This window comes from Acinetobacter sp. V91_7 (assembly GCF_031799075.1).
In the GTDB taxonomy this organism is placed as follows: Bacteria; Pseudomonadota; Gammaproteobacteria; order Pseudomonadales; family Moraxellaceae; genus Acinetobacter; species Acinetobacter calcoaceticus.
In genome coordinates this window covers 57,672-115,002 of record NZ_JAVQNT010000030.1, presented here as the reverse complement: position 1 = coordinate 115,002, position 57,331 = coordinate 57,672, and the positions used below count along the sequence as shown (strand labels likewise).

The 57,331-nt window shown below is 36.7% G+C and carries 59 protein-coding genes and 1 other RNA gene (2 of these 60 only partly in view); 28 read left to right on the top strand and 32 right to left on the bottom strand.

The annotated features are described in order from the left end of the window. On the top strand, positions 1-173 hold the 3' portion of the coding sequence (locus RMB03_RS06255; RefSeq protein ID WP_128814366.1) for a cyd operon YbgE family protein. Its footprint begins 127 nt before the window's first position; 173 of the gene's 300 nt are visible here — the last part of the coding sequence; the start codon falls outside the window, past its left edge; it ends in the stop codon at positions 171-173. A gap of 12 nt (positions 174-185) precedes the next feature. Here RMB03_RS06255 and RMB03_RS06250 read toward each other — a convergent pair whose 3' ends face one another. The 6 genes from RMB03_RS06250 to RMB03_RS06225 form a co-directional block, all read right to left on the bottom strand. Beyond that, positions 186-710 (bottom strand): GNAT family N-acetyltransferase, encoded by a 525-nt coding sequence (locus tag RMB03_RS06250; RefSeq protein ID WP_311074704.1) that lies wholly within the window; start codon positions 708-710, stop codon positions 186-188. A gap of 78 nt (positions 711-788) precedes the next feature. Next, positions 789-1,460 carry a DUF2057 family protein gene (locus RMB03_RS06245; RefSeq protein WP_311074703.1) on the bottom strand — a complete coding sequence of 224 codons (672 nt, stop codon included), beginning with the start codon at positions 1,458-1,460 and terminating at the stop codon, positions 789-791. A 218-nt stretch (positions 1,461-1,678) separates the two neighbouring features. Then, positions 1,679-2,275, bottom strand: a complete 597-nt coding sequence (locus RMB03_RS06240; RefSeq protein ID WP_132069475.1) for a nitroreductase family protein — start codon at positions 2,273-2,275, stop codon at positions 1,679-1,681. Positions 2,276-2,462: 187 nt separating this feature from the next. After that, positions 2,463-3,575 carry a signal recognition particle-docking protein FtsY gene (ftsY, locus tag RMB03_RS06235; protein WP_005040068.1) on the bottom strand — a complete coding sequence of 371 codons (1,113 nt, stop codon included), beginning with the start codon at positions 3,573-3,575 and terminating at the stop codon, positions 2,463-2,465. Between the two features lie 120 nt (positions 3,576-3,695). Continuing rightward, entirely contained in the window at positions 3,696-4,022 is a 327-nt protein-coding gene (locus RMB03_RS06230; RefSeq protein WP_311074701.1) for a hypothetical protein, read from the bottom strand. Positions 4,023-4,120: 98 nt separating this feature from the next. Further along, positions 4,121-4,480, bottom strand: a complete 360-nt coding sequence (locus RMB03_RS06225) for a hypothetical protein (protein ID WP_004791942.1) — start codon at positions 4,478-4,480, stop codon at positions 4,121-4,123. Between the two features lie 217 nt (positions 4,481-4,697). On the opposite strand from RMB03_RS06225, the gene RMB03_RS06220 reads away from it, so the two are divergent. From RMB03_RS06220 to RMB03_RS06210, 3 genes are all read left to right on the top strand, one after another. Then, positions 4,698-4,931 carry a hypothetical protein gene (locus RMB03_RS06220; RefSeq protein ID WP_003652111.1) on the top strand — a complete coding sequence of 78 codons (234 nt, stop codon included), beginning with the start codon at positions 4,698-4,700 and terminating at the stop codon, positions 4,929-4,931. 233 nt (positions 4,932-5,164) lie between these two features. Next, complete coding sequence (locus tag RMB03_RS06215; RefSeq protein WP_056480557.1) at positions 5,165-5,539, top strand: DUF2750 domain-containing protein; 375 nt, start codon at positions 5,165-5,167, stop codon at positions 5,537-5,539. 145 nt (positions 5,540-5,684) lie between these two features. Further along, the gene (locus RMB03_RS06210; RefSeq protein ID WP_311074698.1) at positions 5,685-6,116 is read left to right on the top strand and encodes a CBS domain-containing protein; all 432 of its coding nucleotides are present in this window, start codon (positions 5,685-5,687) and stop codon (positions 6,114-6,116) included. 52 nt (positions 6,117-6,168) lie between these two features. On the opposite strand, the gene RMB03_RS06205 is transcribed toward RMB03_RS06210, so the two are convergent. After that, positions 6,169-7,377: an aspartate aminotransferase family protein gene (locus RMB03_RS06205; RefSeq protein WP_005040061.1), complete on the bottom strand. Its 1,209-nt coding sequence runs from the start codon at positions 7,375-7,377 to the stop codon at positions 6,169-6,171. A 227-nt stretch (positions 7,378-7,604) separates the two neighbouring features. Between RMB03_RS06205 and grxD the strand changes: the two genes are divergently transcribed. Continuing rightward, a complete protein-coding gene (gene grxD, locus RMB03_RS06200) occupies positions 7,605-7,946 on the top strand; it encodes a Grx4 family monothiol glutaredoxin (RefSeq protein ID WP_004643080.1) in 342 nt (113 codons plus the stop codon). Positions 7,947-7,993: 47 nt separating this feature from the next. Here the strand turns inward: grxD and RMB03_RS06195 are convergent, their stop codons facing one another. After that, a complete protein-coding gene (locus RMB03_RS06195; protein WP_311074694.1) occupies positions 7,994-8,317 on the bottom strand; it encodes a hypothetical protein in 324 nt (107 codons plus the stop codon). Between the two features lie 242 nt (positions 8,318-8,559). Here RMB03_RS06195 and RMB03_RS06190 point away from each other — a divergent pair, with 242 nt between their 5' ends. After that, the gene (locus RMB03_RS06190) at positions 8,560-9,459 is read left to right on the top strand and encodes a LysR family transcriptional regulator (RefSeq protein WP_017392244.1); all 900 of its coding nucleotides are present in this window, start codon (positions 8,560-8,562) and stop codon (positions 9,457-9,459) included. Positions 9,460-9,501: 42 nt separating this feature from the next. Here the strand turns inward: RMB03_RS06190 and map are convergent, their stop codons facing one another. Then, positions 9,502-10,296, bottom strand: coding sequence for a type I methionyl aminopeptidase (gene map / locus RMB03_RS06185; RefSeq protein ID WP_017392243.1), 795 nt, complete (start codon positions 10,294-10,296; stop codon positions 9,502-9,504). Between the two features lie 353 nt (positions 10,297-10,649). Between map and brnQ the strand changes: the two genes are divergently transcribed. The 3 genes from brnQ to RMB03_RS06170 all read left to right on the top strand — a co-directional run bounded on the left by brnQ (position 10,650) and on the right by RMB03_RS06170 (position 13,071). Continuing rightward, on the top strand, positions 10,650-11,951 hold the full coding sequence (brnQ, locus tag RMB03_RS06180) for a branched-chain amino acid transport system II carrier protein (RefSeq protein ID WP_198495633.1): 1,302 nt from the start codon (positions 10,650-10,652) through the stop codon (positions 11,949-11,951). A gap of 191 nt (positions 11,952-12,142) precedes the next feature. Continuing rightward, positions 12,143-12,562, top strand: coding sequence for a heme-binding protein (locus RMB03_RS06175; protein ID WP_080027261.1), 420 nt, complete (start codon positions 12,143-12,145; stop codon positions 12,560-12,562). A 266-nt stretch (positions 12,563-12,828) separates the two neighbouring features. Beyond that, positions 12,829-13,071, top strand: a complete 243-nt coding sequence (locus RMB03_RS06170; protein WP_004643085.1) for a hypothetical protein — start codon at positions 12,829-12,831, stop codon at positions 13,069-13,071. A 38-nt stretch (positions 13,072-13,109) separates the two neighbouring features. On the opposite strand, the gene RMB03_RS06165 is transcribed toward RMB03_RS06170, so the two are convergent. Beyond that, complete coding sequence (locus tag RMB03_RS06165) at positions 13,110-13,565, bottom strand: hypothetical protein (RefSeq protein WP_132069467.1); 456 nt, start codon at positions 13,563-13,565, stop codon at positions 13,110-13,112. 141 nt (positions 13,566-13,706) lie between these two features. Here RMB03_RS06165 and RMB03_RS06160 point away from each other — a divergent pair, with 141 nt between their 5' ends. From RMB03_RS06160 to RMB03_RS06145, 4 genes are all read left to right on the top strand, one after another. After that, positions 13,707-14,567, top strand: a complete 861-nt coding sequence (locus RMB03_RS06160) for an alpha/beta fold hydrolase (protein ID WP_026056226.1) — start codon at positions 13,707-13,709, stop codon at positions 14,565-14,567. 325 nt (positions 14,568-14,892) lie between these two features. Further along, complete coding sequence (gene ptsP / locus RMB03_RS06155) at positions 14,893-17,748, top strand: phosphoenolpyruvate--protein phosphotransferase (protein ID WP_311074687.1); 2,856 nt, start codon at positions 14,893-14,895, stop codon at positions 17,746-17,748. 15 nt (positions 17,749-17,763) lie between these two features. Beyond that, complete coding sequence (gene pfkB, locus RMB03_RS06150) at positions 17,764-18,711, top strand: 1-phosphofructokinase (protein WP_311074685.1); 948 nt, start codon at positions 17,764-17,766, stop codon at positions 18,709-18,711. Further along, a complete protein-coding gene (locus RMB03_RS06145) occupies positions 18,698-20,416 on the top strand; it encodes a fructose-specific PTS transporter subunit EIIC (protein ID WP_311074683.1) in 1,719 nt (572 codons plus the stop codon). The genes pfkB and RMB03_RS06145 overlap by 14 nt, the downstream gene beginning before the upstream one ends. 76 nt (positions 20,417-20,492) lie before the next feature. On the opposite strand, the gene RMB03_RS06140 is transcribed toward RMB03_RS06145, so the two are convergent. Next, positions 20,493-20,996 carry a hypothetical protein gene (locus tag RMB03_RS06140; RefSeq protein WP_205470185.1) on the bottom strand — a complete coding sequence of 168 codons (504 nt, stop codon included), beginning with the start codon at positions 20,994-20,996 and terminating at the stop codon, positions 20,493-20,495. Positions 20,997-21,753: 757 nt separating this feature from the next. Here RMB03_RS06140 and RMB03_RS06135 point away from each other — a divergent pair. From RMB03_RS06135 to RMB03_RS06120, 4 genes are all read left to right on the top strand, one after another. Next, positions 21,754-22,218: a MarR family winged helix-turn-helix transcriptional regulator gene (locus RMB03_RS06135; protein WP_002121027.1), complete on the top strand. Its 465-nt coding sequence runs from the start codon at positions 21,754-21,756 to the stop codon at positions 22,216-22,218. Between the two features lie 196 nt (positions 22,219-22,414). Further along, positions 22,415-22,630: a hypothetical protein gene (locus tag RMB03_RS06130; protein WP_003652142.1), complete on the top strand. Its 216-nt coding sequence runs from the start codon at positions 22,415-22,417 to the stop codon at positions 22,628-22,630. 600 nt (positions 22,631-23,230) lie between these two features. Then, complete coding sequence (locus tag RMB03_RS06125; protein ID WP_311074678.1) at positions 23,231-25,327, top strand: EAL domain-containing protein; 2,097 nt, start codon at positions 23,231-23,233, stop codon at positions 25,325-25,327. Between the two features lie 140 nt (positions 25,328-25,467). Further along, on the top strand, positions 25,468-25,911 hold the full coding sequence (locus RMB03_RS06120; RefSeq protein ID WP_005040033.1) for a universal stress protein: 444 nt from the start codon (positions 25,468-25,470) through the stop codon (positions 25,909-25,911). Positions 25,912-25,969: 58 nt separating this feature from the next. Here RMB03_RS06120 and RMB03_RS06115 read toward each other — a convergent pair whose 3' ends face one another. Further along, entirely contained in the window at positions 25,970-27,412 is a 1,443-nt protein-coding gene (locus tag RMB03_RS06115) for a glucose/sorbosone family PQQ-dependent dehydrogenase (RefSeq protein WP_311074676.1), read from the bottom strand. Positions 27,413-28,024: 612 nt separating this feature from the next. On the opposite strand from RMB03_RS06115, the gene RMB03_RS06105 reads away from it, so the two are divergent. Next, a complete protein-coding gene (locus RMB03_RS06105) occupies positions 28,025-29,479 on the top strand; it encodes a SulP family inorganic anion transporter (RefSeq protein WP_311074674.1) in 1,455 nt (484 codons plus the stop codon). A gap of 44 nt (positions 29,480-29,523) precedes the next feature. Here the strand turns inward: RMB03_RS06105 and RMB03_RS06100 are convergent, their stop codons facing one another. From RMB03_RS06100 to kynU, 6 genes are all read right to left on the bottom strand, one after another. Continuing rightward, positions 29,524-30,705 (bottom strand): S8 family peptidase, encoded by a 1,182-nt coding sequence (locus RMB03_RS06100; protein WP_311074673.1) that lies wholly within the window; start codon positions 30,703-30,705, stop codon positions 29,524-29,526. Between the two features lie 253 nt (positions 30,706-30,958). Beyond that, positions 30,959-31,072 carry a hypothetical protein gene (locus tag RMB03_RS06095; protein WP_227558541.1) on the bottom strand — a complete coding sequence of 38 codons (114 nt, stop codon included), beginning with the start codon at positions 31,070-31,072 and terminating at the stop codon, positions 30,959-30,961. Between the two features lie 151 nt (positions 31,073-31,223). After that, positions 31,224-31,502 (bottom strand): DUF6527 family protein, encoded by a 279-nt coding sequence (locus tag RMB03_RS06090; RefSeq protein WP_056480589.1) that lies wholly within the window; start codon positions 31,500-31,502, stop codon positions 31,224-31,226. A gap of 521 nt (positions 31,503-32,023) precedes the next feature. Continuing rightward, positions 32,024-32,770, bottom strand: coding sequence for an alpha/beta hydrolase (locus RMB03_RS06085; protein ID WP_311074670.1), 747 nt, complete (start codon positions 32,768-32,770; stop codon positions 32,024-32,026). Between the two features lie 7 nt (positions 32,771-32,777). Next, complete coding sequence (locus RMB03_RS06080; RefSeq protein WP_311074668.1) at positions 32,778-34,184, bottom strand: amino acid permease; 1,407 nt, start codon at positions 34,182-34,184, stop codon at positions 32,778-32,780. 40 nt (positions 34,185-34,224) lie between these two features. Beyond that, positions 34,225-35,475 carry a kynureninase gene (gene kynU, locus RMB03_RS06075; RefSeq protein ID WP_311074666.1) on the bottom strand — a complete coding sequence of 417 codons (1,251 nt, stop codon included), beginning with the start codon at positions 35,473-35,475 and terminating at the stop codon, positions 34,225-34,227. 145 nt (positions 35,476-35,620) lie between these two features. Between kynU and gigD the strand changes: the two genes are divergently transcribed. Both gigD and RMB03_RS06065 read left to right on the top strand, forming a co-directional pair. After that, positions 35,621-36,070: an Lrp/AsnC family transcriptional regulator GigD gene (gene gigD, locus RMB03_RS06070; RefSeq protein ID WP_017392227.1), complete on the top strand. Its 450-nt coding sequence runs from the start codon at positions 35,621-35,623 to the stop codon at positions 36,068-36,070. A 23-nt stretch (positions 36,071-36,093) separates the two neighbouring features. Then, positions 36,094-36,630, top strand: a complete 537-nt coding sequence (locus RMB03_RS06065) for a GNAT family N-acetyltransferase (protein WP_311074663.1) — start codon at positions 36,094-36,096, stop codon at positions 36,628-36,630. Between the two features lie 47 nt (positions 36,631-36,677). Here RMB03_RS06065 and RMB03_RS06060 read toward each other — a convergent pair whose 3' ends face one another. After that, entirely contained in the window at positions 36,678-36,971 is a 294-nt protein-coding gene (locus RMB03_RS06060) for a hypothetical protein (RefSeq protein WP_045431062.1), read from the bottom strand. 397 nt (positions 36,972-37,368) lie between these two features. Here RMB03_RS06060 and RMB03_RS06055 point away from each other — a divergent pair, with 397 nt between their 5' ends. The 4 genes from RMB03_RS06055 to RMB03_RS06040 all read left to right on the top strand — a co-directional run bounded on the left by RMB03_RS06055 (position 37,369) and on the right by RMB03_RS06040 (position 40,197). Then, positions 37,369-38,055, top strand: coding sequence for an HAD-IA family hydrolase (locus tag RMB03_RS06055; RefSeq protein WP_270902199.1), 687 nt, complete (start codon positions 37,369-37,371; stop codon positions 38,053-38,055). Next, entirely contained in the window at positions 38,039-38,467 is a 429-nt protein-coding gene (locus tag RMB03_RS06050; RefSeq protein ID WP_045431059.1) for an RNA-binding S4 domain-containing protein, read from the top strand. Before RMB03_RS06055 ends, RMB03_RS06050 begins: the two co-directional genes overlap by 17 nt. A 145-nt stretch (positions 38,468-38,612) precedes the next feature. Next, positions 38,613-39,659, top strand: a complete 1,047-nt coding sequence (recA, locus tag RMB03_RS06045; protein WP_005040004.1) for a recombinase RecA — start codon at positions 38,613-38,615, stop codon at positions 39,657-39,659. 55 nt (positions 39,660-39,714) lie between these two features. Further along, the gene (locus RMB03_RS06040; protein WP_133746769.1) at positions 39,715-40,197 is read left to right on the top strand and encodes a regulatory protein RecX; all 483 of its coding nucleotides are present in this window, start codon (positions 39,715-39,717) and stop codon (positions 40,195-40,197) included. A gap of 15 nt (positions 40,198-40,212) precedes the next feature. Here RMB03_RS06040 and ffs read toward each other — a convergent pair. Then, positions 40,213-40,309: signal recognition particle sRNA small type (ffs, locus tag RMB03_RS06035), an RNA gene on the bottom strand. Between the two features lie 313 nt (positions 40,310-40,622). Between ffs and RMB03_RS06030 the strand changes: the two genes are divergently transcribed. After that, a complete protein-coding gene (locus tag RMB03_RS06030; RefSeq protein ID WP_311074658.1) occupies positions 40,623-41,486 on the top strand; it encodes a YbgF trimerization domain-containing protein in 864 nt (287 codons plus the stop codon). Between the two features lie 58 nt (positions 41,487-41,544). Here RMB03_RS06030 and lpxA read toward each other — a convergent pair whose 3' ends face one another. From lpxA to rimO, 12 genes are all read right to left on the bottom strand, one after another. Continuing rightward, positions 41,545-42,333, bottom strand: a complete 789-nt coding sequence (lpxA, locus tag RMB03_RS06025) for an acyl-ACP--UDP-N-acetylglucosamine O-acyltransferase (RefSeq protein ID WP_004643106.1) — start codon at positions 42,331-42,333, stop codon at positions 41,545-41,547. Further along, positions 42,330-42,815: a 3-hydroxyacyl-ACP dehydratase FabZ gene (fabZ, locus tag RMB03_RS06020; protein WP_003652176.1), complete on the bottom strand. Its 486-nt coding sequence runs from the start codon at positions 42,813-42,815 to the stop codon at positions 42,330-42,332. The genes lpxA and fabZ overlap by 4 nt, the downstream gene beginning before the upstream one ends. 6 nt (positions 42,816-42,821) lie before the next feature. Then, positions 42,822-43,892 carry a UDP-3-O-(3-hydroxymyristoyl)glucosamine N-acyltransferase gene (lpxD, locus tag RMB03_RS06015; protein ID WP_311074654.1) on the bottom strand — a complete coding sequence of 357 codons (1,071 nt, stop codon included), beginning with the start codon at positions 43,890-43,892 and terminating at the stop codon, positions 42,822-42,824. Positions 43,893-43,896: 4 nt separating this feature from the next. Next, a complete protein-coding gene (locus tag RMB03_RS06010; protein WP_080027278.1) occupies positions 43,897-44,397 on the bottom strand; it encodes an OmpH family outer membrane protein in 501 nt (166 codons plus the stop codon). A gap of 40 nt (positions 44,398-44,437) precedes the next feature. Next, positions 44,438-46,963 (bottom strand): outer membrane protein assembly factor BamA, encoded by a 2,526-nt coding sequence (bamA, locus tag RMB03_RS06005; RefSeq protein WP_409070626.1) that lies wholly within the window; start codon positions 46,961-46,963, stop codon positions 44,438-44,440. A 37-nt stretch (positions 46,964-47,000) separates the two neighbouring features. Beyond that, positions 47,001-48,356, bottom strand: a complete 1,356-nt coding sequence (rseP, locus tag RMB03_RS06000) for an RIP metalloprotease RseP (protein ID WP_311074650.1) — start codon at positions 48,354-48,356, stop codon at positions 47,001-47,003. Position 48,357: 1 nt separating this feature from the next. Next, positions 48,358-49,554 carry a 1-deoxy-D-xylulose-5-phosphate reductoisomerase gene (gene ispC / locus RMB03_RS05995; RefSeq protein WP_092707050.1) on the bottom strand — a complete coding sequence of 399 codons (1,197 nt, stop codon included), beginning with the start codon at positions 49,552-49,554 and terminating at the stop codon, positions 48,358-48,360. Beyond that, a complete protein-coding gene (locus tag RMB03_RS05990; RefSeq protein ID WP_005039985.1) occupies positions 49,555-50,379 on the bottom strand; it encodes a phosphatidate cytidylyltransferase in 825 nt (274 codons plus the stop codon). 29 nt (positions 50,380-50,408) lie between these two features. Further along, entirely contained in the window at positions 50,409-51,131 is a 723-nt protein-coding gene (uppS, locus tag RMB03_RS05985; RefSeq protein ID WP_311074647.1) for a polyprenyl diphosphate synthase, read from the bottom strand. 5 nt (positions 51,132-51,136) lie between these two features. Next, positions 51,137-51,691: a ribosome recycling factor gene (gene frr, locus RMB03_RS05980; RefSeq protein WP_004791853.1), complete on the bottom strand. Its 555-nt coding sequence runs from the start codon at positions 51,689-51,691 to the stop codon at positions 51,137-51,139. 85 nt (positions 51,692-51,776) lie between these two features. Next, entirely contained in the window at positions 51,777-52,505 is a 729-nt protein-coding gene (pyrH, locus tag RMB03_RS05975) for a UMP kinase (RefSeq protein WP_003652185.1), read from the bottom strand. Positions 52,506-52,554: 49 nt separating this feature from the next. Then, positions 52,555-53,898 (bottom strand): 30S ribosomal protein S12 methylthiotransferase RimO, encoded by a 1,344-nt coding sequence (rimO, locus tag RMB03_RS05970; RefSeq protein WP_080027282.1) that lies wholly within the window; start codon positions 53,896-53,898, stop codon positions 52,555-52,557. Positions 53,899-54,239: 341 nt separating this feature from the next. Between rimO and glnL the strand changes: the two genes are divergently transcribed. The 3 genes from glnL to RMB03_RS05950 all read left to right on the top strand — a co-directional run. Further along, positions 54,240-55,349 (top strand): nitrogen regulation protein NR(II), encoded by a 1,110-nt coding sequence (gene glnL / locus RMB03_RS05960; RefSeq protein WP_003652188.1) that lies wholly within the window; start codon positions 54,240-54,242, stop codon positions 55,347-55,349. Next, a complete protein-coding gene (gene glnG, locus RMB03_RS05955; RefSeq protein WP_005039979.1) occupies positions 55,336-56,829 on the top strand; it encodes a nitrogen regulation protein NR(I) in 1,494 nt (497 codons plus the stop codon). The genes glnL and glnG overlap by 14 nt, the downstream gene beginning before the upstream one ends. Positions 56,830-57,083: 254 nt before the next feature. Beyond that, positions 57,084-57,331: the beginning of a TetR/AcrR family transcriptional regulator gene (locus RMB03_RS05950; protein WP_311074641.1), read on the top strand. The gene runs 406 nt beyond the window's last position; 248 of the gene's 654 nt are visible here — the first part of the coding sequence; it begins with the start codon at positions 57,084-57,086; its stop codon lies beyond the right edge, outside the window.

Here is a 57,331-nt window from a genome sequence, read left to right as displayed (position 1 = left end):
CTAACGGACATTACAATCATAGCCAACTTATGCTGGTGATGATCGGTATTTCTGGTGGTTTCATTTATGGAGTAGGTTTTGTACCAAACTTCTGGTTATGGAAATGGTTATTTAGTCCATGGATAGCATGGCCTCTCATGCTTTTAGGCTATTACATCTGGTTTCTAACCTAAACAAAAAAGACCTCATTTGAGGTCTTTTTTCATTTCAATCAATTTAATAGGTACCATTGGTACCCCTACATTTGCTTCAACTGGATATGGTTGTTCATTACCCGTTTTCCCATATCCACGTCGTTCATAATAAGCGATCAATTCAGAACGGACATCTAGCACATACATTACAGCGTTGGTCAGATGGGGATCTTCTTTCAATGCATATTGCTCCGCATATTCTAAAACAGAACGACCCACTCTCATATTTTGAACATGAGGATGTGTACAGAATGTCCCAACCTCAACCTGATTGTTTTCAAATGTAAGTCCAATGCATGCAACAATTTTGGAAGTGTTACCTTCCCCTACCAATAATGTCGAATTCGAAAGTTGTAGCTGTTCTTCTAATTGGTGCTCTGTAATACGTTGCCCTTTTACAAACTCAAGCTCAGTTGTCCAACTTCTACCTTGTTGTTCTCGATAAGACTTATTAATTAAATCTACGAGTTCTGGAATATCGGCAAATTGAGCTAAACGGAAATTTAAATTAGTCATAAAATATACTTAGGCTATTTATAAAAATTCTAAAAATAAAGCCGATATTAAATCGGCTTTATTTTAAATAGCAATTGATTAATTTGATTGTTCAGCTAGCCAAGCCATAAATTTTTGACGCTCAGCTTTTGAGGCTTTCTGCCAAGTTTCAACTAACCGTTGATCATTCGTTTGTGCTACACCTGTTACTGGCATAGTCGTTGGAGCTGGTAAAATAACTTGAGCAGAAGTAGGTTTAGCCGATGCATACACTGCTTCAGGCTGTGGTTTAGATGATTTAGTCGTAAAGTCAGTTACTTTACCCAACAAGCCAGTTGCAAACCATGGTTTTGCTTCATTGTTTGCACCCGTTTGTTTCACAATTAATTCATTATTTGTACTGTACAAAGCAACTGTTGGTTGTTCAGCATATTTTTTTGCATTTTCAAAGTCTTTAGGGACATCGACCATCGAAAGCTTGTAAGTTTTCCCATCTTGCAATGCAGGTGTTTGAATTGTAACTACACCAGATTTAACAATGTCATGCTCGCCATTTAAATGTTCAAAATATTCTTGGTAACGCACGCTTAAGCTGGTTTCACCCGCATCGACTTTATAGTTATTTTTAGATGAACGAAATAACCCAGAATTGACTTCTTGACCATTTACCGCAAGGATTACAATTTCCTCTGGTGCTGTAATTGTAACTGCTGAAAATACTGAACCACTGAGTAATAAACCAATTGCAGCAACACCTAATCTTAAAGTCATCTGTTTCTTTCTCTGTATTTGATAAGCTATTAAATCATGAGCAATATGCAATATGATTGTGACTATTTTATGACAGTGTAGTTATTGGCTAATTTTCAGATTTATTATTTTTAAAATATATATTTGAATTTCATCAGTTTCCGTTTTATTTAGTCATTGCATTAATTCTCAAAACGTAAAAAAAGAGCACCTAAATAGGTGCTCTTTTTAACTTTCAATTAGTTGAAAGTTTTGAAACGATCAGCATCATTAATAAATGCTTTTTCGCCTGCTGGTGCTTCAACTGAACCAAATACTAATTGAGCACGTAATTTCCAAGTTGCAGGCACATCAAATGCTTCAGCGGCTTCAGCATCAACAATCGGGTTATAGTGCTGCAAAGATGCTCCTAAACCAAGCTCTGAAAGCGCAGTCCAAGTTGCAAATTGAGCAATCGCACTTGAATGTTCAGACCATACAGGGAAGTTATCTGCATATAATTCGAATTGCTCTTGTAAGCTTTTAACAACAGCTTGGTCTTCATAGAATAAAACCGTACCAGCACCCGCTACAAAGCTATCAATTTTTGTGTTTGTACCAGCAAAAGCTTCTGCAGGAACAATTTTACGTAATGCTTCACGAACTAAATTCCAGAATTTAGCATGAGATTCACCATATAGTGTCACCACACGTGAAGATTGCGAGTTAAACGCTGAAGGGCTATGTTTAACCGCTTCACGGATTGTCTCTTCAATTTTAGTGCGATCTAATGCAACATTTTTACCAATTGCATAAATAGTGCGACGGTTTTTAATTTTATCTAAGAAAGTAGACATTTTGTTATTTCCTACCTATTTGATTGACCATGGGCCGTTGTTTGGGAATGAATACAGTGTATTGAACCCATTTTTTATAATCAGCATTAAAAATATGACAGTTCGTTTTATTTTCGCAACAATAAAAAAAGATATACATATAAAAAAGCTTCACCATTTAGTGAAGCTTTTTATTGCTGACAACCAATTATTTATCAGTTTCAAACAGCGCAGCGACAAATGATTTAGCCGAGAATGGTCTTAAATCATCAATTTTTTCACCAACACCAATAAAACGAATTGGCACATGGGTACGGCTTGCAATATTAAAGAGCACGCCCCCTTTCGCGGTTCCATCTAACTTGGTAATTGTAATACCAGTCAAACCCACAGTCTGGTCAAACTCTTGCACTTGGTTAATCGCGTTTTGCCCTGTACCAGCATCTACGACTAACATAATTTCATGGGGTGCAGTTGCATCAATTTTTTGCATAACGCGTTTAACTTTTTTAAGTTCTTCCATCAGGTTGCTTTTATTATGTAAACGACCTGCTGTATCTGCGATTAATACATCAATTCCCTTAGCACGAGCACTCTCAAAGGCATCAAAAATAACAGAGGCACTATCAGCTCCGTGACCTTGGGCTACAACAGCGATATCGTTACGTTCACCCCAGATTTGTAATTGCTCTGTCGCTGCAGCACGGAATGTATCACCAGCAGCCAACATCACTTTTTTACCTTCACCTTGCAAACGTTTCGCTAATTTACCAATAGTTGTGGTTTTACCAACACCATTTACCCCAACCATTAAAATCACATACGGTGATTTGTTCGGATCAATATGCAAAGGCTTAACACGTGGAGCCAACAAAGCAACCAACTCTTCTTGTAAAGCTTTATAAAGAGAGTGGGAATAGATCAAATCACCACGAGCAGTACGCTCTGTTAAATTGGTAATGATCGTTTTAGTTGCCTCAACACCAATGTCTGCAACCAATAATTGCTCTTCGACTTCTTCGAGTAATTCATCGTCAATTTCCTTTCCACCGATCAGGATATTGACCATTCCATCAGCGAAGTTACGACGAGTTTTGGTTAAACCTTCTTTCATCCGGCCAAAAAAACCAGATTTTGGTTGTTCAACCGCTGTTTCTGTTGAAGCCGATTCAACTTTGGCTACTTCAATGTTTTCTTGTGATTTAACAGGAGATTCAACGATGGGAACATCGATAGCAGGTAAATTAGGTAATGTGACATCGTCATCACCGATCTCAGCATCTATCAAGAATTTATTTTGCATATTCGATTGTTGCTCCATGCGGATTCCTTGAAAAACAGCGCGTTTAAAAAGAGAAAGTTTAGCATAAATTCAAAATTTTGCCTGCCACAATAGTGCTCAAAAAGCTTTGGAAACCAAGATTTAGCCTGATTAACCCAATTACTGAGTATCTTCCTGAGCGAGTGCCGGATATTGCATAATATGAGCACCCTCAAATTGGTAAGCATGCATTAACTTTAAATACTCAGCTCGATGAATTTCTGACTGAGCTATAAGTAACTCAGCCATGTCTTGAGTTCTTGGATAAGTCGCCTGATGAGACAGTTGGATAATTCGTTGATATTGATCCGGACTAATAGGCCGAAGTAATGCTAAATATGACAGCACAAAAATACAGCCAATGACAATAACCACAAACAGGTTAAAACATTGATCAACTTTTAACTCAGACTTTAATTTAAGAAAATTTTGTTTGAATATGAGCATGACCTACCTCGAATTAGTGTAGTGTAGGGTTCAATGCACATAAGCACAAGATCAAACATCCAGTAAGGTTAATAATCGTACCTTACTGGATAGTATGCTTAACTTATTAGTGAACGGATGACAGAAAAGTATAAAATTGCCGCAATAATAACCAAGACTAAAAACATGGCAAAAATACTTAACCCTTCTTCTGCATCTGCTGGATGCAACTCGTCTTCATCGGCAATTTTTCGAAGCTCCCCATCATAAACTTGATAAAACCAGTTTTTTTGAGCGGGTTCCAAATGCCCAGCAAAATCAAATACCCTTTTGCGCTGTGCAAGACAATAATCCCCTAAATGGATTTCCTCATGGAAAATAGCTTCATCTAATAATTTACGGTGATAATGGGCCAGTTCTATGATTTGTTCCTCTTTAGGCGGAGTATCAAAAACAAAGCCATCGATTGTATTTGTCATATTTTATTCTCCTTGTCTTTTATTCTCATATTGATTTTAATCAAAATTATTTGTGAATAATGTTTAATCATGTATCCTAATAGTGAACTAAGCGATATGCACTAATAGTTGACAAATCCATCAATTTGTAATATTAGTTTAATAATTCTAAGTTAAATTAATTTAAAGGCAGTGGCCTTTAGAAAAAAGTAATCATAATTACAATAAGGAGTTTTCTATGATTCAACGTATCTCTCATCATGATTTAGAACATGTATATGCAACTGCAGTAAACACAATTCATTCTCAAATGAACTTTCAAGATGCAGTTACACAGTTAGAAGAAGTTGCTCGCGCTGGGCACGGTAAAGCTGCTCTATTCTTAGCAGAATTGTATTATCAAGGTTTCCGTGTTGAACGTGACTCACTTAAAGCACAATATTGGCAAAAGTTAGCCACAATGCAAGCATAAAGAAACGTCACTTAGGTGGCGTTTTTTTATGCCTGTAAAAACTTTCTATAAATATAATTCACTACGCACTTTGTGCGCCTTAAGCTTCGCTAAAGCTTTAGTCGCTTTGTCTTACTCAGGTGGTCTTTTCTTTAGCTGGGAATATTTGTTTACGATTTGATACCTGTTTAAACTGAAATGTCATCTATTTTTTCTATAATAAGCAAGACAAGTTAAGAACCATTAAATTGACAATGAATAGTTTAAGCAATCTACAACCGGTTTCAAAAGACTTGATGATTAAGATTTATATTTTAAGAACCATGATGTACTGTGGAGTTCTTTGGGGATTATTTCATCAAGGTTGGGCAATTAAATCAGATCAGGAAGATTTTATTTTTCCTTTCTGGCTCAATGGATTGCAAGCTCACCGCTACGCCAAAGAACATTGGCCACATTATAAACCAAGAAGAATTACCCCCAAAGATTTTCATGAATCTTTATTGCCAACATTAACCCGACTCAACGTTACGCCCGCTTTATTTAATTCTTCTCACAGGAAGTTAAAATTATCTACCCAGCAAATGCATCATTTCTTTTTTAAACATCCGAACTGGCAAGAAGCCTAAAGTTTTCTTTAGGTTCTTAACCACTATATAGAATGCTTTTTGAACGCTTGAGTGTAAAACTTGTATTTGAATGACTATCAAGTCTTTGCATTTTTATAAAATCAAGCTAATTTAAAACAAAATGATAAAACACGGGATAGAAGAAATGACAATCGTTGCACAAGTAATCAAAAACAAATCAGAGCAAGATATTTTTACAATTTCTCCAGAAGCCACTGTCCTTGAAGCTATTAAAATCATGGCCGATAAAGGAATTGGTGCATTAGTCGTAGCTGAAGGTGAAAAAGTTGTCGGAATTTTATCTGAACGTGACTACACGCGAAAAGTGACGCTTATGGAACGTACTTCATATAGCACTACAGTCGCTGAAATTATGACATCTAAAGTACTTACTGTAAGTCTAAACAACACAGTTGAAGAGTGTTTACAGTTAATGACAGATCGCCACTTACGTCATTTACCAGTATTGGACAATGAAAAATTAGTTGGTTTTATCTCTATCGGTGACTTGGTAAAAGCAGCAATGGAAGATCAGAAAAACTTAATTGAACAGTTAAAGCAGTATATCTCTGGGTAATGCTTTGAAATAAAAAATGGGCACATTAAGTGCCCATTTTTTATACTAAAACTTAAAGATAGCTATTAATCAAAGTAACTAAACGCTCTAACAAGTCATCGGCCTGCGCTTGAGTCATATTAATAGGCGGTAATAGACGAACTACCGAACCTGCTGTAACGTTGATAATAAGCTTATGTTGATCACGAGCAATAGCAACCAGTTCAGCACAGTCTTTAGGTAATTGAATACCAATCATCATACCAAAACCACGCACTTGAACATTCTTGTCAGCTAACTTTGAACGAAGTTGATCAACGATATAGCGTCCTACTACCGCCGCATTTTCTACAGCATTCTCTTTTTGAATTGTATCAATGACTGTGTAAACCACACGAGAACCTAGTACAGTACCGCCATAGGTAGAACCATGACTACCAGGTCCCAACAAACCAACAGCTTTACCTTGTGTCATTACAGCACCTACTGGGAAGCCATTTCCGAGTCCTTTCGCAGTCGTTAGGACATCAGGCACAATGTTGGTATGCTGATATGCAAAATATTTACCAGTACGCCCATTACCTGTTTGAATTTCATCTAGCATCATAAGCCAGTTATGCTGATTACAAATATTGCGGACTTCCTCAAGATAGCTAAAGCCTTGAGGAGCGGTATTAATACCACCCTCACCTTGAATTGGCTCAATCAAAATTGCAACAATATCTGGATGCTGCAAAGCGGCTTCCTGAATTGCTTCCACATCACCAAATGGCACACGAATAAAATCATTCACCAAGGGAGCAAATCCATCTTGTACTTTTTTATTACCCGTTGCTGAAAGTGTTGCCAACGTACGACCATGAAATGATTGTTCTGCCACAATAATCTTTGGCAAACGTACACCTTGTTGAGTACCAAATTTACGAGCAATCTTAATCGCACCTTCATTAGACTCAGCACCACTGTTTGAAAAGAAGATCTCTTCCATGCCAGAAACCTCAGCAAGCTTCTGAGCAGCGGCAGTTTGCCAAGGGATTTCAAATAAATTACTTGTGTGCACAAGTGTTGCAGCTTGTTCAGCAATTGCTTCTGCAATGACTGGATGTGCATGACCTAAACCACATACAGCAATACCAGTTAATGCATCTAGATATTCTGTACCATCTTCAGTATATAGATATGCCCCTCGGCCTCGTACAAAACTGATCGCTTGGCGACCATAAGTAGCCATTAAGTGTGATGGTTGATCAGGTTGTATTGGAGCTAGGGTAATATCAGTCATAACGAACTCTGTCTGTATGAGGTTTTAAGAAGGGTTTATATAAGCAAAAACTGGCTCTGATGAAAAGTCTCATCAATCATTTATCTAAAATTTCGTCCGCTTTTCGCTATCACTTCGGTTTATACAATAAAATATTGAAGATTCAATGCAACTTTAAGTAATCAGGTGGTTTGCAAAGCGATGTAAACACCCCCTATAATGCTGCTAGATTAGTTGAGGATCTATTTATGACTGAACAAGCACGTGATACTGAAGCGTTAATCCGCGATCAAATTGCGAAGCATCCCGTTTTACTTTACATGAAAGGCACTCCACAGTTTCCACAATGTGGTTTCTCTGCACGTGCTGTAGAGGCGCTCAGTCAAATTGGTCGTCCATTTGCATATGTAAATATTTTGGAAAATCCTGATATTCGTGCAATCTTACCAGCAATTGCGAATTGGCCTACATTCCCGCAACTTTGGGTAAATGGCGAACTTATTGGCGGTAGCGATATCATGCTTGAAATGTTCCAAAATGGTGAATTAAAACCATTAGTTGAACAATATAGCGCAGCGCCAGAAGCGTAAATAATAAAAAAGCCAATCGATAGATTGGCTTTTTTATGCTCTCAACTTTAAAAATCGCTCACTCCCACATAGCGAAATAAACCTTCCATACCTAAATCAGATTTTAAAACAATCAGATTCTCATAAGGTGTTGTAGTTAGAGCTTCAAAAATATTCATATTTGGATCTTCATGTAACTCATCCACACTCTGATTCATGCACTCTTCAAATCGATCTGCAACAAATTCGAATCCCAAATCCATAGCAACAAATAAAGTATGTTCACATGGCTGAACGTATTGTTCTTGTGCCCAGTCAATTATCGTTTGTTTGCAAAATGGGCACTCAATATTCGTAGAGGCATCGTTAAGTTCTATCAATTGATAAGGCATTAGATTTGAAAAGTAGAGAAAAATATAGTGTAAAATAAATTGATTAATAGTTCTATAGACAACCCATAAACCCAATAAAAAACATACATCAAAATTACAACGTAATTACATTATAATTTCAAATTTATCTCCAGCAATTAGATAATGAATTTATCTCCTGCTTACAAAAAATTTAGTATAAGAATTATCGTTGCAAAAATAATAATGTAAAATCATGGTTGTTGCAGAAATAGGATATTTTAATGCTCACTGATCTTGATGATTTTTATTGTTTTGCTCTCGTTGTTGAGCATGGTGGCTTTAGTGCTGCTGAGCGTGTAACAGATATACCAAAATCAAAATTAAGTCGTCGTGTGTACAGCTTAGAAGAAAACTTAGGTGTTCGCTTAATCCAACGTAGCTCTCGTCATTTTGCCGTTACGGATATTGGAATGGATATTTATAGACATGCTCAAGTCATGATGAATGCTGCACAAGCTGCTCATGATTTGGTTGATCATTTAAGTATTCAACCTAGAGGTGTGGTAAAAGTTAGTGTGCCTGTTGATATTGCTCAAAATCAACTTCCTAAAATCCTACCTGCTTTCTTAAAAAAATATCCTGAAATTCGCTTGCAACTTATGGTCAGTAACCGTCGAGTGGATGTCATTAATGAAGGGATTGATATCGCTTTACGTGTTCGCTCAAAACTTGATGACGACCCAAGTTTAGTTCTTAGACAGTTTGCCCTTATAGAACAAAGTTTATTCGCAAGTCAGGCATATTTAAATGAGTTTGGTGATATAAAAAATCCAGAGCAGCTCAGCGAACATCGCATTTTAAGTTTATCTGAAGAACATCTTGATCAACAATTCATGTTGCATGGACCTGACAATCAACAAAAGAAAGTCAAAGTCAGCCCGATTGTAATGGGCACAAACATACACATGTTGGCTCAATTGGCTAGTCAGAACTGTGGTATCGCATTATTGCCAGAGAGTGCAGCAGAAGATTTCCTTAAGTCTGGGCAACTTCTACAGATATTGCCAGATTGGAAAGCGCCTCATGGAATATTACATGCTGTATATCCATCACGCCGAGGATTACTACCTGCTGTTCGAGTATTCATTGACTATTTAGTCGAACATCTTTCTGAGCGTTAAAATAAAAAAGTTCGATAAATTATCGAACTTTTTTTATATTTTTTAAATTGCAGGATAATTTCCCACACCTTCGGGCCATGGTGTTAATAGTTCAAAGCCAGTATCTGTTACTGCAACCATATGTTCCCATTGAGCAGATAAAGAAAGATCTTGAGTAATGACTGTCCATCCATCATTTAACTCTTTCACTTGCGGCCTACCTGCATTCACCATAGGCTCAATGGTAAAGACCATTCCTTTCTTTAAAACCAAACCTTGCCCACGCTGCCCATAGTGCAAAACATTGGGTTGTTCATGATAGACCTTACCAATCCCATGTCCACAGTACTCTCGAACAATACTATAGCCTTCTCGGTGAGCAACCGATTGAATAGCATAACCAATATCACCTAATGTAGCTCCTGGCTTAACTGTATGAATACCAGCAACCATCGCTTCATAAGTTGTATCAACAAGTTTTTTTGCTTGTGGGTTTACATTACCCACAAAATACATGCGGCTCGTATCACCAAAATAACCATCTTTAATAATTGCGACATCAATATTAATAATATCGCCATCTTTTAAAATTTTATTCGGCGATGGTATTCCATGGCAAACAACTTCATTGACTGAAGTGCATATCGTTTTTGTAAAACCGTGATATCCCACATTAGCAGGGATAACTTTTAAATTATTTACAATATAATCATTACAGAGGTTATCTAAATATTCAGTAGATACGCCTGGTTTAATATAGGCCTCTATCATTTCTAAAACTTGCGCAGCCAAGCGTCCAGAAATTCTTAATTTTTCCAGATCTTGTTCAGTTTTAATGGTAACAGTAGAAGCTCTCATTCAATTCTATCCTCGCAGACAAGAAACATGCCCGTCCCTACAAAACCTAAGGTAATTCAAAATATTTTAGGATGAATATAAGTCAGACCAAAAGCCTAAAATGCTCAAATATCCAGCATTCACAGTAAAAATTTATCTTTTTATTCTTACATATTTTTTATAAAAAGTCAGAACTTAAAAAGAAGTTCTTTTGCCCTTTTAATGCCTTTTCAAGCACATACTTTAACCAAACAATCGCGTATAACACCATATATCGTTTTAACCACCCGAAAAAAAGCTTTTTCACATAAATTAGCGCTTGAACATGATTACTTTTGCTCTAAAATTCCTTCTTTTTTATTCACTTTTAATTTATGCAACATCTTCGTACTGGAGATATTATTGCCTTAGGTTTTATGACCTTTGCCCTTTTTATTGGGGCTGGCAATATTATCTTTCCTCCCATCGTCGCTCAACAAGCTGGTGAACATGTCTGGTTAGCTGCACTAGGCTTTTTGATTACGGCTGTCGGCTTACCTGTAATTACCATCATGGCACTCTCTCGTATGCAGGGATCCATTGAAATTATTAGTTCTCCCTTAGGTCGAGTAGCAAGCCTGATTTTAACTGTTGTTTGTTATTTATCAGTCGGACCACTATTTGCCACCCCTCGTACAGCTACTGTTTCTTATGAAATTGGTTTTTCCTCTTATTTTGGAACATCAAGTAGCAGTCTTTTAATCTATAGTGCAATTTATTTTTCATTTGTAACTGTAGTTTCACTCTATCCAAACAAGCTTTTGGATACAGTAGGACATGTACTTGCCCCGCTAAAAATTATCGCTTTAGCAATTTTAGGCATTGCGGCGGTCATGATTCCTGCGGGTTACGTTCCTGCACCAATTAATCATTACGTTGCGTCTCCTGTTTCCGAAGGTTTCGTAAACGGTTATCTCACCATGGATACCTTAGGTGCACTCGTATTTGGTATCGTTATTATTCAAGCGATTTACTCTCGCGGTGTAACTGATAAAAAGTTAGTCACCAAATATGCAATTATTGCCAGTCTCATTTCAGGTGTTGGTCTTACTTTAGTTTATTTAAGCTTATTCAAATTAGGTTTAGGTAGCCATGAAGTAGCACCAAATGCAGCAAATGGCGCAGTAATTTTACATGCATATGTACAACATGCTTTTGGAAATATGGGTTCATTATTCTTAACTGGCCTCATCTTTTTAGCATGTATGGTTACAGCAATTGGCTTAACTTGTGCGTGTGGTGAGTACTTTGCTCAGTTAACAAAATTACCATATAAGCTTTTAGTCTTTATTTTAGTTGGTTTCTCTTTCATTATTTCGAATCTTGGCTTAACTAAACTGATTGCTATATCAGTACCTGTCTTAAGTGCAATCTATCCACCTGCGATTGTGGTGATTATGCTGAGCTTCTTTTGGAAATTTTGGCACAAACCTTCTTTTATTGTCGGTTCAGTAACGAGTATTGCTTTAATTTTCGGTATTATTGATGGTCTTAAAGTGGCAGGTTTCAGTAATTATTTACCTGAATTTCTTCAACATTTACCCCTAAATGAACAAAACTTAGCATGGTTGATCCCATCTTTAGTTGTTCTTGTAATTACCGTAATTATCGACAAAGTTAAATTCAAAAACATTTAATCTAGTGGCTTTTTTGAAATCGAGTTTTATCCAAACATGATTTTATATATTGAATAGAATGCTGTGTTTACCCAACCAGCATTTTATTTCCACCCTAGCTTTTAATGACAAATCAACAATAGATATAATTAATTTTTACTGTAAAAATACACTAAAATAATTTTTAGCTTACTCAGGAAAGAAGAGCAACAATGAAAACTAAATATTACTTAACATTAGCAGATGCGGAGTTTTTAATGGAAGAAGCTCAAAAATATGCAATTGAACATAACTTTAAAGTCAGCATTGCGATTGTTGATGAAACAAGCTCTCTATTACTCATGAAACGTTTAGATGGCGCCTCTCCTTTAAGTTCACATCTATGCTTAGAAAAAGCGAAATGCTCTTCAATATCAGGTAGACCCTCAAAGTTTTACGAAGAACTTCTGCAAAGTGGACGTCTTGGCTTTTTAAGTATGCCCAGCGCTCAAGGGATGCTAGAAGGTGGAAAACCGATTATTTATGAAGGTGAAATTTTAGGTGCTATTGGTGTATCAGGTGTTCAATCTTTTGAAGATGCAGAAATTGCTCAACACGCAATTGACACATTTTTTAAAAAGCAAAATAGCTAAAATAAAATGATAGAAAAGAGAAATTATTATACTTTTCACTTAAATAATTTCTCTTTCCTAAAAGAATAAGTATTTCATACAAAAATATTTAATATTTACTTTTTTAATACCTTAAGCTTTTATAAATATAGAGTTTTTTATAAAACTGCTCAAAAAAATTGCTATTCGCTATTGAATTGTATGAAAAATAGAAGTACAACATTAAACTTAAAACAAATTCTTGACTAAAACATTAGGTTTTAGTACCACCACAAGGAGGGATGGAGATGTTATCATTACATTTCAACAAACAAGTCTTCATTAACACTCTGAACAGCAAAGATTCAGTTGTGTATGGAGTAACGCCGCTTGCTCTTATGCTGACTTTACTGTTTCAAGGTATGATCAAAGGAAATTTAAAACCTGAATACTTTATGTATGCGATGGTTGTTTCTTTCATATTTTGTCTGTGGGCCTTTGTCGATCATAAGATGCGAAAATTAGCTAAACGACGTCTTAGTCAACAATAATTGTAAGATTAAAAAAATGGATGAGTGATCATCCATTTTTATATACCTAAAAATAAAAAAATTGTTCCCATAACTAAAATAGCTGTAGCTAATAATTCAGCAATAATCAATGCAACCATCATTAAAGACATTAACCATGAAGGTAGGTTAAAACGACCTAACCGATGGGGTTGTTTAAATTGATTTGTCGTGTCCTGTAAGTACCCATGTACGATATAAACTAAAATTGAAAAACTAAAAAACAAGAGATTTGCTAACACACACCACAAAGTAATATTTTCGCTTAAAACAGTAAAATAACTTAGCACAGCAAGAATTAAGCTAGCAGCTGCGTAAAGTAAGCTACTTCGATGAGCAATATCCACATAATAATGTGCACGACTCAATTCCGAACGGCGTATTTGCCAATATTTCCATACCCCTGTTAACATTCCTATCCATAAAAATATGCCACTAAAAACAATCGCTAATTGTACAGCTTTCGGTAAATCCATCTTTTTCCCAATTATTCGTTTTATTAAAATTTAATGAGCTGTATAGCATAAATCCTGACTTTATAGTCACATTTTAATCAAGTATCATTTTAGAACTCATGTAAATTAAACTCATCAACAAGCTAATCATTACTTAATATTATGGATAACACTTTTGAATCATTTTGGATGACCTGCAAAGATGGTTATCAACTTGCTGCACAATTTTATCCAGCTGAATCAAAAAAGTCGGCCAATCCTGTTTTGATTTGCCCAGCCACTGGTATTACCAAAAATTTTTATCATCCTTTTGCTACATGGTTAAGCCAACAAGGTTATGAAGTATTAAGTTTTGATTTCCGTGGAATTGGAGACTCATTGCATGGACCTTTAAAGCAAAGTGAAGCAAGTATTAATGATTGGGGAACGCTTGATATTCCTTGTGCAATTGATGCTTTATTAGAAAAAACACAAGCAGAACAAGTTACTCTTCTTGGCCATAGTGCTGGTGGGCAACTGTTAGGAATTGTGCCTAATTTTCGCAAAGTAGCAAAAGTTGTTGCGATAGCAGGTTCTACTGGCAACGTAAAAGGTCTTAAAGGTAAAACCAAGTTTCTGGCACCTGTCATGTTTAAGGTTATCTTTCCAATTTCTAGTACTTTAAAAGGTTATGGCGCTACTCAATTTATTGGAATGGGTGAAAACTTGCCTAAAAAAGTTGCTCAACAATGGAGAGAGTTTTGTAGCAACCCTGGCTATGTAAAAAATGCCATTGGTAAAACTGTCTTTCATGACTTTCATACTGAGATTGTCTGCCCGATTACTTCGATTTGGGCAAGTGACGATGAAATTGCCACTCAACAGAACGTTGAAGAATTATTAAGTTTATATCCTAATGCATCTACTAAAATGCTAGAACTAAACCCTCTAAAACTCGGATATAAATCAATCGGACACATGTTAATGTTTAAAAAATCACATCAAAAGATCTGGCCTCTTTTAGAGCAAGAAATTCAATACTAATTTTCAATTCATCATTTACTTTTTGCCTCTATACCAGTAATCCGGTTTAGAGGTTTTTTTTATTATTAAAAACGCCCTTCTCTTTTATAAAATAATCTTATTAAATTTATAGTTATCACAAGAAAGTAAAATATATTCGACATTCACTTCTTTGTATTAAAAACGAGCATTTTTTTACGTAAATACGTCGATATAGCTTTAAAGTTCTGCTATGGTAATTTATCTGAAGCTGTTGTTTAAAAACGGTTAAACTAACCTATTTTAATACAAACAGCTTCTTTTTTTCTGTTTTAGCTAAAGCCAAAGAAATTGTTCAAGGATAATTATGCTAGCACTAGAGCCTCAACATATTCATATGAATCAACATGCTGTTGATAAACAACATGCATTACAGTGTCTAGTAGATATATTAGTGAAAGATGGGTTGGTTACTCCTGACTATATAACAGGACTTATCAACCGTGAGCAGCAAAGTGCGACCTATTTAGGCCAAGGAATTGCAATCCCACATGGGACGCCTCAGTCACGAGAATTTATTTTAAAAACTGGTATTCGTTTAGCCCATTTTCCAGAAGGAATAATATGGGATGGGGAAAATACGATTTATTTAGCTGTTGTTATTGCAGCAAAATCCGATGAACATTTACAAGTATTACAAATATTAACTAGAGCGTTAATGCACGATGTAAGTGAACAAGTAAAAAATGCATCAAAACCTGAGCAAATTATTGAACTATTACAAGCTCAACCATTATCTTTAACACTACATGAAAATTTAATTCAAACTGAAATTGAAGCTCAGGATATTGAAGATTTGTTTTGGGCAGCAACTCAAGTCCTTAAAAAACAGAATTTCGTAAAATGCGGTTTCTTAAGTTCTCTAGATCCAGAGCAAGTCATTCAATTGCAAGACCAGATCTGGTCTGTCTCTAGTAATCAGTTTGTTCAACAACCAGCTATTAGTATTGTAAAACCACGTCATCCCTTAGATTTAAATGGGCAGAAACTAAATACTTTAGTCTGTGTTGCTGCAAATGATCAGTTAGATAGCCAAAGATTTAATCGGCTGATTGATATTTTATTTAATCCAGAACAAGTTGCACAATTAGATCAAACCCAAGCACCAAATGAAATTGCTAAAATTATTGGTGCGGAAGTGATTCCCGATTGGCCAAACCGTTCAGTTGTATTGGCCAATGCACATGGATTACATGCCAGACCCGCGACTCATTTAGTTAACTTAACAAAAACTTTTCAAGGCGATATTCAAGTTGCAGTAGATGAAGGTAGTTTTGTCTCAGCTAAGAGTTTGACCCGCTTATTGGCTTTAGGATGTAAACGCGGCCAAACTTTACGTTTCATTGCTGAACCAGGAACAGATGCAGTAGAAGCCTTAGATAAAGTGATTTTGGCAGTACAACAAGGCTTAGGGGAAGAAATTGAACCGCTACTCTCTTCAGATACCAAAGAAGATCAAACACCTCAAACCGTAACATCATTACCGAAAACATTGAGTACAAATACAGGTATTCCGGCTTCTAGTGGTTTAGCTTTTGGCCCAGTACATGTCATTAAACCTAAAGTTTATCAATATGAACGTATAGGTTTAAGTGTTAAAGCTGAGAAAGAGAAACTTGATATTGCTCTTCATGCAGTTAAAAATAATATTCACCAAGTTATTGCGAAATCTGAAGCTTCTGAAATTAAGCAAATATTCCAAGCACATTTGGAAATGCTTGATGACCCCGATCTCATTAATGGTGTTTATCAAAAGATTAACTTAAATCTTTCTGCCCCTGCTGCTTGGCATGAACATATTGAAGCAGCAGCTAAAGAGCAAGCGGCTTTACCAGACCGTTTACTGGCTGAGCGTGCTACAGACTTACGTGATATTGGGGATCGAGTTTTGGCTCAACTCTGTGGTGAAGTTATCATCGAAGAACCTAAAGAGCCTTATATCCTAATTATGTATGATGTGGGACCAAGTGATGTGGCTCGCCTCAATAAAGATCGTGTTGCTGGTATTTTAACAGCTGTTGGCGGTGCTAGTGCCCATAGTGCTATTGTTGCGCGTGCTTTAGGTATTCCTGCAATTGTTGGTGCTGGTGATCAAGTATTAGATATTGAGCAGAAAAGCTCTCTTCTAATTAATGGAGACACGGGAGCTTTCGTTTTAGATCCAACTGCTCAACAAATCGAAAATGCAAAACAGGAACGTGAGCTTCAACAAAAAATTCGTGAAGAAGCTGAACGCCACTGCCAAGAACCTGCGATTACTCTAGATCAACACCAAATCGAAATTGCAGCCAATTTAGGAAAAGTTCAAGCTACAGCCCACGCAGTAGAATGTGGCGCGGAAGCAATTGGCCTACTTAGAACAGAGCTTGTTTTTATGGCTCATAGCAGCGCCCCAAATGAGGCAGCCCAAGAAGCAGATTATCGGGTTGTCTTAGATGCACTTGCTGGTCGCCCTCTCGTAGTACGCACTTTAGATGTAGGAGGCGATAAACCTCTGCCTTACCTACCAATTGCAGAAGAAGAAAACCCGTTTTTAGGACTAAGAGGCATTCGCTTAACCTTAAGACGGCCAGAGCTATTGCGTCAACAACTTACTGCTTTGCTTAAAGCCGCAGATGATCGCCCTTTAAGAATCATGTTCCCAATGATTGGCCGTGTAGAAGAATGGCGTGCAGCTAAAGCAATACTTGATGAAGTAAAAGCTGAATATACATGTGCGAATTTACAAGTTGGCATTATGATAGAAGTTCCTTCTGCTGCATTACTTGCACCTATCCTTGCGCAAGAAGTAGACTTTTTCAGTATTGGAACAAATGACTTAACTCAATATACCTTAGCCATTGACCGTGGCCATCCTATCCTCTCTGCTGAAGCAGATGGTCTGCATCCAAGTATTTTGCAATTGATTGATCAAACAGTAAAAGCTGCACACAAACATGGCAAATGGGTAGGAATATGCGGTGAACTAGCAGCTGATCCAAAAGCTGTACCTATTCTTATGGGATTAGGTGTAGATGAACTCAGTATGTCACCGAATAGTATTGCCTTGGTAAAAGCACAGATTCGTACACTAAACTACAGCCAAGCTCAAATACTTGCACAGCGCGCACTTGAATGTGATAGCGCCCCTGCTGTACGTCAGTTATCCGAACAAGAACTGTAAAGATTAGGAATGGTAATGGCTAAAATTTTAACAATTACTTTAAATCCTGCAATTGATGTCACGATACAACTCAATGAGTTGCAGATAGGTGAAGTAAATCGCCAAGAATCTGTAGAGATTCATGCTGCTGGAAAAGGGCTTAATGTTGCACAAGTTTTAAAAGATTTAGGACATAATGTTATTGTTTCCGGTTTTCTAGGAAGTAGTAATCGACAGATTTTTGATACACATTTTGAGCAAGTTCAATTTCAATCTGAATTTATTTATATTGAGGGTGAGACGCGCCAGAATATAAAAATTGCTGAACATTCCGGTCGTATGACCGATTTAAATGGAAAAGGATTTTTAGTATCTGAACTAGATAAAAAGAATCTATTCCAAAAAATCGAAATGATTTTGCCGCAAGTAGAAGTCGTTGCTATTGCTGGTAGTCTTCCACAAGGTTTTAGTATTGATGAGTTTCAAAAGCTTATTAAGCTCATTCAAAAACATGGTAAAAAAGTTGCCCTTGATACAAGTGGTAAAGCGTTAGTCGCTGCAATTGAATGCCAACCCTGGATGATTAAACCAAACACCGATGAGTTAGTAGAAAGCTATCAGCTTCCTGCCACGACCTATGTCGAGCAAAAAAAGCTTTTTAAAAACTTAGCTAAAATTGAGCATGTCGTTATTTCGATGGGTGAAGACGGTGTAAACTGGCTACATGAAACACATCCACTACATGCCCAAGCCCCTAAAGTGATCGTTAAAAGTACCGTTGGTGCGGGCGACTCTCTTTTAGCAGGGATGATTCATGGCCTAATAAATAACTTCTCTGCCGAAGAAACATTGAAAACGGCTACAGCAATTGCGAGCCATGCTGTAACACAAATTGGCTTTCGTATTCCAAATGCTGAAATGCTAAACCAATTAAAAGCCCAAACTACAATCAATTCATTGAGCGAATCTGATGCCAACTGCTAAACATTTATTATTTGTCATTAATAGTCCGCAACAGCAAGTCAATGCTTTGATTTTAGCTCGAAAGCTTGCACAGGTAGCATCCCAACAGGGTTACGAAAATAATATAATTTCGCTCGATGAATTCGAAGAAAATCAAAACTTTGATCAAATCATTGTTATTGGACAACGTCCGAAAAATCTTAATATTTTTGGTACACACCCTTTATCTTTAATTAGCATTGAAGAAATCAAAAATGATGCTCATTCAGCTTTCCAAGCTGGCTTAGATCATTTAAAGCCAGCTCAAGATTGGCAGAGTGATAATACGCCATCGCCAAATAAAGCGACTAAATTTGTTGCAATCACTGCGTGCCCGACAGGTGTTGCCCATACCTTTATGGCTGCTGAAGCATTACAACAAGGTGCAGAAAAACTTGGTTATGATATTGAAGTAGAAACACAAGGTTCCGTTGGTGCAAAAAATATTTTATCAGCCCAAGCTATTGCTGAAGCGGACATCGTGATTCTTGCTACTGATATTGAAGTTAATACAGACCGTTTTGTGGGCAAGCATGTTTACCGATGCGGTACTGGTTTTGCATTAAAGCAAACAGATAAAGCTTTTGCTGAAGCGATTAGTAATGCACAAGTTTTAGATCAAGGTAAGCAACAAACATCAGCAGAGAACAAGGATAAAACCGAAAAAGTTGGCGTATATAAACATCTCTTAACAGGTGTTTCTTATATGTTACCTATGGTAGTGGCTGGTGGTCTTCTAATTGCCCTATCCCTATGCTTTGGCCTAAATGCTGCTGAGCAAGCAGGCAGTTTACCAGCCATATTAAAACAAATTGGGGCCGCTGCATTTATGCTCATGGTCCCGATGTTATCGGGTTATATTGCCTACTCCATTGCTGATCGCCCTGGCCTCGCACCTGGCTTAATCGGCGGCTTACTCGCCTCTCAATTACAAGCAGGCTTTTTAGGCGGCATCGTTTCAGGTTTCCTTGCGGGCTATATCGCACTTTTTATTGCAAAAAAACTCAAGCTTCCTACTAGTCTAGAAGCACTTAAACCGATTTTAATTATTCCTTTATTAGGTACATTATTTGTTGGCCTTATTATGTTCTATGTGGTTGGACAGCCTGTAGCACATATTTTCGAGCTCATGAAAGACTTCCTAAATAATATGGGTACAACAAATGCTGTGTTAATGGGAATTATATTAGCAAGCATGATGTGTATCGATTTAGGTGGCCCAATCAATAAGGCAGCCTACGCTTTTACTGTCGGATTACTGACAACAAATACCTATATGCCTATGGCAGCAACAATGGCGGGTGGCATGGTCCCTGCTATTGGTATGGCCATTGCAACTTTCGTGGCTAAAAATAAATTTAGTACAGGAGAGAAAGATGCCGGAAAAGCTGCTTTCGTATTAGGGTTATGTTTTATTTCCGAGGGTGCTATTCCTTTTGCAGCTAAAGACCCAATGCGCGTTATTCCAACTTGTATTTTAGGTGGTGCAGTGACTGGAGCACTTGTTGCACTATTCCACTGCGAGTTAGTTACTCCTCACGGCGGTGTATTTGTTCTTTTAATTCCCAATGCAATTAATCATGCTTGGCTCTACCTTGCTGCAATTGCTGCTGGTAGTATTGTTACAGGAATAAGCTATGCAATCGTTAAGAAAAAAGTAGAAGAAAAAATTGTGACCACTGCATAATAAAAAAGGGAGAATATTAATTCTCCCTTTTTTAAAATTAAATACTATTCAACAATCTGTTTTAATAGTGCTTATATCACTTAATCTGAGTAGCTCTTGCCATAATCTGTGCAGGTACTTCTTCTGCTAACATAACAGTTAAAGTTGGCTCTTTTTGCGATTTAGCAGATAAATTCTGAGATTCTAAAACTGTATTTATATCTTTTGGAGCTAATTTAAACATAGCACCTGTTGCAGGATCTACAATTAAAATCCCGATTAAACCACCAAAAAGAATATTACCAAAATACCAACCACTCAATGTTCCGGTAACTTCTACGGTTTTGCTTTGATAACCAGCCTTACTAAAAGTTACCTGATAACTTTCAGGTTTGAAATAGCCCGCCCCCTTTTTCAAACTTACTGTTGCTGGTGTTTGCCCAGTATGGATTTTCACACCTTTACGATTTTTAATCTCAATTGTTGCAGACTCAGGCACACTAGTAAAAGTCAGTGTTTGCGAAGAACCTGAAACAATAGTTGCACAACCATTTATTCCCAAAGTTAAAGCAATCAAAGAAGTAAGTAATAATTTTTTCATCATGAAACCAAAAGATTTATCAGTAATTATTGGAATGCGAACTATAATAAATGAAACAAAAAATAACAATTAAAATACAATTTATTAGAGCAACAATTAAGCAATTTCTTAAGTAATAGTTATTAAAAATATAATTTATAGACAAAAAACTAAATTTATAACGCTCATCATTCAACTAGTTTTTTAATTTTATATAATATAATCAATAATTTGTTAAATAAACCCATTTTATTTTGCTAAATAATAGATGATTCATGTTAAATGTATGGTAAATTTCACCAACAAAAAAACAAATTAAGATATTGATATTAATAAATATTTTATATTTAAATATCTTGATTTTTCATAGTTATGACTTTAGAGACAAAAACTATCTCGTTCAATGCCACGGTCAAATCATAATTTTTTTTCTACGATGCGTTTGCAAGCCAATATCGTTTAATTAACGATCAAGTAAGCCTAGATGCAATCTTGTATATCTGTTCAAAGATTTTAAGGAATTAATGGCTATGACTTATCAAGTCACATTAATTTTCAACAAACTTTGACTATAGAAGAAAAGTATTTGTAGTTTGTGCAAAGTATAGGGATGTTTATCAAGACAAGGGTAACTAAACCATGTCATTGTTAAATTTAGCTATATAAATTTTGCTCAGCAAGTAAAGTCCTGCTATAACTTGCTTGATGAAACTATATTTTTCAACTATTAAAGATAGTTCACCAGAAATGCGATCCACCAAGGTATGGGGAAAAGTCAATGACAAAGAAGTATGCGCGTTTTTTACCTACAACAGAATCTTTTACTCTTGAAGATTTTCCATATTATTGGATTACTCAAGTACATGCTCAGTATGTACAAAATATTGATAATGCTTTAAAAAAATATGGTTTAGATAACTCACGTAGACGCATTATGTTGGCTTTAAGCAGTAAGCCCCATGCGAGTGTTTCTGAACTTTCAGACATGATTATTTCAAAAATGTCGACGACGACTAAAATTGTCTATCGTTTAAAAGATGAAGGTTTAGTTGAAACTTATTCTTGTCAGACTGATGGTCGAATCACCCGCGTGGTACTTACAGAAAAAGGTACTGAAATGATCAATAAGATTAATGATCTAACCAGCGTAGTACTCGAGCAATCATTCGAAGGTATCACTCCATTGCAATTAGAAAAAATGATGGAAAGTTTAAAATTGCTTTTAAAAAATCTTTCTCGTTAAAAATGGAATAGATGTTTTACTCGTCAGCAATAACTAAGCTCTCTTCAAGAGAGCTTTTTCTATTTTAATGCCTCGTTTAAGCATTGATAGAAACAATACCCTACATAAAATAATCAATTAACTTCTCATGTGTTGACTTGAGCTCTTAACTCCAGTAGAAATTCTCTTTCAATAACTGAATAGCAAATTTTTGAAAATGGCTAAAAGAAAATACAAAAGTGACAAGTTTCAAGTGCGCCGTATTAACCGTCAATGGTGGGTACTTGAAAAAGACCTCGAATCAAACTGCTATTTAAAACATGAACAAGTGGCAACCAAAACCTTAGCAAACAACTATGCAGATGATTATATTGAACAATACTATATGAATCTTTACATTCAACAAGAGTTGAAAAAACCTGAAACTGTATAAAAAAGCCATTTGGCTTTTTTTTATTTTTAATAGTTTGAAATTATAAAATCAAAAATTAGGAATAAAAAAAAACCTACATCTTGGGGAAAATGTAGGCTATAAAATGCACAAAAAGGAAATATATATCCTTCTTGATAAAAAGAATTTTACGATAATATAAGCCTTTATTTTATATTACTTTTGTAAACTTAATGGTGGTTATTGTATTTATCTAGAATTTTTTAAACCCACCCTTCTTGATATATTATGGTTAAAATTTGAGTTATTAAAATTTTAATCATCACAATTTACTTCTCATCATTTTATAATTTATTTTCATTAGTTTTATTAAGATAGGTTTCTAAAGACAATTATAAGTTTCTGTTTTAATAAGTTTTTTACAAAAATAAGCATAAATCTTTTTTTTAACTTAACACAGATAAAAATCAATAAATAACAAAAACATAAATTAAATATTAAGTATATAATATATTTAACACCTCAATTTTAGTTCAAAAAAAAGACAGTTTAAATTTATTTATTGCTGTTTTGATTACTACAGAAAGATTACAATAATGACTTATAAATAGATTAACCCCATACAATCTTTCTAGGCATGTTATGACTTCAATGTCGAACAACACCCAAAAGCATTTTATTGTTGAGCAAATTCCACTACCAACATGGGTAAGTGATGAAAATGGCTTGATATTATATTGCAATGTAGAGTGTACAGAATATTGGCAGGATACTTTTTCTCCATTACCTCAGCAATGGTTAGATTTTATATCTCCTGTCGATTTAGATGAAGTCAAAAATAGATGGCTCGAAGCAATTCGCCTGCAAAAAAGAATAGAACTAAAATGCCGACTTTTACAAAGTGGCAATCAATATAGATGGTGCAAACTTTCTATTCAAGCCTCCAAATATCGCGGCTCTTCTTTAGCCAGTGAATGGTATGTCAGCTTTTTAGATATTGATCACGATATTCAAGAACAACAAAACTTGCAAAAGAATATTGAAATACAAAATCAAATGTTAGACATCAGTGTTGATTGCATTAAAGTATTAAATGTTGATGGCACAGTTTCTCATATGAATAAATCAGGATGCCTCGCTTTAGGCGTTCCTGTTGATGAAACAGAATTTGGAATGAAATGGCTTGAGCTTTTGCCACCTCATATTCGTAAACGTGGACGCGTCGCTCTAAAAAAAGCCCTTCAAGGCAAAGTTGCCAGATTTGCTGGAATGAGCTGTTTACCAGATCAGGACCCAGAATATTGGGATAATATGCTGACCCCGATTCATCGGGAAAATGGTGAAATCGGACAAATACTTTGTGTATCACGTAACGTTACTCAACAGCATTTGACAGAAAATCAGCTTAGAAATATGAGTGAAAGAGATGACCTGACCGGTTTATGTAATCGGCGCTCATTTAAATTTCAACTTAAACGAACCCTTGCATATTCAAAAGATAGTCAAACAAGTGTGGGTTTACTATTAATTGATCTTGATCATTTTAAACATATTAATGACACTTTAGGGCATAGCGCAGGCGATCATCTTTTAAAAGTTTTATCCAAACGGTTTAGTCATTGTGTTGATGATGAAAGATGCTTTGTCGCAAGACTGGGTGGAGATGAGTTTGCGGTTATTATTAATAACCTTAAATCTGAAAACGATGTGCGTGACCTAGCCGCAATTTTACTTCAGCAGCTAAATCAACCTATTACCTATTTAGGCAATGTGCTCAATGGTGGTATGAGTATTGGTTGTGCGATTTATCCTCAAGATGCCGTAGACCAGTCAGGTTTATTAAGTTGTGCTGATATGGCATTGCATGACTTAAAAGCGCGTGGTCGTGGTGGTATTCGTATGTATAATCCATGCATGATGCAAATGACCGAAACAGTCGCATCTCAACTTAATTTAGCACGCCAGCTTATTCGCCATCATACCATCCAGCCCTACTACCAGCCCAAAGTAGATTTAAGAACTCATCGTGTTGTAGGTTTTGAAGCTCTATTACGATGGCATACTACTTCAGCTCAAAGAGGTTACCCTGCACAAATTGCAGAGGCTTTTAAAGATTATAATTTAGCGAGTAAGATCGGTGAAACTATGCAACATCAAGTTTTACGTGACATCGCCAAATGGATAGATCTTGGTATTAAACCTCTTCCTGTTTCGCTCAATGCTGCCCCAGTTGAGTTCTTAAGAGACAACTATGCTGAAAAGCTTTTGAAAAAGATCAATCAATTTCAAATACCGACACATTATATTGAAGTAGAAGTCACCGAACATATGCTTGGCGATCGAGGTTCAGAATATGTGATCCGAGCACTTAATAAATTAAAGCAGCATGGCGTAAGTATTGCATTAGACGACTTTGGTACTGGTTTTTCATCGCTCACCCATATTCGCGATTATCCAATTGACAGCTTAAAAGTAGATTGTAGTTTTATACAAAAGATGCAACATGACCCATCAATTTATGCGATTGTCCAAGCAATTGGTTTACTCGCTCCAAATTTATCACTAGGGCTCATTGCAGAAGGAATTGAAACTCCAGAACAAGAAGAACTACTTCGACAATTTGGATATAGTATAGGTCAAGGATTCTTGTTTGAGTCCGCTATAGATGCTAATCAAGTCATTTCAATTCTCAAACAGAATCAACCCTACTTAGAAAGTCATTACAATGCTTTAAGATAGAATCTTTAATAAACTTTCTCGCCTCTATTCATACTAAAAATAAACAATAACTTTTTAAAAATTGTTCATAATATAAGCATAAAGATAATAAGTCGGTGTTTTAACACCATACATTGTCATAGGACAATAAGGAGCAATATATGAGTTATCACCATATCTTGGTTCCAGTCGATGGTTCTCCTACTTCACTCATTGCTGTCAATCATGCAGCAGCACTTGCTAAGGCCTTTGGTAGTAAAGTGACCCTAGTATATGCGCTTACTATAGATCCTTTCATTTCTGTAGAATTCATTGATAGTACAGAATTAGCACAGGATTATTTTAATAAAGCTAGAGCATCGATTCAGGGTATTTTAGACCAAGCAAAAGAACAATTTAGCCAACATGGAATTTATGTTGAGACAAAAATTGTTGAGGGTCAAACAATCCACACAGAAATTATTAAAGCAGCGACCGAACTCAAAGCAGATTTGTTAGTCATTGGTTCTCATGGTCGAAAAGGGTTTAAAAAGTTCTTCTTAGGAAGTGTGACTCAAGCTCTTTTAGGAGAAATTCATTTACCGGTATTAGTCGTAACCGAATAGTTTTTCTGAAGCTGAAAAAAAACCGATCTTATGAAGATCGGTTTTTTAATAGCCTATTTTACTGAGCTTTATATGTAAATCTAATCAGAGATCCTGGGTTTTCTAATGTATTCGTTACAGAACCATCATCTTTTTGGACATTTCCGGAAGTATCAGTCAATACATATAAAACATTTCCATCTGGACTTGCAATCACGTCACGATAACGATTGTTGCTCTTAAACATCGGCACAGCATCATCATAAGTAGCACTGTAAGTTGGATCTAGCTTAATACGGAAAATAACACCGCGCTTTAAAGATGGAACCAATAATGTATTTTCCCAACCAGAAATTGCTTTTTTGCCTCCCTTATAGACATAAGCAGATGACGGTGCAACCGTTGGCCAGCAAATGTAGGTCATATCCCCACAGGTTGGGTCATTATAGTTATAGGTATCTTGGACGGTATATAAAGTTTTTAATGGCGGTACAAAGTTTTTACCAGTCCATTCAGACTCTTTAGTCACTGGAACGCCAGCTGCCACTTTTAAACCATTTTGTCCTAAATCTTTAATTTGTGACTTATTGGTTGCTGCCGAATAATTTGCATAGGCATAACCACTGTCATCTTTATAACCCGCTACATTTGGCCAGCCATAGTTACCACCTTTAACAATCAGATTAATTTCATCGTCAGAGTTTGGACCCTGTTCAGATTGCAACAGTTTACCATTTGGAGTAAATGCCAAGCCCTGTGGGTTACGATGACCGAGCGTATAAATATGGCTAATTACACCATTAAAACTTGGATTATCTTTTGGAATACTTCCATCCAGATTTAAGCGTAATACTTTACCCATATAGGTATGATAGTCTTTGCCGCTCAGTTCCTGTTGAGTCGGCGTATACTGTGCTTGATTTGGTAAGAATAAATAAGCAAGCTGGTTACGTCCCTGATCACCAATCGTATAGTAAATCTTTTGGTCTGGACCAATGACAAGACGACCCGACTGATGGTCTTTCGATGAAGGTAATCCTGCCAATAAATCTACTGGTTTCTCAAGAGTATCTGTTGCTTTGTTATAAGTATATCGACGGATAATAGTTTGATTGGGTAATTCTTTATCTGTAGATTTCGGATTTTTAAATGTACCTGAAACATAGATATAAGGATTATTTTTAAAGTCAGGATGAAAGGCAAAACCCAATAAACCGTTTTGTCCATCGGCATCATTTACAATCTCAGGAACCTGAAAAATTGTTTTTACACTGCCCGACTCTGGATTCACTCTTAGAATCTTACCTGTTGCCCGCTCCGTTAACCAAATTTGATTATCAGGTCCCCACAACAAAGCATGTGGCTTATTTAAATTAGATAGAAGAACTTTCTTATCAAAGCTTTCTGTTTTCGCTTTAGCAAATTGAGATGGAGTAAGAGGGACATCAGCAAATGCTGGATTGAGCGTAAGTAGCTGAGCAGCACCTAATAAAGTAATTTTAGCCAATAAATGTTTATTCATATGTCCACCTTATAAATTGTCAAAATTTTCCGAGAATTTTTAAACCGTTAATAAAGGGTTTGTAGGAGTTCTCTATATGATTTGTATTATGATGAATAACGAATCTATTAAAATCTAAATTTCTGAAAGGCTCTGTTGCATAAAAGTAGCTATTAAAAATGGATGAACACTCTCACAAAGTCTTTTTAAGATGAGTAACTTAAAGCTAAGTTTGATATATTTTTATACATGCTCAATTAATTTTATATCTTAATGTTTTTTGAAATGCTCTTCTAAAGTTAGCACAATATCGCTATTAACCATGAATGCAAATCAATATCCTTTCTTAAAAAAATTTCATAAACCCAATGATGAAAAGCATTCAATTATAAGGTTTTTGCTATGCAAACTTCCTAAGCTCAGGTTAGTCAACCTTAAAAACTTATGCTATTCTTCGGCCACTTTTTAAAGCCTCAAATTCTCTATTACCATGACACTTACGCCACCTTAAGTTTATTTACCCTTACCCATTGTAAATAACTCATCACTGTTTAGTGATGTGGTGTAGTCGCTTGTGTTGATATATCACATCACTAGCCTTTTCAAAATTTAGAACTATAGGCTATCCCCCTCATGTTAACGAATGTCCGAGAACAATGGTTCTCTAATGTCCGTGCAGATATTCTTTCCGGTCTTGTTGTTGGTCTTGCTTTAATTCCTGAAGCAATTGCATTTTCAATTATTGCGGGTGTAGACCCGAAAGTTGGGTTATACGCGTCTTTTTGTATTGCAGTCATTATTTCATTTGTAGGTGGTCGTCCCGCTATGATTTCGGCAGCTACGGGTGCCATGGCTCTAGTCATGACTACACTGGTAAAGGACCATGGACTTCAATACCTATTTGCAGCAACTGTTTTAACTGGTGTCATACAGATCTTAGCTGGATACTTCAAACTCGCCAAACTCATGCGTTTTGTTTCCAAATCGGTCGTTATTGGGTTTGTTAATGCCCTCGCCATACTCATTTTTATGGCCCAACTCCCAGAATTGGTAAACGTGACGTGGCATGTTTACTTATTGGTAGCAATTGGTTTAGCAATTATTTACCTATTCCCTTATGTACCCAAAATTGGAAAGTTTTTTCCTTCACCTCTTATTTGTATTGTCGTCATTACACTACTTGCCATTTTTCTAGGTATTGATGTTCGAACGGTTGGTGATATGGGTTCACTACCAGATACCTTACCTATATTTTTAATTCCAGATATTCCTTTTAATTTAGAAACACTGCTTATTATTCTTCCCTACTCATTAGCCCTTGCGGCTGTCGGCTTACTTGAATCGATGATGACAGCAACAATTGTTGATGAAATGACAGATACTCCAAGCGATAAATTCCAAGAGTGTAAAGGTCAAGGGATTGCCAATATTGCCTCAGGCTTTATGGGAGGAATGGCCGGTTGTGCCATGATTGGCCAATCAATGATTAATGTAAAATCTGGTGGTCGCACACGTTTATCTACTTTTTGTGCAGGAATATTTTTACTGATTTTAGTTGTATTTTTAAGTGATTGGTTAAAGGTGATTCCTATGGCAGCTCTAGTTGCTGTCATGATTATGGTGTCAATCAGTACTTTTGAGTGGAAATCGCTTATTCACTTTAAAGCGAATCCTAAAAGTAGCAATGTCGTTATGATTGCAACTGTCATTGTTGTTGTGGCTACCCATAACCTAGCACTAGGCGTATTAACCGGTGTTTTACTTTCCGCGTTATTCTTAGCCAATAAACTTGAAAATGATATTCATGTAAATACGTCCTTTGAAGGTGAAATGCGTGTGTATGATTTAAGAGGACAAATATTTTTTAGTTCTTCTGAAATGTTTATGCAAGGATTTAACTTTAAGGAAGATGTAAAAGAAGTCATTATTGATCTTACACACTCACATATTTGGGATGTAACTTCCGTAGCAATGCTTGATTCGGCCATCAATAAATTTCAAAAAAATGGCATAAAAGTTACTGTACGCGGCTTAAATGAAGCCAGTTCAATCATGATTGATAAATATGGTACTCACGCTAAAATTTAAAAAAGGTCCTTCGGGACCTTTTTACGATCTACAGATTACATGTTTTATGAAGGAGATTTATACAACAAACGATTTGGACTACCAGATGGATTTTTTACCACATTACTACTTGCTTGATTTAAAAGATTAGTAGAGATGGTTTGTGGTGCCGCAGTGGGCGTGCTTTGCAGCATTTCAGCAACGACACCTGCAACATGTGGCGTAGCCATCGATGTTCCATTTAGAATTTTAGTAGCCGTATTACTGCCTATCCAAGAAGAATTAATTTGGCTTCCGGGTGCAAAGATGTCAACACAGCTTCCATAATTAGAATAGCTGGCTCGCGTATCAGTATTATCTGTAGCAGCAACTGTAAGTGCTTTACTTACTCTTGCAGGTGATGCACTGCAAGCATCAGTATTTGAGTTTCCAGCAGCCACGACCATTACATAACCATTATCAAATAAATTTTCAACTGCACTATCTAAAGAGGTACTCGCATCCCCACCTAATGACATATTCACAACAGCCGGTTTTTTACCATTTTTTAATATCCAATCTAAACCAGCAATCACATTACTAGATGCACCAGAGCCATCACATCCTAAAATCCGAATTGGAACCAAATTTACATTCTTAGCAACACCATAGGTACTTCCGCCAACCGTACCTGCGACATGTGTACCATGCCCATTACAGTCGCTTGTACCATTCCCATCCGATATTGCGGTATACCCGCTTAATACCCGCCCAGAAAATTGTTGATGGCTAGACAATATACCTGTATCAACAATATAAGCTGTCGTGCCAGAACCCGTCTGTAAATATGAATAAGCAGAATTTAAAGGTAAAGCTTTTTGGTCAATACGATCTAGTCCCCAATCCGGATTACTCTGAGTAGTGGCATCAATTTTCATGACTATATCGTTTTCTATAGAAAGTACTTGCGGATTTTTTTTCATTGCTTCGACAAAAGCAGTAGCCGCTGTATCGGGTAAATAAATTGCGAAACCCTTAAGTACAGTGTCATACGACTGTAAGACCTTAGCGCCATGTTGCTTAGCAATATTCTGAGCGAAATCTATAGATGGACCAGCATCTTTATTGAGAATAACAATATATTGGTTTTTAATAATTCCCTTTGCTTGAGAAGAATCTAGTAAAGAGATTGTTGTGTTTGGTGCTGCATGGACTAGATTGACGGCGGCCAATGTTAAGAAAGCAGCCGATACTTGGCAAAACTTCATGAAAAATCTCCATATCTTTTATTCATACATCGTTGTTATGATTTGTACTGTCGTTATATTTAAGAATTAAAACATTTTTGGTAAGAAATTTTGATTGGCCTCTCCCTACATCAAAACTAAATCATATTTTCATAAAACTTTGTTTTGTACAACGCTAGTATCTTTTTTAGATCAAAAATGTGAACCAATTCTAAAAATCAGAGAATTATAGGTTTGGGTTTAAAGATTAATTATTATTCTTGACTATAAAACTTCAAGAAGGATTTATAATATAAAAATATATAATCATTACCAATAATATAAAAGTAGAAAGTGCAAGATAGGTACCAACTGTATTAAAACTTCGCAAAAATTTCCAGATATCCATAAAAATATAATAAAACAATTATTTATAAAAATTATTTCAGACTTTAAATAAATCAGCAATCAGAATAGGTTTACAATTTTTTTAACTATAAAGGTTCAGTATCAAATACGTAAAAAATATTACTTCAAAAAAATATAAATATATTATGTAATTATAAATTATTCTTGATTTTTAGTTCAGGCAACTCCAATTTCTGTCCCGCTAAATGATGTTTACAATTAAGAGAGTATTCAATAAAACCTTCTTCTATAAAATAATAACAACGCCCAATAATACTTATGCTCGGATTAAATGTTGGTTTTTCAAGACTACCATTAAAGAACCACTGACTCCCATTAGAAAAGGGATGCTCTACCGGAATATAGTGGAGATGCCCACAAGCCGGACACATATGTACATACATCCCACCCTCAAAATATTGTACTTTCATAAAGGCTCCTTTTTAAATAAAAAAGCCAACCCATAGAGCCGACTCAATCTATCCACATAAGAACACTACCTATTATTTAATTATTCGTTATATTTTTCTCTTTTTGTTTTTCTGCTTTTACTTTAACCAAGAGATATTACAAATTGATGAAGATGTTTTTTAAATTATATTTATAACACTCATCAAATATTAAAGAATTGGATAAAATTTAAAATAGTTTTTAATAGAATTAAATATCATTCAAAATAATTATAATATTTTACTTATAATTAAAAAATAAAAAAGTCCGTATCTTGGGAAGCTACGGACTTCAAAACTCATCTAAACAACAGCTAAGCAATTTGTCGCTTAGTGAGAAAGCACTATCTTTTTAATCTAATTAAGTTCTATATTCAGGTCAAGAACAACTCACACTTTCTGTAAAAATCAGGATAAGTTGTGATTTATCTCACATTCATCTTATGATCGGCTTAGGTTAAGAATTTTATAAAACAATATTGCATATATTATTTTTCAAATACTTAACTTAATATATGCCTAAAATAATACTCTAAAATCGTATAGTGATTAATGTGAGAAATAAGCTTAAAAGATATCAACCTCTGTTCTTGATCTTTTTTACTTTCAAAATAATTTTGGCTTTGCCATTTCAATTCTTCGAGTTCAAGTTCTCCACATAAAATTGTGCATGGGGTGTCAATCTGCTCTTTATGATGAATTGGGCTATATTTCAAAATATCTTCTTTTGTCAAATTCAGCGCATGATTTAAATGAGTCTTTTGTATTGGCTCTAAATCATAAATTCCACTTAATAAGGCCATCTCAGATATGAGCGGATGGCTTACAACTAATGCGCCAAGATGTGCTCCAGCTGAGTGGCCAACCAACTCAACCTCATCAGTTATCCACTCTTGCTCTGCAATGAAATCGAGAGCTTGATGAACTTGCGCCACAATATCTGCAATTTTACTCTGTGGTGCCAAATCATATTCCAACAAAATACATTGGACACCTTGCGCTAAAACATGGGGAGCGACAAATGCAAAATCTGATTTATCACACCACTGCCAATATCCACCATGGATAAAAATAATGGTTTTATTCGCCTGTTCTACAGGAAATAAATCCAACGTTGATCTGGGATGAATACCATATTGAATATCTCGGATATGTCTATATTTTTGATAACTCACCAAGCTTCTTAGCTGAAAGTCAGTCAGTATCTCATCCTCATTAGGCACTGTCGTCGCATTATCATATTCTCTCATGCTTTTCTCACTTTAATGATTCTTCATGGGCACTTAAAGAGAGCTTGGCTGATGAGCGTTTTAAATAATAGAAAAAAGTAAGAATGATAATTAGAGGAACACCAAATTGTAAAGTTGACTTAAATTCGTTAGTAAACCAAGTCGTAACCGTGATACTTAAAATTGCAATTAATCCCAACAGAGAAATTAACCGACTAGCAGGAACTTTAAACTTTAACTGTAAACCTTGTTGCGCCATATTTCTTCTAAAAAACATGTGGGTAACAAAGATGCTGCCCCACGTAAACAATGCTCCAAACATGGATAGCGCAATCATAATCGGGAAAGCCGAAGCAGGATTAATCGTATAGACAATGCTCGCAATACCAATACCAACAGCAGACAAGAGCAGCGCGTTAACGGGTACACCATTGCTACTAATGCGCCCAAAGAGTTTCGGTGCGTCACCAGCTCGTGACAAGCTAAACAACATACGTGTTGAGATATAGAGCATACTGTTCATCGCCGATAGAGCTGCGACAATTACAATGAAATTTAAAATACTGTCTGCATATGGAATACCTACAATCTTCATTACCATTACAAAAGGGCTAGTCGCCTCAGAACCAATTAAATCCGTCCATGGAACAAGTGCTACAATTAAAAATAAAGACAATAAGTAAAACAGAATTAACCGAATAGCCGTACTCTTAAAGGCTGTTTTAACAGCTTTTTCTGGATCTTTAGCTTCACCTGCCGCAACAGCAATCATTTCGATACTTAAATAGCTAAATATTGAAATAATGACTCCAATCCAGACCCCACTAAAGCCGTGGGGAAAAAAGCCACCATGTTCTGTTAAATTGGAAACGACTTGCCCAGTTCCTTCATGACTTTGAGTCAAGATGCCAATAGACAAAAGAATAAATACAATAATGGCAAAAACTTTAATGGTCGAAAACCAATATTCAACCAATCCAAAAGCCTTAACACTATATGCATTTACCACCAGCAAGGTCATTGAAAAAAAAGCAATCCAAATCCAAGAACCAACATGTGGGAACCATAATTTCATATAGTCAGCAACTGCTGTGATTTCTGTGCCCACGGCTAATACAATGCATGCCCAATAGCAATAACGGACTAAAAATCCAGCAAGTGGACTAATATAATGTTCTGCATAGGCTCCGAAGGAACCTGAAGTGGGATGCTGAACTGTCATTTCAGCTAAACAAGCCATGATAGCAAATGCAATTAAGCCACCAATCGCATAGCTTACAATGACAGCTGGGCCAGCAAAGCTGATTGCAAACTTGCTTCCCATAAACAACCCTGTACCAATCGCTCCACCAATTGCAATCATTCCCATTTGTTTTGCGGATAATTTCTTATGTAAGCCCGCTTCTCTATTTTGTATTTCGTCAAAGCTACTCATAGGCCCTCCTAGCCTTTTGCTGATTTTGATTTCCTGAATATCAGGTCACTTCGCCTCTAACCAGATAACGCTCATTTTTCCATTCGTTATTCAGCATAATTTGCTTAAGATGCTGTACAGCATTCCAGACATCTTCAAAACCTAGGTATAGGGGAGTAATTCCAAAACGTAATACTTCTGGCTCTCGGTAATCGCCGATTACGCCTCGGGCAATGAGTGCCTGAATAATTTCATAGCCATATTCATGGCGATAACTCACATGGCTACCACGATATTGATGATTTAAAGGTGTAATAAGTTCAAAACCAAACTGTACACATTCCTGATGGACGAGTTGAATAAACAAATCGGTTAATTTGAGTGATTTCTCGCGTATTTGTTGCATATCCACTTGCAAGAAAATATCGACGCCGCATTCAATCAAACTCATAGAAATGATGGGCTGAGTTCCACATAGATAACGACGGATACTATTGGCCGGCTCATAATGCTGTGCCATATCGAATGGCTTCTTGTGACTCCACCAACCCGATAAAGGTTGCCAAAACTGGTCACGATGCTTTCGATTTACCCATAACAAAGCTGGAGAACCAGGGCCACCATTTAAATATTTATAAGTACATCCAATCGCAAAATCACTATTACTCTGGTTTAGATCCATAGGAACTGCACCAACTGAGTGGCATAAATCCCAAATAATCAAAGCATCTTTAGAGTGAATTTGTTGATTAATAGATGCCATATCATAGAAATATCCGGTCCGATAATTCACATGAGAAAGTACAACTACTGCTACATGTTTTTCTAATACACGTGATAAATCATCTACGCCATCAATCAATTCAACTTGATAACCTTGGTGAATTAAATCAATGAAACCCTCAATAATATAAATGTCTGTTGGGAAAGCATCTTTTTCCGCCACAATAATTTTACGTTCTGGAAATTTTTCGGCTTGAATTTTTACCGCAGCTGATAGAACTTTAAATAAGTTCAGAGTAGTAGAGTCAGAAATAACAACTTCACCCTGCTCTGCACCAACAAGTTTAGCTACTTTATCGCCAAGTCGAGTAGGTAAACCCCACCAATCTGCTTTGTTCCAGCTATTAATTAAGTCCTCTCCCCATTCTTGGGAAATAATATGCTGAGCGACATCTAATGATTTCTTCGGTCTCGCACCTAAAGAATTACCATCTAAATAAATCACTTCTTTTGGAAGCGCAAATTCCTCTTTAAATTTTTTGAGTTCATCTTCCTGATCCCAATAGAGACACTGTTCATGAGTAATCATTGTTATTTCACCTATTTCAACATTTCCTTTGTTTTTGAATTTTATCACGGAAATTCTTACAATTTATTCGATAATATTTGATTAAAATCTTTAATTTTCGTATAAAATTCTAAATATAATTAAAAAATACGGATGAAATTCTAAAATGAATGTAGATGCAATCGATCTAAAAATCTTAAAGCATTTGCAAGATAACGCGCGGTTAAGTAACCAGGAACTCGCCGATCTCGTTAATCTTTCAGCATCGGCCTGTCATCGACGGGTTAAAATTTTAGAGGCAAATGGAGTAATTGAAAAATATCAGGCAAAAGTCAATTATGAAAAATTAGGCATAAAAATTGAGGCAATTGTCGAAATTAAACTTGCACAATTAACCGAAAACGATCACAACTTTTTTTTAAGTCAGATCAAAAATTTTGATGAAGTCATTAATGCTTATATTATTACAGGCGAATCTAATTATGTTTTACACGTTGCGACTAAAGATTTGAATTCGTTTTCCCATTTTGTCATTAATACCTTAAACAAAATTAAAGGTGTCGTCAGTATTAATTCCAAAATCATTTTACAGAAGATTGTGCAGAAACCGCTTTAACCTTCTTATTAAAGAGTTATTCTATGATTGAAACTGAACGTCTAATCCTAAGACAATGGAAAGAAAGTGACTTTGAATCTTTTATCAAAATGGGCCTAGATCAAGACGTCATGCAATTTTTCCCAAGCCTTCTAACACCTCAAGAAAGCCTTAACTTAATCCAGAAAATTTCACGTCTCATTGATGAAAATGGTTGGGGCTTTTGGGCAGTAGAATTAAAAGAAAGCCATCAATTTATCGGGTTTATTGGTTTACACAACCAACCTGAGCAATTTGATTTTTCTCCATGTGTCGAAATTGGTTGGAGACTTGCAAAAGAATTCTGGAAACAAGGTTATGCTACCGAAGGAGCAAAAGCCGTTTTAGACTATGGTTTTAATATACTTAATTTAGATAAGATCGTTTCGTTCACAGCCATTATTAATACACCTTCTCAAGCTGTAATGGAGCGGATAGGAATGCAAAAAGTTAAAAACTTTGATCATCCCAAAGTGCCCCTCCATCATGAATTAAGAGCGCATGTGCTATATGAGATCACTAACTATTCATTCAATTTATGATTAAAGTTAAAACTTACGCCTTTAGACAACTAAAAATTTAAAAATGCTTACTCATCGAAATCATACCCAACAGAAGTAGACTGTTCCCAATATTCATGGATTTTATTTGCTATTTCTTCTTTTTCCATTGTAGTCAGTACGTAAAAGAGTTTGGCCTCTTTATTTTTTCTTAGAATTAATAAGTTGTAATAATCATACTCGGGTCCACTAAGCCCTAGTGTAGGTTGCGATTCACAGTGTTTTTCTGCTTTGTAGTGCCATTCAAGCTTATAAGTATCGAGGCCATCGGCAGCATTGATTACGATACCGTCATTGGTTCCACCAATAAATCCAATTTTCATTGCTTTCTCTAAATTCTTATTAGGATAATTTTCAATATAGCGCTAATTGAGTACTCTTCAATTTATATATTGTTTATCAAAAAGTATCGTATGTAACTATAATTAGAGAAAACGATTAGATAATAATTTGGATTTCTAATTTAGAAGATGCTGACTATTGTTTTACTCAAAATAAAGGAAGAATTTTCTACTAAACTGTTTCATTATTATTTTTTGTTTTGCAAACTTCCGCGTTATAATTTCAAACCATTTATCTTCCCTATCCATACCATTAATCTATACAATTTTTAGAAAAATTAATGGATGGAGCTTTGAATTAATTTATGATTTTAAAAGGATATATGGTAGATGTGTCTTAGAAAGTTTGCTTTGAATGATTTTGGAGATATTTAAAAATATGTCTAAAATCATAATGTTTGACATGGATGGTACGCTATTAGACTTAGCTTTTGATGACTTCATTTGGAATGAATGTCTCCCGATGAGACATGCGCAAATACATCAAATTCCCCTCGCCGAGAGTAAAAAAAAGCTATATCAGTTTTATCAATCACATCGGCACACTCTTGTTTGGTATTCATCAACCTATTGGACAAAAACAGTAGGCGTTGATGTACTCAAATTACAGCAAGAATTTCAATCTAAAATCCAAGCACGCTCGGGCTGTCTTGAGCTTCTACAGCAACTTAAAGAACTAGGATACACCTGTTGGCTAGTGACTAATGCTGACCGTCCTAGCTTACGCTTAAAACTCGATAATATTGCAATCGAACATTTTTTTGACGTAATCATATCAAGCGAACAAGTTGGTTATGCAAAAGAAGATATTAATTTTTGGAAAGAACTCCAACGATTACACTCCTTCAATCCAGATGAAACAATTTTTATTGACGATACGACCCCCGTGTTAAAAACAGCAGAAAAATTTGGTATTAAACACTTGTTTACTATCTCACAGCCCTCAAGTCTAAATGTTATAAGACAGCATCAGGAACTAGAATATAAAGCACTAGATCGACTTACAGAGTTGCTGTCTATATTGAATCAAATTGATAGAAAGGATAACGATGTCAAAATTGCGTGAAGACGATGCTGTAGAGACCATGCGTGTTGACAAATGGTTATGGGTTGCTCGTTTTTTTAAAACTCGTTCAATTGCTAAAGCAGCAATCGAAGGAGGTAAAGTACATCACAACAATGAACGTGTAAAAGTTTCCAAAGAAATTCGAGTGGGAATGGAGCTTATTATTCAGCAAGGCTTTGATAAAAAAACTGTTGTGATAAAAGCGCTTTCTAATACACGTGGCCCAGCGCCAGTTGCACAGCAACTTTATGAAGAAACCGAAGTGAGTATTGCTAGACGGGAGTTGATTGCATCCCAACGAAAATTGCATAATCTAGCTCGACCTGACCATAGACCGGGTAAAAAGGATCGTCGACAAATTATTCGGTTTAAACAGGAGAATGATCAAAATTGGTCATACGATGATGAATAAAAACGTCGAGTTGTGTCGCACACACACATACAACACATAGAAGCTATAGAAAAAATCTGTCACTATTAACCTAGTGAAACAAGTTGAGATTCAATGCATCCACTTGGGTTAAACGTGATGAACATAGAGTATTGAGGTTTTTGAGATGGATGAGAATAAAAGCAAAGCATTACAAGCCGCGCTAAGTCAAATTGAGAAACAATTTGGCAAAAATACGGTGATGCGTCTCGGTGACAACACTGTTCAAGCTGTTGAAGCTGTATCTACAGGCTCTTTGACTTTAGATATTGCATTGGGGATTGGCGGTTTACCAAAAGGCCGTATTGTCGAGATTTATGGTCCAGAATCTTCTGGTAAAACCACAATGACTCTACAAGCGATTGCGCAATGTCAAAAAGCTGGTGGTACTTGTGCATTTATCGATGCAGAGCATGCATTAGATCCACAATATGCGCGTAAACTCGGTGTAGACATTGATAACTTGCTTGTATCGCAGCCTGATAACGGTGAACAAGCTCTCGAAATTGCGGATATGCTAGTTCGTTCTGGCGCAATTGATATGATTGTTGTCGACTCAGTCGCTGCTCTTACCCCTAAAGCAGAAATTGAAGGTGAGATGGGTGACTCTCATATGGGCTTACAAGCTCGCTTAATGAGTCAGGCACTGCGTAAAATTACTGGTAATGCTAAACGCTCAAACTGTATGGTTATTTTCATTAACCAGATTCGTATGAAGATTGGGGTAATGTTTGGCAGCCCTGAAACCACGACTGGTGGTAACGCGTTGAAGTTCTACGCTTCTGTACGTTTAGATATCCGCCGTATTGGTCAAGTAAAAGAAGGCGATGAGATCGTCGGCTCTGAAACTCGAGTTAAAGTTGTTAAAAACAAAATGGCTCCTCCTTTCAGAGAGGCTCTTTTCCAAATTCTCTATGGTAAAGGCACAAACCAGCTAGGCGAACTTGTAGATTTAGCTGTACAACAAGATATCGTACAAAAAGCAGGTGCTTGGTATTCATATCAAGGTAATAAAATTGGTCAAGGTAAGAACAATGTTATTCGCCACTTTGAAGAGAACCCTCAAATGGCTGGAGAGATTGAACGTAATATCCGTGAACAACTGTTAACAACAGGTACTAATACTGCTCAAGTTGAAGATGAAGAAGAAGCTGATCTTTTATTAGAATCTTAATTGCTCATTCTTCATAAAACGCCCTTCGGGGCGTTTTTTACAAGGGAATCCTAATATGTTCAAAAGAACTGAAGAACAGTCTCAACAACGAACTCCGCTTACTGGCCAGCGTTTACGCTCGTATGCATTTGCTTTACTGACTCGCCGAGACTATTCAAAAGCAGAACTTACTGAAAAATTGACTCGTTATGCTCAGAACCCAGAAGAGGTTAAGCAACTCGTTGAAGAGCTATCTGAACAAAATTATCAAAGTGATCAACGTGTTGCTGAACAAATGCTTGCTAGCCAAATTCGTAAAGGTAGAGGACCAAAACGCATTCAACAAGCTTTAAAAACTAAACAGCTTGAAAATGATTTAATTGCAGATGAAATTCATGATATTGATTGGGTAGAGCAAGCGTATGAGCTCAAAGTGAAAAAATTTGGTGAAGAAGTGGAAAAAGATCCAAAGCTTAAAGCAAAACAGATTAGATTTTTACAATATAGAGGATTTGATTTAGATGTAATTATTAAAGCAGTCCAACGGAGAGTGGACTAATAGAAATGGTGGCAGCCCCACTAGCAAAACTTCGGCACATCATAGATCTGCTACCGTTGCTACCTTCCGGTCCTGGCGGGGTTCACAGAGTACAATTGCGAAGCCACCAGCAGGGCTACCATTGCCAGACAAAGTATAGAGATTTTTAAAAGAGTTGCAAGCCTTCTTCCCAGTTTTAAGCAAGTTTATGTTTCGATTGATTAATTCATCAGCAAAAACACATAACTTTCTATACTTCTCTCTCCTTTATTCTTTCTTGTATCTTATTTTGGATAAAATATGCTTGAAGATTGTAAACTATTCTTGCATTTATATTGTTAGCTGTTTTAATTGCATTAACCAATTAAAACCTTAGATAGTTAAGTGAATAGTTTATATATTCCTTTCTCAAGTTGGCTTTTACATAAAATTATGGACCTATACTCATGCGATTGATGAAGCATTCTTTATTATTTATTGCCTTAATGAGCACTACCTCTCTCTATGCCAACATTCCAATTGAGTCTCGCGGTTTAAGCCAAAGCGGTGGCAATCCAAGTAACACTTCTTCTAATAATGTTTCGGTACCTAGTAATTTAAACTGGGAGTTAATGCAAAAAAACCAACAATTAGAGAATGATGTACGTGCCTTACGTGGACAATTAGAAGAGCAATCAAACGATATTGAACAATTGAAAAAAGATTTATCTAATCGTTATACTGACCTAGATCAACGCTTAGAGCTACTTAATCAGAAAATTGATCCAGAAAGTGCACCATCAGATAATCCTGCAAACAGTGATACTCCAGCTACAGCAAGCACAGAAACCTCCACAGTAGATAATAAAGTAGTAAATGCTACTCCAACAAGCAGCCCCTCCACCACTCCTCCTCCACAACCAGAAGCGTCTCAACCACCAGCACAAAATCAATCAAACCCAGTAGAGCTTGAAAAGGCTGCTTACACTGTAGCTCTAGATGCCTATAAGCAAGGTGGAGCAAAAAAAGCCATCGCTCCAATGCAAAACTTTATTAAAAATCACCCAAATAGTGTTTATACGGGAAATGCTTACTTTTGGTTAGCTGAGTTTAATTTAGCAACTGATCCGGTAAACTACAATGAGGCAAAAAAGAACTACAATGTAGTAGCAACTCAATATCCAAATTCTAGTAAAGCTCCTCGTGCTCTTTATCAACTCTATAGCATTGTTAAAGATGTCGATAAAAATACAGCTTCAGCAAACCAATATAAAACTAAAATTTTAAGCCAGTATCCAAAATCCGAAGAGGCCAAATTTTTTAATAAATAATAATTTTAAGCAAAAAAAAGACACTGCAATATGCAGTGTCTTTTTTTAATATATTGTCTTAACGCACAATACCGCGTTCTGACTGTTCAACAGAGTCAATTAATAATTGAGCTTCAGGAACATTCGGAAGAATATCATTTTTAATCTGCTCAACAGCTTGAATAGAGGTAAGCCCTGATTTAAAAATTAACTTATAAGCCTCTCTGAGACCTTGAATTGTATTTTTAGACCAACCCTTTCTACGCATTCCTTCGATATTAATACCAAATGCATGAGCTGGGTTACCAGAAGCCATAACGTAAGCTGGTACATCCTTTAAAATTAGTGATGCTCCACCTACCATACTGTAAGAATCGATTTTACAGAATTGATGAATACCAGAATTACCACCAATAATGATGTGATCACCTATATGTACGTGTCCGGCAACACCAACATTATTCGCGAAAATATTATGATCACCAACAATACAATCATGTGCAATATGTGTGTTAACCATCAATAGGTTATGACTTCCTATTTTAGTTAAAGCATTATCTTGCACAGTTCCTCTATGTAAACTGCAATGCTCACGAATTAAATTATGATCACCAATCTCTAACCAGGTTTCTTCACCTTGATATTTCAAGTCTTGGCAAACTTCACCAACACTTGCGAATTGAAAAATCTCATTATTTTGACCAATTTTGGTAAAACCACCCACTACGACATGTGAATGTAATTTAGTACCCGCACCAATCGTCACATTTGGACCGATAACGCAATAAGGTCCTATCTGGACATCTGGAGCAATCACTGCAGATGGGTCAATAATGGCCGTAGAATGAATTAAGTCGTGATTGCTCATGCCTGCTCTGTTTTTTGGTGTGAAATCATAATTTCAGCGGTTGTTGCTACAATACCGTCAACGGTAGCCGTACAGTTATATTTGTAGATACCGCGTTTTTGCATTACTAATTCAGATTTTAATACAAGTTGGTCACCAGCAACTACTTGTTTTTTAAATCTAACTCTTTCCGCACCAGCAAAGAGGAATAAAGAACCAGGTTTTGGTGTTTCATTGTTCATAATAAACCCTAGAACACCTGAAACTTGAGCTAATGCTTCTACAATTAGAACACCAGGCATAATTGGATATTCTGGGAAATGTCCCTGTAGGAACTCTTCATTGATAGAAACATTTTTATAACCAACAATACTATTGTCAGTAACTTCAGTCACACGATCAACCAATAAGAATGGGTAACGATGCGGCAAATATTGACGAATCGTTTGAATCTGCATTGGTAATTCAGGGATGGCAAATTTAGGTGTAGTTGACTCGGTCATAATATTCTATTTACGCAAATTAAAGGTTGATTCAAGAGACTCTATTTGAGCTTGTATATGATCAAGTCGTTTAGTGATTTGGGTCAATGGCACATCTGCTAATTGTCGCAAGCGTACAATTGTCTTTTTCCAATGACTATTTTCAAACAATCCAATTCCTGAAGAGTAAGTTCCAGCTTCAGAAATATTTTTTGTGACCATTGACATTCCTGTCAAAGTCACATTATCTGTAATAGAAAGGTGTCCTGACACACCGCAAGCTCCTGCTAGAATACAGTTTTTGCCAATTTTAACACTACCAGCAATTCCGCATTTAGCAGCGATAGCTGTATTTGAACCAATATGAACGTTATGCGCGATTTGCACAAGGTTATCAATAATTACCCCATCTTCCAAAATTGTATTGTCGAGTGCACCTCTATCAATACTACAATTTGAACCAATACGAACATCATTACCAATAATAACTGAGCCCAATTGAGCAATGCGATGCCACTTTCCTTGATATGGCGCAAAGCCAAAGCCTTCACTACCAATTACAGTACTAGCGTGAACTCGCACACGATCAGATAACTTAGAACCACCAGTAATGGTGACATGAGCATCAATAAAACAATCTTTTCCAATTTCCACATTATCATCCAGTCGAGTATGAGACTGAATAATTGTGTTATCACCGACCACACAATTTTCGCCAATTACAACGTAATGACCAATATATGCTGTTTCAGAAATGATCGCAGAAGGATGAATTTGAGCCGTACTTTCTATACCTACCGATGTGATTTTTTTATCAAAAACATGAGTAAGTATGGCAAAAGCTAAGTAAGGATTATCAACAATAATAAAATTTTGTTTGTCAGTAAGCTGTTCTTTAATAAGGCTTGTAACAATGTACGCACCCGCACGACTAGCCTTTGCTTGATCAATATACTTTTCGCCATTCACGAAAGCAATTTGATGAATTTCAGCATTTTCTAAACTTGCTAAGTTTATAAACTGAAGACTACCCGTACCTACTAGCTCACCATTTACGAGGTGAGCTAGTTCATCTAAACGATAATGTTGCACTTTCATTAATTTATTTCATTGAATTAACCTTTTGTATCATTTTATCAGTTAAATCATATTTAGCGTCATAGGCAACGGTTGAATTTTTATTCAAAATGAAGTCAAGATTATTTTCTTTTCGTAATTGTTCAGCTGCTTGCTTCACACGATTCTCAAAAGTTGAATTCATTCCTTGCAAACTAGTCTGAACTTTAGACTGCAAACCTTGTTGAGTCGAATTAAATTCATTGAGTTTTGTCTGATATTGCGCTTGAAGCTTTTTAATATCATCTTCTTTCATTTTTTGCCCTTGTGTTTGGGCTTGACGCTGAAGGCCTTCCAACTCTTTACCCAACTGCTCAAGACGAGTTGTAGTTGGCTTAACTGATTGATTTAAACTTGCGTTTTGTTGTTTCAAATAAGCACTGCTTTCAACAACTTTAGCAAGATCAATAACACCATAGCCCGCAGCGTTAGTCATAGCAGAAACTGTCAGACCTAGTCCTAACATTAATATATTTAATTTTTTCATTTAAATTTGTGTCCTTATTTCATATTTAGTCAAGTCGTACTTAGAAAGTACGACCGATTTCAAACTGGATCTCTTTGGTTTCATCACCAGGCTTATCATTTAGTGGGAATGCATAGCTAAGAGATAATGGTCCAATCATGGTAATCCATGTGAAGCCAACACCTACGCTATAACGCATATTACCTGCGTCGAAACCATAGTTATCTTCACAGTATTTTTTAGCATCTGCTATTTGCTGACCATTCATAATCATAGAATAAGAACCAACGTCACATTTGGTATCGAATACCTGACCACCTTCAGCAAATAAAACTGGACGTACTTGACGAGTCCAATCTCCTTTAAAAGGTAATGGCAAAGCTAGCTCAGTACCAAATTGTACAAGAGCGTTACCACCAACTTCTTCTGGAGAACCGTCATTTTGCTTGGTTTCTTGTAAATTTACACTTGCATACTTAGGACCCAAGGTACTGTTATCATAACCACGAACAGAACCATAACCACCTGCATAGAAGTTTTTATAGAATGGTAAATCATTACCATAGCCGAGTTTACCGTAACCACGTAATACGAAACCAGTATTACCAATTGGCCAGAATGCCTGTGCATCATAAGTTGCTTTTTGATAGTCAACATCACTACCAGGCAAACCTATTTCAAGACCTACACGATGTGACATACCTGAAGTAGGGAAAATAGGACGGTTTAATGTATTGTATGACCAGCCTAAATTTAAGTTGTATGTAAAGAACTCACCTTCAAATGCATTATTATATGGAGTTGGTTCAACAAGGCATTTACCTGTATATGTCACCGCTCCTGTAACTGGATCTGTAGTTGTTTCCAACTGATCTGGTGGACAGTAAGTATCTTGACCTGTTGCCTTACCTCCATTCGCCAATAAGTAATCACGAACATAGGTAGACACATAAGGACCCGTCGTTACTTTAGTATTATCAACACCTAAAGAAGCACTTAGGCTTTGGTTTTCATCAATTGGGTAACCAAAGCTTAGACTACCACCAAAACTATCGGTAACGTAGTTATTAACGTTATAGTCATCGTTTAGCTTTGTTTTACGATAGTAAACGTTATAACCGCGACTTACACCATCAATCGTAAAGTAAGGGTCAGTAACACTTAAGTTATAATAATCTTGAGTTTCAGAACGAGATAAATCGATCGAAACACGGTTACCCGTTCCCATAAAGTTAGTTTGACTTAAACCTGCCTGGAATGTGATACCACCACTTTGTGAGTAACCTACAGCTAATGTTGTAGTTCCCGAGTGCTGTTCTTCAACATTTACGTTTAAATCCACCTGATCTGGTGAGTTTGGAATACGAGCTGGTTTAATATCAACTGTTTTAAAGAATCCTGTACGTTCTAAACGAACTTTAGACAGATCAATTTTTTCATTACTCGCTAAAGCGCCTTCCATTTGACGCATTTCACGACGTAATACTTCATCGGCAGTTTTACTGTTACCTGTAAAATTAATACGACGTACAGTAACTTGCTGACCTGGGTTTACATAGTAATTTAAGTCAACAACACCTGTGTCATTATTAATTTGTGGAACAATATTTACATCTGCAAAGTAATAACCAGCATTACCGTATTTACGCAATAACAATTGCTTAACAGCATTCACTTTTTCTTGTGAATAAGTATCGCCATCTTTATAGATTTTTAAAGCTTGTAATTCTTCAGGCTTGTAAAGTGCATCACCTAAAAACTTGGTTTGACCAAATTTAAACTGACTGCCTTCTTCTACAGCAACTTCAATAAAGATGTTCTTTTTATCTTCACTAATATTAAGCTGTGAGTTATTGATATGAAAATTGATATAACCCTTATTAAGATACATAGCGCGCAAAGCTTCAAGGCTCGCAGCCATTTTCTCTCTAGCATAACGGTCATTACGCGTTACAACAGAAGCCCAACCACTTTCTTTAACTGCAAAGGCTTGTTTAATTTCGCTGTCTTTAAAAACAGTATTACCAATAATATTGATATTAAAAACTTTAGCGGCTGTACCTTCGTTAAAATTTAATTTAAGTTCAACACGGTTATTTGGACGAGCTATCGTATCAACAGTTACATCTGCATCGTAACGACCCTGCTGGGTATATTGCTGCTCTAATTCAGTTTCAATTGTTTGCAAAGCCGATTTCTTAAAAACTTCGCCTTCAGCAATTCCCATTTTTTTAAGGCCTTGCTCTAAAGCCTCTTTAGGAATAAGTTTATTACCCTTAAATTCAAGTTTTGAAATAATTGGGCGCTCTACGACATTAAAAACTAAAGTATCATTGTCTCTTGATGCTTTAATATCGTCAAAAAGTCCAGTGGCATACAATGTTCGAATTGCTTCTGCGATCATCGGTTCATTAACGCGATCGCCACTGTTGATTGGCAACATAGTATAAACATTTGCAGGAGTAAGACGGACCAACCCATCTACGCGAATATCTCGAACAACGAAATCATCAGCTGCATATGCTTGTTGTACCGCCGCCATAGCGCTAACAAGAGCCAAAGGCATTAAAAAATGTGTGTGCCGCATGCCAGTTTTTTCCAGTAAGTTATAAGTCCATATACGTTTACAAACGCATAAAATCATTAAATAAAGCCAAAAGCATCATACTACCGAGCAGTACCATACCAATTTTTAGACCAAACATTTGTATTTGTTCAGAAACAGGCTTCCCTCGAATAGCTTCAATAATGTAATAAACCAGATGTCCACCATCTAGCATTGGAATTGGTAATAAATTTAAAATTCCAAGACTTACACTCATTAAAGCCATAAATGAGATAAAAGTCTGCCATCCCATTTCTGCACTTTGTCCCGCTACTTTCGCGATTGTAATTGGTCCAGAAAGATTCTCTAAACCAATTAAACCCTTAACCATTTTTACTATTGAACTCAATATCATGCTAGAGATCTGACCAGTTTTATCTAGTGACATCTCAAAAGCTTGTATTGGAGTATATTGAATTGTTTGCTTATATTCGTCAGGAATTGTAATTTTTCCTGCATCACTTTTCACGCCCAAAACGCCGCTCACTTGCCCCATGTTATCCTTTTTGCCTTGAGGCATGACTTGCAAATGAACTAATTGACCATTACGTAAAACATCAATATTGAGTAATTTTTCTGGAGAATGTTGCACTATCTCTACAACATCAAACCAGTCTTTCATTGCTTGACCATTAATTGAAACAATACGATCGCCTACTTTCATTCCTTGACGAATTGCAGCTCCATCTTGAGTCAATTCAGTGACAAAAGCAGGAATAACAGGACGATATGGTAAAAAACCTAACACATCTAAAGCTGATTCATTCTGATTTTTTAAGAAGTCTTTAATCGGTAAAACAATATTTTTTTCAGTACCCGCACGGTCTACATCAATATTTACACTACCCGTTTCACCTACACGATCAATCAAAGCAAAGTTAAGTTTTTCCCAAGTTTGCGTTTCTTTTCCATCAACCGCAATAATCTTGTCACCTACTTGCATTTGTGCAGTTGCTGCTGGTGAGCTTGGTATGACTTTACCAACTCTAGTGTTTAGTTGTTCTTGTGCTGGTAAAAATAAGATCCAGAAAAGTAAGACAGCAAAAATCAGATTAATTAATGGGCCAGCTGCAACAATTGCTATACGTTTCCATGGTTTTTGACGGTTAAATGCATAAGGTAAATCCTGCTCTGCAACATTACCTTCACGCTCATCGAGCATTTTGACATAGCCGCCCAATGGTAAAGCTGAAAGCTGGTATTTGATTCCAGATTTTTTTGATGTCCATTTGAGTAAGGTAGGACCAAAACCAATCGAATATACTAAAACCTTAACACCTAGTTTTCGTGCCACCCAGTAATGGCCGAACTCATGGATTGCAATTAAAGGACCAAGTAAAAGAGCTGCTGCTGCAATCATAAATAATGCGCTCATTTCAGCCTCCTATACTTGATATATATTGCTGTGCTACGTGTCGTGCTATTTCATCTTTATCTAAAATGCACTCAATATTTTCAGCAACTGAATTTTCCAATTTTTGCAAAGTATGTTCTACCACTTGTGGAATATTTGTAAATCCAATTTGTTCCTTTAAAAATGCAGCAACAGCAACTTCATTTGCGGCATTTAAAATAGTAGGTGCCAAACCTCCCTCACGCATTGCTTGACGTGCCAAATCAAGTGCTGGGAATTTTTGGATATCTGGCGCTTGAAAATTAAGCTGAGAATACTCAAATAAATTTAAAGCAGGAACATTAGTCTGTAAACGCTCAGGCCATGCTAAAGCATGCGCAATTGGCGTACACATATCTGGATTACCCATTTGTGCCAATGTTGAGCCATCTACATATTGCACCATAGAATGAATAATACTTTGTGGGTGAACAACAACTGTAACAAAATGTTCAGATATTGAAAACAAATGGCACGCCTCAATCAACTCCAACCCTTTATTCATAAGAGTAGCCGAGTCAACTGAGATTTTCTGTCCCATAGACCAATTAGGATGCTTACAGGCTTGTTGAGGAGTAACTTCTTTTAATTGCTCTAAAGAATGGTTTAAAAAAGGTCCACCAGAGGCTGTTAATAATATTCTAGATACGCCCTGCTGCGGTTGCCCATTTCTTTCGGCTTCTAAATAATTATGAGGTAATGACTGAAAAATAGCGTTGTGTTCGGAATCCACTGGCAATAACAACGCCTGATGATCACGTGCTGCTTGCATCATGATTTCACCAGACATAACCAAAGCTTCTTTATTCGCCAATAATACACGCTTGCCAGCTTTCACAGCAGCCAGAGTTGGCAACAAACCTGCAGCGCCAACAATTGCGGCCATAACAACATCAACATCTGGATGAGAAGCAATACTTACCAGACCATCTTGACCAACCAGAATTTCAATATTTTGTAATTTATTATCTGCAAATAGAGCTGTTAATTCGGCAACTTTTTGCTCTGGAACAACCACAACTTTTGGTTGGAACTGTTTACAAATTTCAACCAACTCAGAAATTCGGCTATGAGCTGAAACTGCAAACACTGAATACTTATCAGGATGTTGATTTAAAATTTTTAAGGTACTTTGACCAATGGAACCGGTTACACCTAATATGCAAACAGATTGTGTCATCTATAAATCTACACCAATAAGTTTTAATATATACATTCCCGTTGCAAAGATCGGGGCTGCAGCAAGTAAAGAATCAATACGATCTAAAACACCACCATGACCAGGTAGAACACGACCAGAATCTTTAATACCGGCACGACGTTTAATCATTGATTCAAATAAGTCACCCAAAACTGAACCAAATACTGTAATTAATGACAATATAAGAAACAGAATTTGCTGAATTAAAGTTAAATTTAGATAATGATATTGCACAACCAACATTATTACTACGGTCGTAATAACACCACCATACAAACCTTCCACTGATTTGTTAGGGCTTACAGTCGGAGCTAGCTTTCTTTTCCCAAATTTGCGACCAACAAAGTAAGCACCACTATCTGCGCCCCATACGAGCAAGAACAGATACATTAACCACCATGGTGAACTCTGCCATACTACAAAAATTGAGGTTACCGCAGCACAGACTAAAATTATCCCAATCACATACAAGGTCGCGTTATACCAGCCATCAAATTCAGGAAATGACTTAACCCAATATACACTTACAATCCAAGTCAAAATTGAAGCAGACCACAAAAGTAATGCAATATCATGGAAAAATAGGGCAACACCTGAAACAAATGCAACAAGCAGACCGTAGCACCAAGCTTTGGGTTTAACAGCATTTGCAGTTTCGCGAGGCATTAATTTATACCATTCATACCCCGCAACCCCTGCTGCAACAATCATAAGAACCAACATTGGATAATGTGATTGCGTAGCAAACATACAGCCTAAAACAACTGCAACAAGTACCAATGCGGTAACAATCCGCTCTAACATTATAAATTCTCTATTTTCTCTTGCTGAATTTATTCAGATGTTTTGCCAAAACGACGTTCACGCCCAGAAAAAACATTCAAGGCATGATCGAACTCTTTTACTGTAAATTCTGGCCATAAAGTATCCGTAAAATACAGTTCCGCATAAGCTGCTTGCCATAACAAGAAATTAGATATGCGATAATCTCCGCCTGTACGGATTAATAGGTCCACAGCTGGCAGATCGTTTAGACTGACATATTTTTCGAACAAATCAACATTTATTTGATCAGCACCAAATTCACCACGGGCAACTGCTTGAGCAACCTGTTTTGCTGCATTTGCAATGTCCCACATCCCACCATAGCTGATTGCAATAGTTAGAGTCATAGTGTCATGGTGTGCTGTCTGTTGCTCTGCATCTTCCATTAAGGCAACTAAGTGTGAGGATAATCGAGAACGATCACCGATAAAACGCAAAGCAATATTAAATTTCTTCATGCGAGGTATTTGCTCATGAATACTTTCTTCCAGAAGCTTCATAAGCAGATCGACTTCATACTGCGGTCGATTCCAATTTTCACTTGAAAATGCAAAAACAGTTAAAGCACGAATACCAGTTTTTTTACAATGTTCAACGATAGGATCGAGAACATTTTTACCCTCCCGATGGCCATCACCTTTTTGCATTTGATTTTTTTTTGCAAAGCGGTTGTTGCCATCCATAATGATGGCAACATGCTTGGGAAGATGATACTCTTCAGAATCGGTCATAAAAATTAGACCTTCATCAATTCTGCTTCTTTCGCTGCAAGACGCTTGTCTACTTCTGCAACATATTTGTCAGTAATTTTCTGAATATCATCACCTGCACGGCGTTCATCATCTTCAGAAATTTCTTTTTCTTTTAGCAATGCTTTGATATCACCCAATACATCACGGCGAATATTACGAATCGCAACTTTTGCATTTTCAGCTTCATTACGCGCAACTTTTTGCATATCACGACGCGTTTCTTCAGTTAATGCTGGTAAAGGTACACGAATTGCATCTGCTGTAATCGGGTTTAAACCAAGATCACTTTCACGGATTGCCTTATCAATAGCTGAAACCATTGTACGCTCAAATGGCTGAACAATAAGTGTACGAGAGTCTTCGATACCCACGTTTGCTACTTGATTTAAAGGCACATCAGAACCGTAGTAAGGAACCATTACACCATTTAAGATTGATGGGTGTGCACGGCCGGTACGAACTTTAGCAAACCCTAGTTCCAAAGACTCTAGAGTTTTTAACATACGCTGTTCGCTGTCTTTTTTCAGATCGTTAATCATATGATCTACCTTACTTATTTATTCAAAGATATATTTAACAAATTTAATTTAGCGCTAGTATAAAGAGCTTTAGGTAACACGTACATTATTTAGTAACGCGCGTCCCTTCTTTTTCACCCATTACTACTGACAATAACGCACCTGATTTATTCATATCAAAAACTTGCAATGGCACATTATGGTCTCGACATAAACAAATAGCGGTCAAATCCATAACACCAAGTTTTTCATCTAACACCTGATCAAAGGTTAAATGATCGTATTTAACAGCATCTTCAAATTTACTTGGATCTTTATTATAAACGCCATCTACTTTAGTCGCTTTTAAAATCAAATTGGCTTCAATTTCAATTCCGCGTAAACATGCCGCTGTATCCGTTGTGAAAAATGGATTTCCTGTGCCCGCAACAAAAACACAAACTTCACCTTGGCTCAAATGACGGATAGCATCACGACTTGAATAAGACTCTACCACTGTACCAATTGGCAATGCAGACATAAGACGAGTTCTGATATTACGACGAACTAGAGCATCACGCATAGCTAAGCCATTCATTACAGTTGCAAGCATACCCATTTGATCGCCTGTTACACGACCAACTAGGCCATCTTTTTGCAACTGACTACCACGGTACAAATTACCGCCACCCACAACGATACCCACTTGTACACCCAAGCCAACCAAGTGTGCAATTGAAAGGGACATATGATCTAAAACTTGGGCATCAATACCCATGTCTTTATTACCTGACAATGCCTCACCAGATAATTTTAATAGAATACGTGAATAACGAGGGCTAATTGTTTCCGCCATGACTTTGCTCCAAAACCTCTTAAACTGAATGCTCTTTAATATATTTCGATTAAACCGATTTAATTTTAATTAACTTTGCAAATAAATCGTATTCATCCGCATCGGTAATTTCGACTTCCAACATATCGCCCGGTTGAATAGTGTTCTTATCGATATCTTCTACAAACACATTACCGTCAATTTCCGGAGCATCAGCATAAGAACGTGCAACGGCAACAGGATATTCATCTTCTAAACTATCGACCAAAACAGTCATCGTTTGACCAATACGTTTTTGCAATCTGGCAGCAGAAATTTCTTGCTGGACTTGCATAAAGCGCTCGTAACGCTCTTGTTTAATTTCTTCTGGCACATGATCTGGCAAATCATTTGCCGTAGCGCCTTCTACTGGTGAATAGGTAAAACAACCCACACGATCAAGTTGAGCTTCAACCAACCAATCAAGCAACAGCTGGAAGTCTTCTTCAGTTTCACCAGGGAAACCCACCACAAAAGTAGAACGGATCACAAGATCCGGACATTTCTCACGCCACAACTTAATTTTTTCTAGTGTATTTTCACTGTGAGCCGGACGCTTCATTAACTTAAGAATACGTGGGCTTGCGTGTTGGAATGGAATATCTAGATATGGCAGGATTTTACCTTGTGCCATTAAATCAATTACCGCATCCACATGTGGATATGGATAAACATAGTGTAAACGCACCCAGATCCCGAGTTGGCCTAGTGCTTCACACATGTCGAAGAATTTTGTCTTAACAGGCTGACCATTCCAGAAGTCAAGCTTGTACTTGGTGTCTACGCCATAAGCTGATGTATCTTGAGAAATAACCAAGATTTCTTTAACACCCGCTCTTTTAAGTGCAGCAGCTTCTTCTAATACACTACCGACTGGACGAGAAACCAAGTCACCACGCATACTTGGGATAATACAGAAGGTACAACGATGGTTACATCCTTCAGATATTTTTAAGTAAGCATAATGCTTTGGTGTTAATCGAATTCCTTGTTCAGGAACTAAGTCAACAAATGGGTTATGTTTAGGTGGTGCTGGTACATATTCATGCACAGCTTCCATCACATCTTGATAAGCTGCTGCACCAGTAACCTTTAAAACGTTTGGATGCATTTGACGAATTTTATCTTCGTCTTTACCTAAGCATCCAGTAACGATCACTCGACCATTTTCACTCATGGCCTCGCCAATTGCATCTAGCGACTCTTGTACCGCAGATTCAATAAAACCACAGGTATTAACAACTACTAAATCAGCACCATCATAATCTGATGCAACTTGATAACCTTCAGTCTTTAACTGAGTTAAAATTCGTTCAGAATCTACCAATGCCTTAGGACAACCTAAAGAAACAAAACCGACTTTGGGGGTCTTCATGAATCTGCGCTCCACTTGAATGCGCGTATTGTATGTCTTTTCTTGTCTCAAGCATAGGTGGAAAGCCTACTCTTTGTGTAATGCACCAAAATACAACCAACATTTGCACCAAAACTCATCTTTGCACCAATTTAGATCATGTTATTATCTAAACTTGAGCCATCCTCTTTGATCAAAAGATATAAAGAACGATTTCAGCGCGTTTTTAAGTACCTTAAAACTTTAAAATAACCCATAAACAAAGTTGGCGTATATTTTGCATCGTTCATGTTCTATAACGGTGAAAATCCGATAACCAAGAAGATGCCATTGCGCTATTTTAAGACAGGAACGATTCGCTAATGGATCAACACAACCCTATCGACTATCGCCTATTGGTAGACAATTTAACTACTGCGATTTTATTAATCGATAGTAACTTGAACATTTTTTATTTAAATTCAGCCTGTGAAGCACTATTTGACATTAGTTTGCTCCGTGCTTCAGGACAGCCCGTTTTAAACTTGCTTCATGCCCCCGACGATACTTTTAATACGCATGAAGCTTTATTGAACACTATAAAAACTGGACAACCCTATACGCGTCGAGAAGCTGTCATTAATGTCAACTTCAAAGACCTCCATGTGGATTACACAGTTTCTCAATTAAATGCAGGTAAAAGCTACCATCCATTACTGTTGATTGAGCTTAATCCAATCGATCGCATGTTAAAGATTTCAAAAGAAGAAAATCTGGTTCAACAGCATCAAGTCGCTAGACAGCTCGTGCGTGGTGTTGCACATGAAATTAAAAACCCACTTGCAGGTATTCGGGGAGCAACCCAGTTACTCGCTCGTAGTTTAAATGATAAGACTTATGCAGAATTCACCGATGTCATCATTAATGAAGTAGATCGTTTAACTAACTTGGCTGATACCATGTTAGGTTCTAGACAACTACCAAGCTATGAAAATGTTAACGTACACGAACCCTTAGAACGAGTACGCTCTCTTATTGCAAACCAGACAAAGAAGAAAATTAAAATTATACGTGACTATGATTTGTCATTACCCGATGTTAATGCCGATCGAGATCAGTTAATACAGGTCATGCTCAACATTAGTGTAAATGCAATTCAAGCCATTACAGAAAACAAAGCATTTTTTATAGATCAGGAACCAGAGTTAATTCTACGTACGCGAATACAGCGTCTTGTCACGATTAATGGTGTACTGAATCGATCCACCGTTCGGGTCGACATCGAAGATAATGGACCAGGCATTCCTGAAAGTATTTTGGAGTCAGTGTTCTATCCATTGGTTACTGGACGAGCAAAAGGTACTGGGCTTGGCCTGAGTATTGCACAGAATATTATGCATCAACATAACGGAATGATTGAATGCCAATCTGTTCCTGGAAAAACTATTTTTAGCTTATATTTACCTTGGGAGTCAGACCGTGTCGCGAAATAAAATATGGGTTATTGATGATGATCGCGCCATGCGATGGGTATTGGAAAAGACCTTTAAAGAAGAGGGTTTTGATGTTACCAATTTTGAAGAAGCTCAAACTGCGCTTGAACGTTTACATCATGACGCTCCCGATGTCATTTTAACTGACATCCGCATGCCTGGGATTGATGGGTTAACTTTCTTATCTAAAGTCAAAAACACTCATCCAGATTTACCTGTCATTATTATGACTGCACACTCCGATTTAGAATCTGCTGTTTCAAGCTATCAAACAGGTGCATTTGAATATTTACCAAAGCCATTTGATATTGATGAAGCTTTAGCCTTAGTAAATCGTGCAATCTTGCATATCAACAAGCTACAACAGCAAGAAGCTACAAAAACAGCTTTACCTCTTCAATCAACAGAAATTATTGGTGAATCTCCAGCAATGCAGGAGGTTTTCCGCGCCATCGGCCGTTTATCTCAATCTCATATTACCGTTTTAATTAATGGTGAATCAGGTACAGGTAAAGAATTAGTTGCGCATGCTTTACACAAGCACTCTCCACGCCGTGCTAAGCCTTTTATTGCTTTAAATATGGCTGCAATTCCAAAAGACTTGATTGAAACCGAGTTGTTTGGTCATGAAAAAGGCGCTTTTACAGGAGCAAACACCCAGCATCAAGGCCGCTTTGAACAAGCAAATGGTGGAACACTATTCCTTGATGAAATTGGTGACATGCCATTTGAAACACAGACTCGACTACTTCGCGTCCTTGCCGACGGTGAGTTCTATCGTGTAGGTGGACATATCCCAGTTAAAGTTGATGTTCGAATCGTTGCAGCAACGCATCAGGATTTAGAAAAGCTGGTAAATGAAGGTCGCTTCCGTGAAGACTTATATCACCGCTTAAATGTGATCCGCATTCACATTCCTAAACTTGCTCACCGTAGCGAAGATATCCCAATGCTTGCTCAGCACTTTCTTGCGCGTGCAGGCAAAGAGCTTGGCGTAAGTCCAAAAATCTTACGTACCGAGACGACAGATTATATGCAACAGTTGCCATGGCCCGGCAATGTTCGACAACTTGAAAACACGTGCCGCTGGTTAACTGTAATGATCACCGGGCGTGAAGTGTATCCAGAAGATTTACCTTCTGAGCTCAAACAGGTTCCATTGCAAAAGAATACTGATGCTGGACAACCTGCCCCTTCATTTGAACGCATTTCTTTACACCATTGGGATGAACTGTTAAACCAGTGGGCAATTCAAAAGCTTAAGAATGGTGAAATGAAGATTTTGGATATCGCTACACCAATGTTTGAACGCACATTAATTAACGCTGCTTTACAACAAACACGTGGACGCAAACGCCACGCAGCAGAATTACTGGGTTGGGGTCGCAACACCTTAACTCGCAAGTTAAAAGAACTTGGAATGGATTCTGCTGACGATGATGAAGAAGATGAACATAAGGTTACCCAAACTGAAGCCTAAAAAGCTTATTACCTAAATGAAAAGCGGCTAAGGATGTCTTAGCCGCTTTATTTTTTTATTAAATTTAAAAATGAACATCAGGTTACATCATTAGAGCACCCTAAAAATAGATCTAACCAACTATTTTATATAAGTTAATTTTAAAGTTATTTTATTTAGTGTTCAGCAGTTGATCTAAAAAAATAGTGATGACCATCCTTAAAGATAGTTTTGCTATACTAAATAAGCAAAGTTAGTCGTTGTTATTAAATTTTATGCATGATTCAGTCCTTGAGTCACATCATTCAGTATGTGAAAAACCTCAAACACGCCGCGGTATTGAACGTCGTTTAGCTCTTCTGTTAAGCGCGACCGAGCTGTTCTTGGAAAAAGGATATGATGCCGTTTCACTTGATGACATTGTTAATCATGCCGGTGGCTCTAAGGCTTCTATTTATAAATATTTTGGCAATAAAGAAGGGCTTTTTGCCGCTATTTGTGATCATAAACGTGAAATGTTTTT

What these genes read in the sequence shown, in the direction of transcription:
- RMB03_RS06250 (WP_311074704.1), bottom strand. Translation starts at nt 710, where the DNA reads ATGACTAATTTAAATTTCCGTTTAGCTCAATTTGCCGATATTCCAGAA.
- RMB03_RS06245 (WP_311074703.1), bottom strand. Translation starts at nt 1,460, where the DNA reads ATGACTTTAAGATTAGGTGTTGCTGCAATTGGTTTATTACTCAGTGGT.
- RMB03_RS06240 (WP_132069475.1), bottom strand. Translation starts at nt 2,275, where the DNA reads ATGTCTACTTTCTTAGATAAAATTAAAAACCGTCGCACTATTTATGCA.
- ftsY (WP_005040068.1), bottom strand. Translation starts at nt 3,575, where the DNA reads ATGGAGCAACAATCGAATATGCAAAATAAATTCTTGATAGATGCTGAG.
- RMB03_RS06230 (WP_311074701.1), bottom strand. Translation starts at nt 4,022, where the DNA reads ATGCTCATATTCAAACAAAATTTTCTTAAATTAAAGTCTGAGTTAAAA.
- RMB03_RS06225 (WP_004791942.1), bottom strand. Translation starts at nt 4,480, where the DNA reads ATGACAAATACAATCGATGGCTTTGTTTTTGATACTCCGCCTAAAGAG.
- RMB03_RS06220 (WP_003652111.1), top strand. Translation starts at nt 4,698, where the DNA reads ATGATTCAACGTATCTCTCATCATGATTTAGAACATGTATATGCAACT.
- RMB03_RS06215 (WP_056480557.1), top strand. Translation starts at nt 5,165, where the DNA reads ATGAATAGTTTAAGCAATCTACAACCGGTTTCAAAAGACTTGATGATT.
- RMB03_RS06210 (WP_311074698.1), top strand. Translation starts at nt 5,685, where the DNA reads ATGACAATCGTTGCACAAGTAATCAAAAACAAATCAGAGCAAGATATT.
- RMB03_RS06205 (WP_005040061.1), bottom strand. Translation starts at nt 7,377, where the DNA reads ATGACTGATATTACCCTAGCTCCAATACAACCTGATCAACCATCACAC.
- grxD (WP_004643080.1), top strand. Translation starts at nt 7,605, where the DNA reads ATGACTGAACAAGCACGTGATACTGAAGCGTTAATCCGCGATCAAATT.
- RMB03_RS06195 (WP_311074694.1), bottom strand. Translation starts at nt 8,317, where the DNA reads ATGCCTTATCAATTGATAGAACTTAACGATGCCTCTACGAATATTGAG.
- RMB03_RS06190 (WP_017392244.1), top strand. Translation starts at nt 8,560, where the DNA reads ATGCTCACTGATCTTGATGATTTTTATTGTTTTGCTCTCGTTGTTGAG.
- map (WP_017392243.1), bottom strand. Translation starts at nt 10,296, where the DNA reads ATGAGAGCTTCTACTGTTACCATTAAAACTGAACAAGATCTGGAAAAA.
- brnQ (WP_198495633.1), top strand. Translation starts at nt 10,650, where the DNA reads ATGCAACATCTTCGTACTGGAGATATTATTGCCTTAGGTTTTATGACC.
- RMB03_RS06175 (WP_080027261.1), top strand. Translation starts at nt 12,143, where the DNA reads ATGAAAACTAAATATTACTTAACATTAGCAGATGCGGAGTTTTTAATG.
- RMB03_RS06170 (WP_004643085.1), top strand. Translation starts at nt 12,829, where the DNA reads ATGTTATCATTACATTTCAACAAACAAGTCTTCATTAACACTCTGAAC.
- RMB03_RS06165 (WP_132069467.1), bottom strand. Translation starts at nt 13,565, where the DNA reads ATGGATTTACCGAAAGCTGTACAATTAGCGATTGTTTTTAGTGGCATA.
- RMB03_RS06160 (WP_026056226.1), top strand. Translation starts at nt 13,707, where the DNA reads ATGGATAACACTTTTGAATCATTTTGGATGACCTGCAAAGATGGTTAT.
- ptsP (WP_311074687.1), top strand. Translation starts at nt 14,893, where the DNA reads ATGCTAGCACTAGAGCCTCAACATATTCATATGAATCAACATGCTGTT.
- pfkB (WP_311074685.1), top strand. Translation starts at nt 17,764, where the DNA reads ATGGCTAAAATTTTAACAATTACTTTAAATCCTGCAATTGATGTCACG.
- RMB03_RS06145 (WP_311074683.1), top strand. Translation starts at nt 18,698, where the DNA reads ATGCCAACTGCTAAACATTTATTATTTGTCATTAATAGTCCGCAACAG.
- RMB03_RS06140 (WP_205470185.1), bottom strand. Translation starts at nt 20,996, where the DNA reads ATGAAAAAATTATTACTTACTTCTTTGATTGCTTTAACTTTGGGAATA.
- RMB03_RS06135 (WP_002121027.1), top strand. Translation starts at nt 21,754, where the DNA reads ATGACAAAGAAGTATGCGCGTTTTTTACCTACAACAGAATCTTTTACT.
- RMB03_RS06130 (WP_003652142.1), top strand. Translation starts at nt 22,415, where the DNA reads ATGGCTAAAAGAAAATACAAAAGTGACAAGTTTCAAGTGCGCCGTATT.
- RMB03_RS06125 (WP_311074678.1), top strand. Translation starts at nt 23,231, where the DNA reads ATGACTTCAATGTCGAACAACACCCAAAAGCATTTTATTGTTGAGCAA.
- RMB03_RS06120 (WP_005040033.1), top strand. Translation starts at nt 25,468, where the DNA reads ATGAGTTATCACCATATCTTGGTTCCAGTCGATGGTTCTCCTACTTCA.
- RMB03_RS06115 (WP_311074676.1), bottom strand. Translation starts at nt 27,412, where the DNA reads ATGAATAAACATTTATTGGCTAAAATTACTTTATTAGGTGCTGCTCAG.
- RMB03_RS06105 (WP_311074674.1), top strand. Translation starts at nt 28,025, where the DNA reads ATGTTAACGAATGTCCGAGAACAATGGTTCTCTAATGTCCGTGCAGAT.
- RMB03_RS06100 (WP_311074673.1), bottom strand. Translation starts at nt 30,705, where the DNA reads ATGAAGTTTTGCCAAGTATCGGCTGCTTTCTTAACATTGGCCGCCGTC.
- RMB03_RS06095 (WP_227558541.1), bottom strand. Translation starts at nt 31,072, where the DNA reads ATGGATATCTGGAAATTTTTGCGAAGTTTTAATACAGTTGGTACCTAT.
- RMB03_RS06090 (WP_056480589.1), bottom strand. Translation starts at nt 31,502, where the DNA reads ATGAAAGTACAATATTTTGAGGGTGGGATGTATGTACATATGTGTCCG.
- RMB03_RS06085 (WP_311074670.1), bottom strand. Translation starts at nt 32,770, where the DNA reads ATGAGAGAATATGATAATGCGACGACAGTGCCTAATGAGGATGAGATA.
- RMB03_RS06080 (WP_311074668.1), bottom strand. Translation starts at nt 34,184, where the DNA reads ATGAGTAGCTTTGACGAAATACAAAATAGAGAAGCGGGCTTACATAAG.
- kynU (WP_311074666.1), bottom strand. Translation starts at nt 35,475, where the DNA reads ATGATTACTCATGAACAGTGTCTCTATTGGGATCAGGAAGATGAACTC.
- gigD (WP_017392227.1), top strand. Translation starts at nt 35,621, where the DNA reads ATGAATGTAGATGCAATCGATCTAAAAATCTTAAAGCATTTGCAAGAT.
- RMB03_RS06065 (WP_311074663.1), top strand. Translation starts at nt 36,094, where the DNA reads ATGATTGAAACTGAACGTCTAATCCTAAGACAATGGAAAGAAAGTGAC.
- RMB03_RS06060 (WP_045431062.1), bottom strand. Translation starts at nt 36,971, where the DNA reads ATGAAAATTGGATTTATTGGTGGAACCAATGACGGTATCGTAATCAAT.
- RMB03_RS06055 (WP_270902199.1), top strand. Translation starts at nt 37,369, where the DNA reads ATGTCTAAAATCATAATGTTTGACATGGATGGTACGCTATTAGACTTA.
- RMB03_RS06050 (WP_045431059.1), top strand. Translation starts at nt 38,039, where the DNA reads ATGTCAAAATTGCGTGAAGACGATGCTGTAGAGACCATGCGTGTTGAC.
- recA (WP_005040004.1), top strand. Translation starts at nt 38,613, where the DNA reads ATGGATGAGAATAAAAGCAAAGCATTACAAGCCGCGCTAAGTCAAATT.
- RMB03_RS06040 (WP_133746769.1), top strand. Translation starts at nt 39,715, where the DNA reads ATGTTCAAAAGAACTGAAGAACAGTCTCAACAACGAACTCCGCTTACT.
- RMB03_RS06030 (WP_311074658.1), top strand. Translation starts at nt 40,623, where the DNA reads ATGCGATTGATGAAGCATTCTTTATTATTTATTGCCTTAATGAGCACT.
- lpxA (WP_004643106.1), bottom strand. Translation starts at nt 42,333, where the DNA reads ATGAGCAATCACGACTTAATTCATTCTACGGCCATTATTGACCCATCT.
- fabZ (WP_003652176.1), bottom strand. Translation starts at nt 42,815, where the DNA reads ATGACCGAGTCAACTACACCTAAATTTGCCATCCCTGAATTACCAATG.
- lpxD (WP_311074654.1), bottom strand. Translation starts at nt 43,892, where the DNA reads ATGAAAGTGCAACATTATCGTTTAGATGAACTAGCTCACCTCGTAAAT.
- RMB03_RS06010 (WP_080027278.1), bottom strand. Translation starts at nt 44,397, where the DNA reads ATGAAAAAATTAAATATATTAATGTTAGGACTAGGTCTGACAGTTTCT.
- bamA (WP_409070626.1), bottom strand. Translation starts at nt 46,963, where the DNA reads ATGCGGCACACACATTTTTTAATGCCTTTGGCTCTTGTTAGCGCTATG.
- rseP (WP_311074650.1), bottom strand. Translation starts at nt 48,356, where the DNA reads ATGAGCGCATTATTTATGATTGCAGCAGCAGCTCTTTTACTTGGTCCT.
- ispC (WP_092707050.1), bottom strand. Translation starts at nt 49,554, where the DNA reads ATGACACAATCTGTTTGCATATTAGGTGTAACCGGTTCCATTGGTCAA.
- RMB03_RS05990 (WP_005039985.1), bottom strand. Translation starts at nt 50,379, where the DNA reads ATGTTAGAGCGGATTGTTACCGCATTGGTACTTGTTGCAGTTGTTTTA.
- uppS (WP_311074647.1), bottom strand. Translation starts at nt 51,131, where the DNA reads ATGACCGATTCTGAAGAGTATCATCTTCCCAAGCATGTTGCCATCATT.
- frr (WP_004791853.1), bottom strand. Translation starts at nt 51,691, where the DNA reads ATGATTAACGATCTGAAAAAAGACAGCGAACAGCGTATGTTAAAAACT.
- pyrH (WP_003652185.1), bottom strand. Translation starts at nt 52,505, where the DNA reads ATGGCGGAAACAATTAGCCCTCGTTATTCACGTATTCTATTAAAATTA.
- rimO (WP_080027282.1), bottom strand. Translation starts at nt 53,898, where the DNA reads ATGAAGACCCCCAAAGTCGGTTTTGTTTCTTTAGGTTGTCCTAAGGCA.
- glnL (WP_003652188.1), top strand. Translation starts at nt 54,240, where the DNA reads ATGGATCAACACAACCCTATCGACTATCGCCTATTGGTAGACAATTTA.